This is a genomic window from Paenibacillus sp. EB106-05-06-XG162, assembly GCF_058791655.1.
Genome location: NZ_JBYTDT010000007.1, coordinates 173,015 through 230,685 on the forward strand (window position 1 = coordinate 173,015; position 57,671 = coordinate 230,685).

The following is a 57,671-nucleotide window of genomic DNA, read 5'->3' on the forward strand; positions in this document are numbered from 1 at the left end:
CCTCTCATGCCAGCAGCAAATATCAAATGAAGCCGCTAGAAGCAGCATCACCTTTTCTTGCACTTTATAGGAAGGAGCTGCGTCGATATATTAGTTCTTCCTCATATGTGCTGAATACGAGTATTGGCATGATTCTTTTGCTCGCGATGTCGATTTCCTTGCTGTTCATAAGTTCGGAGAAACTCGGGCAACTGGTTGAAATCCCGCAACTTTCTACTTATCTAAGCAAACTGGCACCACTGGTCGTTTCTATGTTTGTAACGTTAAGTTGCACAACGTCAAGTTCCATTTCACTTGAAGGCAAAAATATATGGATTTTAAAAAGCTCACCCGTCCCAAAACAAACGATACTGCTTAGCAAAATCGCGGTGAATCTTACGGTTACCATACCTATGCTGATTGTTAGTTATGTGCTGCTTATGATATCCTTGCGCACGGGATGGATTGAAAGCTTGCTATTGCTTGCTATCCCTATGATTTATGCCTGTTATTCAGCGATGATGGGCGTGCTGGTCAACTTGAAATTTCCCAATCTGGAATGGACAAGTGAAGTTACGGTAATCAAACAAAGCGCATCGGTCATTGTGGCCATGCTTATAGGCTTCATCAGTCTAGTCATCCCATTTGCATTAGTTCTTCTTCTGTCCAATGTAAATGGCAATCTGATCTTGTTAGGGATTGGACTGATCATGATAGCGGTGTGCAGCGTGATTTTTAGATATATCCGAACGAAAGGGGAGCAGTTGTTTCAGACGCTTTAACCATCAGCGTAAAAAGTGGGAGGGGATTCCCTCCATAAATGCAACGCAGCCAATGCTACTGCGTTGCATTTATATTCGCTGACGTGAGCAAAATGCGAATCACATTTTTCATATGGTTCATCCAGTCCGAATCCTCCAGTAGCGGCAAATTTTTTTTAAGTATTTTTTAAGCGATAATCAAATTCAGTACTAACAATTGGATATTTTTATGATATGATATATGAATAGTTCTCAAAATGAAGGAAATCGTGATTTTTTGCTGTTAACATTGCTTTTTTCAAGTTGTTGGTGAGCATGGCGAACCAAAGCCACAACCCTTACAAGTACATGGGTTAAGGCCTTGGTTTTTGTGTTATTCCTAGGGTTTTGTGTCATTACCTAAAATTTATCGGTTTTTTATAGCATGTAACTATCATATAATAGTAAATATCTTAATCTATTAATATTAGTGAGCCTAAACAGGCAGGAGCGCCTACATTATTTCTTTCAAATACTAGCGTGTAAGGACGGTAAACATGAGCGACAGACAAACCGAAACAGACGTTATTTTAATTGGTGCCGGAATCATGAGTGCGACTTTGGGGACAATACTGAAAGAATTAGTACCGGACTGGAAAATTACAGTGTTTGAGAAGCTAGCAAGTTCAGGAGAGGAAAGCTCTAACGAATGGAATAATGCGGGAACGGGCCATGCTGCACTGTGCGAGCTTAACTACACGGACGAAAAACCGGATGGATCGATAGATATCAGCAAAGCTGTAAAGGTTAATGAACAGTTTCAAGATTCCATGCAGTTTTGGTCTTATCTTGTACACAGCAATTTGATTCGTAATCCGCAAGACTTTATCATGCCGTTGTCCCATATGAGTTTAGTACAAGGGGAACAGAATGTAGCTTTTTTGAAAAAACGTTTTGAAGCGATGTCAGCCAATCCTCTGTTTCCAGGAATGGAATTTTCCGATGACCCGAAAAAACTGATGGAATGGATTCCGCTTATTATGAAAGACCGTGCACTGAACGAACCGATCGCGGCAACAAAAATTGACTCGGGCACGGATGTTAACTTTGGCGCTTTAACGCGCATGTTGTTCGATCATCTAAAGAGTAAAAACGTCGGTATCCATTACAAGCATAGCGTAGATGATATTAATCGTACTAGCGATGGCTTGTGGGAATTGAAAGTACGGAATGATAACGGTAAAGTCGAACGCCATACTGCAAAATTCGTCTTTATCGGCGGCGGGGGCGGGAGTCTTCCTTTGCTTCAAAAATCCGGTATTCCTGAAGGAAAACATGTTGGTGGATTCCCGATCAGTGGACTATTTATGGTGTGTAATAATCCGGAAGTGGTGGCACAGCATCATGCCAAAGTTTACGGCAAAGCTAAGGTTGGCGCACCTCCAATGTCTGTTCCGCATCTGGATACCCGATTCATCGATAATAAAAAATCGTTGCTCTTTGGACCGTTTGCCGGCTTCTCGCCAAAGTTCTTAAAAACCGGCTCCATGTTCGATTTGTTAGGTTCGGTAAAACCGAATAACGTTACAACGATGCTCGCGGCAGGTGCCAAGAACCTCTCATTGACAAAATATTTAATCCAGCAAGTGATGCTATCGAAAGAAAAGCGGATGGAAGAGCTACGAGAGTTTATCCCGAACGCCAAAAGTGAGGACTGGGATTTGCTAGTCGCAGGCCAGCGTGTGCAAATTATTAAAGATACGGCTGCCGGCAAAGGAACGCTTCAATTTGGTACGGAAGTGATTAGTGCCGAAGATGGCTCGATCGCTGCATTGCTCGGCGCCTCTCCGGGTGCTTCTACCGCCGTATCCGTCATGCTTGAAGTCATCAAAAAATGCTTCCCTCAGCATATCAAGGCGTGGGAGCCGAAAATAAAAGAAATGATTCCTTCTTATGGCGTGTCCCTGTTGAAAAACCCAGAGCTTATCCACGAAATTCATACTTCAACAGCACGGACGCTTGGTCTGAATAAAGAACTGCAATCCGTCAGGTAGACAGCACAAAGAATACAAATCAGTTAAGCGGCCTTCGTCCTAAGTTCCATGGGATGGAAGGCCTTTTGAGTAGATAACGGTATCTTCGCGATGAAAGGAACGAAATATGAAAGAAATATTGTTCGAGTACATGACGAGATTGACATCCTTGAACGAAGAAGAACAACAGGCTATCGTTGAAGATATCCTGATTGAGGAATACAAAAAGGGAACAGTGCTCCTTCGACAAGGAGATGTCCCCACGAAATGTTATTTTGTGTTAAAGGGATGCGTAAGGCAGTATTCAATTAATGAGGCGGGAAAAGAGGTCACCTCCAATTTCTACACGGAGGAGCAAGCCATCGCGATCTCCAATTCTTATAAACGAGATAAGTCATCCGAGTACACATTAACGTGTCTTGAAGACGCGGTATTGGTCGTTGGCGATCTAGCGATCGAAGATGACATGTATAACAAATACGATCAATTGGAATCCATGATACGCAAGATGATCGAGGAGAAGTTCGGTCAAGTCCAAGATGAATACGCTGCTTTTATCGCTTCTACACCTGAAGAACGCTTCAAGTCACTATTACTGAACCGGCCCCATTTAATCGATCGCGTGCCTCAACATCAATTGGCAAGTTATCTCGGCATTACCCCCGAGTCACTAAGCAGAATTAAGAAGCGAGTCTATACAGACAACCATGAAGCAGATATTTAGGCCGTTATCGTGACTTTCCCGCCTTTGAACAGCAGCCATAACCCAAAGCCCAATTCTCCTACAATCATTGGCACAGTAAATATAAGTTTAAGTACGGTAATGACCCCATCGAATTGTGGGAGAAACGCGTTGCATAGGTGAATGAGTATATAGCCTGCACCAGCAATCATCAATAAGATACTAATGATTCTAGGTATGCCGTTGGATTTGACAGCCACCCCACCCACAATGAGCAAGTGCCCACCAAAAACAATTAAACCAATCGACCACATAGATTCAAAAGCATTTAAATACAGCATGACTTGTGCTTGAAGCGGATCGGATATCGCTAAAGGGTCAGCACTGTTCGCGAGCAGCCGCACAAATAGTAAATTCAATATGGCTATTCCCAATATCGCCGTATAGGTTAGACGGAACCATGCACCGAGCAGTGAAAGGCTGTTGTTCATTGGCTTCAGGAACATATAGAATGCCCAAGTAACCACGATGTCACTAATCAGGATGATGACCCAACCGAAGATTTCAGCTTTGAAAAGCGTGCTTGATGACATGAGATTATGAAATGTGGCGCTGGCATCTCCTTGCACTACAAGGCTTGCATGGACATAGCCATACGAAAAAAATGAAGCAAGTGTCATGATGATAAGCGATATGCCCGCAATCAGAGCAGGTTGTCGCTGATCCGTTCGTTGTATTCCTGTGGTAACCATCCAAATAACCCCCTAAACGTTCTGTGTTAATCTCATTGTAATCGGAGGGTTATAACGGTTCATTGACTTAAATCAAGGGAATTCGTATTTGGAGGTAGTGATTGAATCATCGTCTTGAATAAGGGCTATCTCAACAGACCCGAGTGGAGGGATTATGAATAATGAATCTTATTCCATGTATCATTCTAGTAACCGGTATTATGGCTAGCGGTAAATCGACAGTTGCGCAACTTCTTTCTGAACATTTCGATAAATCAGTACATCTTAGGGGGGACGTATTTCGTAAAATGATTGTGAATGATCGTAAGGAGGTTCATCCGGATGCAGACAAAGATGAGCTTAACCAACTTCGACTCCGCTATCGACTGGCTGCTCAAGCTGCAGAAACATATGTGAAGGATGGGTTCACGGTCATTGTACAGGATGTAGTTGTTGGCCCTATGTTGAATGATTTCATTTCGTACATTTCATATCGTCCGTTCTATGTGGTTGTTCTTTGCCCTGATCCCGATGTCGTCGCACAAAGGGAAGCTGAACGGGCTAAGACAGGATATGGGATATGGAGCGTAGCCGCACTGGATGACGTTCTCCGGCAAGAAACACCACGTACTGGAATGTGGTTAGATTCATCAAAATTAACCGCAGAAGAAACCGTCGATGAAATATTAAAACGAATGGAGACAGAAGCTCGTGTATAGAATATCAAATTGATAGGATAATCTTGCCGTTACAGACAGCGCGGAGAACCGTACCGCAAGTATCGGCAAGTTTTGGCGACCCGCCGTAAGGACTTCGAACATATATGTCGAGGTTTTTTCTGTGTAAATTTTTCTTGAATGAAGATGGCTTCTACTGTCTAGAAGCCGCGACTTGAAAATAACGATCCAACAATCAAAGACAACGTTTGCTTGTAAACGGCATGAGCGGATTGCACATCACCCAAATGTCCACCCATGTAGAGATGGATAACGCCGTGAAGCGACGCCCAGAATATACGGACGACGGTCTCCGTGTCATGCGGACCGGTAATCAGTCCCTGCTCTTGCGCATTGCCGATTACCGTCAACAATTGCCGCATTGCTGTCACGGTACCGTTCATGCTCTCCTCGTCCGGTTTAAAATCCGCGAAGGCTCCCCCGAACATCACCTTGTAATAGCTGGAGTAACGCTGTCCGAATTGCCAGAAAGTCTCGCCTAAATGGAGCAGCTGCTGTGCAGTATCGTCAGTGTGCGGCGTTCCCTCGAGTTCGTTGGCGAGAAGCTTGCAGCCGTCGAGATACAGCTGCTGAGCCAGCCCCTCTTTATTGACAAACAGACTATATATGATTTTGGTCGAGCAATCCATCTTCTGCGCAACTTTACGTACTGTCACAGCTTCAGGACCCTCATCATGCAAAATCGTTGCCGCAGCATCGACGACGAGCTTACGGAGATTTTCAGTATTTTGGAGACGAGCCTCCTGATACGTTTTCAACTTCCGTGTATTTGCAGCGGAGGGACTATTTCGGTCGGTCATCGCTATCACCCTCTATTCATGCGTTTTCGATAAGAAACAAGGTTTTCGATTCATAACAGGAATTTTAAATTGTTATCTGACCGTTGTCAATGCGACGCGGAATGCTCCGAACCAGCGATTAAAAAAACGATGTTGACATTCTAAAAAAGCATGATTACAATGAATCTAATTGGAAACAGTGTTACCGAACATGCAGGAATTCTTGACTCTGATGGGAGTCAGGATTTATTTATTAACGCTTTGGTAACAGTGTTTCCTGATGAAAACAATGAATTCGATAGGAGAGTTGTAATATGAACATTCAAGGAAAATGGGCTCTTGTCACGGGAGCTTCTTCCGGCATCGGAGAGCAGTTCGCCCGGCAATTAGCCAAAGAGGGCGGCCACCTCGTACTCGTAGCCCGATCGAAGAACAAGCTGGAGAGCCTGGCATCGGAGCTTAGAAAGAAGCATGGCGTCAAGGTCGAGGTGATCCCTGCCGATCTTGGCCAAGAGGGTGCACCAGGCGGTTTGTATCGGCAATGTCAGCTTCTGAATTTGGAGATCGAACTGCTGGTCAACAACGCAGGCTTTGCCACGCACGGTTTATTTGAACAAGTGTCAGGCGTGCGCCAGCATGAGGAAGTCATGCTCAATGTTGCCGCTGTTGTAGATATGACGCACTTGTTCCTGCCCGAAATGCTGCGCAGAAACTCCGGCGCCGTTATCAATGTCGCTTCGACCGCCGGATTTCAACCCCTTCCCTATATGGCCGTATACGGAGCGACGAAAGCTTTCGTGTTGTCGTTTACCCAAGCTTTGTGGTGGGAAAACCGCAACAGCGGCGTCCAATTTTTCACACTTTGTCCGGGAGCAACGGACACCGCATTCTTCAGCGTCGTAGGTACGGAAGAAGCGGCTGTCGGTAAGAAAGACACGCCGGAGAGAGTCGTAGAAGTTGCGCTTCGAGCGCTGAAGGATGGGAAGCTGTATGTTGTTCCAGGTACGCAGAATTATATAGGTACGCAGATCGGACGATTCATGACGAGGAAGCAGGGACTTCGGCTCGTTGGCGGCATGCTTCGCCCGCGCGACGGCTCCGTCAAGCATAAGAAGCCGCCCGGTCCGTCCGATCTTGCAGGATGGATGATCCAGGAGGTGCACTCATGACTCATTCGCCAAAAGATTCAGCAAATGCTGCTGCACAAGCAAACCGTCCCAAACGTTCGCGATTGAAACGAATACGGAACGTGGGATTATCTCTGCTCGCTATAATCCTTCTTGGAATCATCATTTTCGTGGTCGTGCCCTCGCCTGTCGATCCGGTGAAATGGAACGCGCCGACAGGCCCCTCTTTTACGGAACCGGGGCCGTGGCAAGAGAACGACAAGCTCAGTCCGGCCGAACTGGTCTCGGATGCTCCTCAATTCCCAGAGTTCATTACGTTTGACAAGGTAGGCGTGCTCTATACCGGGGATTCCAACGGAGTAATTTACAAGGTTGGTTTCGATGCGGAGGGCAAACCGCAGAAGGCCCAGGTGTTTGCAGACACCCATGGGACACCTAACGGGCTCAAGTTCGATGCCAACGGCAATTTGATCGTTACAGATATCAAGAAAGGGCTATTGTCCATCAACCCGTCTGGGACCGTACAGGTGCTGGCTGATCATGTGGATGGCAAACCGATCTACTTGGCTAACGAGCTCGATATTGCGCAGGACGGCTCCATTTATTTCTCCGACACCTCGACCTATGGTCGCGTGCTGTTCAAAGAAATGGCTGAGGGCAAGCCGCATGGACGCTTGCTGAAGTACGATCCGGCAACCAAGCAGACGAGTGTCCTGTTGGAAGGACTCTATTTCGCCAACGGAATCGCCCTGTCCAGTGACGAAGATTATGTGCTCATTGCGGAATCCTATCGTTATCAACTGACTAGATATTGGCTGAAGGGTCCGAAGAAAGGCACATCCGACATTTTTACGGACAATCTCGCAGGTTTTCCTGACAACATTTCGCGTGACGAGCAAGGCCATTTCTGGGTGGGGATCTTCACAACGCGCTTATCTTTTGTAGATCAGATGCATGGCAACCCGTGGCTGGCTGGTCTTATGGCCAAAGTGCCGCAGGCGCTGCTTAACGGGGCAAGTGCGCCAGTGAAGCACGGGTTTGTTGCGGAGATCAGTCCGGATGGGAAAGTCATTGGAAGCTGGCACGATCCGGAAGGCAAGCTGTATGGGGTAACTACGGCAGTCAACCATAACGGATATTTATATATTGGAACCGCGCCGGGAGGCAGTAAGGGTGTTCATCGGGTACCTTTGACCCAATAACATGAAGATCGGAGGCGTGACGACAATCCAGCCTGGAAGTAACTTTCCATTATAGAGATGCTCAAGTTCTGCTTGAGTTTGGGGGCTTTCCTAGTAATAGGGAAAGTCCTTATCTTCGTCTATTTGTTCTCGATCTTATGAATGAGGACATATGTCCTTTCTCGATTCCTCGACTCATTGTTAAATAAGAGAAAGCGTTGGAGATGGGGAGGAAATCAAAAGATGAAGGGCTTAATATATGCATGTCTGGGAGGTGCTTTCCTGACATTGCAGGGTGTAGCGAATGCGGCCATCGGAGAGCATATCGGGACTTGGCAGGCTGCCACGATGACTCAGGGTACAGGATTTGTAGCAGCGATGCTGCTCGTCTGGTTGGTCGGCGATAAGTCTTGGCGAAATCTCAAGCAGGTGAAGCTGGTATATCGGTTCGGCGGGGCTTTTGCAGCCTTCATCCTCTTCAGCAACATAACGGCGTTTCACCAGAATGGCGCGGCATTGACTGTATCGGCTGTCCTAATCGCCCAAATTACTGTAACTTTAGTGATGGAGAAGATGGGTTGGTTCGGCTCAACCTCGCTGCATCTGCGGCCTTCTCAATGGATCGGCGTAGGGTTTATGGTTATTGGCATCCTATGTTTAACATTCTAAAGATTGTAATACCTAACATGGGAGGAATCATTACGTATGAAAGAGATCATGGACAAGGGAAAGATCGATCAATATCTCAACCAATTTGGGTTGGAAAAAGTTTTCCCAGAACCGTTACGACAACATCTGGCCTTATATCGTTTTGAACCGGACGAAGCGCTTTGTTTGCAAGGCGAAGAACCCCAGTTTTTATTTTTGCTGGTACAAGGAAAGGTAAAAGTGTATACAACATCAACGGAAGGAAGAACATTGCTGATTAATTTTACAAATCCGCTCGGGGTCATTGGGGAAATCGAATGTCTGAGGGGTAAGGAGAATCTAAACACGGTGACGGCGGTGTCCCCGGTTGAGACGATCGGAGTCTCTAAACGTTGGGTAGAACAGAATGCGTTGGAAGCATCGTTTTTACGATTTTTACTTGACATGGTGGCCGAAAAATTTTACATGAAATCGATCTCACTGAGCTCCAATCTGCTATATCCGGTCGAAGTCAGGCTCGCTAGTTACCTCTTGTCAGTCTCATATGACGACGAGGTGGAGGCAAATCCAAGAGTAAGCATGTCAAATATGAAGGATACGGCGAACCTGATCGGCACGAGTTACCGGCATTTGAATCGGGTTCTACAAAGCTTCTGTTCTGCAGGGCTGTTGGAGCGGAGAAGAGGCAAACTCGTGGTGATAGATAGGAAGGGGCTAACCGCTGTGGCTGGCCAGAATATTTACGAGAAAGGCGAAAGGAGGAATGGAATATGATCATGGGCATTGTGTTGGCGTTAGCAGCAGGCTCTCTGATAAGTGTTCAAACGATGTTTAATAACAAAGTTAGTGAAGCTGTCAGCTCCCAGACGACGACAGCTCTGGTGCTGGGTATGGGATTCTTAGCATCGTTGTGTATGGGCGTGTTGTTCGAAGGAACGGAATACTTTACGCTCGGGCCTATACAGCCATGGTTCTGGTTCAGCGGCTTGCTAGGAATAGGTGTCGTGACATGCGTAGTAAGGGGAGTGAAGCTGCTGGGACCCAGCAACGCGATCGCCATGGTCATGGCTTCTCAGCTTATCTGTGCTTTATGGTGGGATTCCTTAGGCTGGTTCGGGCTGGAGACCGTTCCTTTTACGTTTCAAAAAGCAATAGGGGCGATTGTGTTGATCAGTGGCCTGATTTTATTCAAGGCAAAGCCGAAAAAAGTACAAAAGGTGGAATCGTCTATCCTATAGGGATAGACTTTTTTAGTGAAGCGCGAGGGAGTAACGTGCACTTCGGGTACTACAAGAGTAGAAATAAGCCCAGCCTGCCTTAGGGTGGCCATTTTCTCATAGACAGAGGATTTATCTCCCGAGAAATTATGAGTAGATATTCCTGCGGCTTTCAAATGGGTTGCTGGGAAAAACAATTGACAGAAGAAAACCAGGGTACTAATATAAGTTACGTAAACGTTTACCTTATCAGATAGAACATGAATATATCAATGAAATTCGATTTTTAGAAAACGTTTGCGTGGAGGGTAGCTGGATGGCAGCAACGATTAAGGACATTGCGAGAGTAGCCGGCGTCTCGACCGCAACGGTATCTCGAGTAATCAACAACCTCGGCGGCTATAATGAGGAGACCGAGAAGAAAGTGAACGCTGTCGCCAAGGCATTAGGATACCGCAAGAACGAAAATGCCCGCAGCCTGGTGCAGAAATCAACCAACACGATCGGTGTCATTATGCCGGATGTCACGACGTCCTTTTATGGCGATATCATTCGAGGCATCGAGGATATGTCGTATGAGCATGGATACAGCGTAATCTTAACGCATGCCGGCAGTAGCGGGTCCCGGATTCATGAGAGCTTGAATCTTATGGGAGAACGTAGGGTTGATGGGCTGATCATTGTATCGATTGAGCTGCATGATGCCGCGATAGACGCGTTAACATCGCTTGATATTCCCTTTATTTTGCTCTCGACGATGACGAATCGGGAAGATATGCCATATCTGAAAGTGGACGATTACGCCGCAGCCTATGCCGCCGTCGAACATCTCATTACGAACAATCATCGCGTCATCGGCATGGCCGGGGCGAACCCGAATGATCCGATTTCCGGGGCGCCGCGAATTCATGGTTATACGCAAGCGTTGCGTGATCACGGCATCAAGGTCGACTTGAATCTGATCAAGGCAGGGGACTTTAGCTTCGAATCTGGGCAAGCGGCGATGCAGTCGTTCCTCGAAGATCAAACACCGATAACTGCGGTGTTCTGCGCAAGCGATGAAGCCGCATTAGGGATCATCTCGACGTGCTTCGAACATGGCATTGGCGTTCCCACGGACCTGTCCGTCGTCGGTTACGATAATTCCAAGGTATCGCATATGTCGATTCCGCCGCTCACGACAGTCGCTCAGCCGTTATACGACATGGGGCGGGAAGGCTGTTCGGAATTGATGGACGCGGTTCAACATAAAATTAAGATTGAGTCCAAAGTGATTCCGCATGAACTGGTGGTGCGCAAGTCGGTCAGATCATTATAAATTCCTCGTCAGAGGTTTTTATTACGCTTTACGTAAACGTTTACGTTGAAAGATAGAAACTACACTCGAATTTCAAATGGGGAGGAATGAATTCAATGCAAGAGACAATGACGAACGAAAAAGAAGTGAAATGGTGGCAGACCGCCGTTGTCTATCAAATTTATCCGAGAAGCTTCCAAGACAGCGATGGGGACGGGATCGGGGATTTGAGAGGGATCATTAATCGGATCGACTACCTGAAGAAGCTAGGGATTACGGCGGTCTGGTTGTCGCCAGTCTACAAATCGCCAAATGATGATAATGGTTATGATATTAGCGATTACGAAGACATCATGGATGAGTTCGGGACCATGGCGGATATGGAAGAGTTGCTGGACAAAGCGAACGAGGCCGGCATTAAGATCGTTATGGATTTGGTCGTGAACCATACGTCCGATGAGCACAAATGGTTCATTGAGGCGAAGAAGAGCCGAGATAACGAGTACCGTGATTACTATATTTGGCGCGATCCGGTGAACGGGGGTGTCCCGAACGCACTTGGTTCCGTATTTAGCGGTCCAGCATGGGAATGGGATGAAGCCAGCGGCCAATATTTCCTGCATTTATTCAGCAGACGCCAGCCGGACCTGAATTGGGAGAACCCGAAGGTTCGTCAAGAAGTCTACGATATGATGAATTTCTGGCTCGATAAAGGGGTCGGCGGTTTCCGGATGGATGTCATCGATTTGGTCGGCAAGATCCCGGATCAAGAAATTACAGGCAACGGACCGAAGCTGCATGAATATTTGCAAGAAATGAACCGCAAAACATTTGGATCTCACGATGTCCTTACGGTAGGTGAAACCTGGGGAGCTACACCGGAAATTGCGAAGCTGTATTCAGACCCGGCACGCAATGAGCTGTCCATGGTGTTCCAATTCGAGCATGTCATGCTCGATCAGCAAGAAGGCAAAGATAAATGGGATTTGAAACCTCTAAATATCGCGGAATTAAAAAGCGTGCTGGCGAAATGGCAGACGTCGCTCGGTAACCAAGGCTGGAACAGCTTGTTCTGGAACAATCATGACCTGCCGCGCATCGTATCTAGATGGGGTAATGATCAGGAATTCCATGATCAGAGCGCGAAAATGTTCGCTGTCCTCCTGCACATGATGAAGGGTACACCTTACATTTATCAGGGTGAAGAGATTGGCATGACGAACTGCCCGGTCTCGAGCATTGATGAGGTCGAAGACATCGAGGCTGTGAATATGTACCATGATCGATTGGCTAAAGGGTACGCCGTCGAAGATATTATGACTCCGATCAACGCTAAGGGACGCGATAATGCCCGCACACCGATGCAATGGGATGACAGCAGCAACGGTGGCTTCACGACCGGCAAGCCTTGGCTGCATGTCAATGCGAACTACACGAGCATTAACGTGAAGCAGAATCTCGATAACCCGGATTCGATTTTTTATACGTATCAACGGTTAATCAAGCTGCGCCAAGAGAATCCGATTGTCGTCTGGGGCGATTTTGAATTGATAGAGCATACGGCTGAGGAAGTATTCGCCTATTACCGCAACTATGAAGGAGAGAAATGGCTTGTCGCTGCGAACATGACGACGAAGGAGAATGTTTTCGCAGCAGATGATCGAGTGACGGAGATCATTATGAGCAATTACAATCGGACCGAGATTGATGTTGCGAACTTGACCATGAAACCATACGAAGCCTTTGCAGTCAGAGTGCAAGGATAAAGCAGAAGAAGCCCGCATGCTATTTGTGTGGGCTTTTTGCTTGTGGGATAATAGGGGGGAGTGAGCCCAAAAATATGGGAAGTGGAGGGCGAGGAAATGAAGGATATTGACGTGAATCTGGTAACACGTCTGATCGAGGAACAATTTCCCGAATGGTCTGCATTCGAGATTAGACCCGTTCAGGTGAGCGGAAATGACAATAGAACATTTCATCTAGGGGAGCGGATGAGCGTAAGATTGCCAAGCGCTGCTTGTTATGTACCTCAAGTGGAGAAAGAACAACGATGGCTTCCGATCTTAAGCAGGCAGTTATCTCTGCCGATTTCACAGCCGATTGCCATGGGACGTTCTAACGATGAATATCCTTGGCCATGGTCCGTGAATCAATGGTTGGATGGCGAGGCATTGTCTCAGAACATTCTGGAAGATGAAGATCGGGGTCAATTGGCTCGGGACTTGGGGGCATTCCTTCGCGAACTGCAGTCGATTGACGCTTCGGAAGGTCCTCTGGCTGGATCCCATAATTTCTATCGGGGCGGGTCGCTATCGGTCTATGACGAAGCGTCACGCACGGCGATCTCGAGCAATCAAGAGGTATTCGATGCTGAGCTATTGATGTTGATATGGCATCAGGCGTTGGCATCGGAGTGGACGCGGGAACCGGTCTGGGTTCATGGTGATATCGCTCCTGGTAATCTGTTAGTCCAGTCAGGGAAGCTCTGTGCGGTCATAGATTTTGGCGTCCTGGGCGTGGGCGATCCGGCTTGCGATGCCGCGATGGCATGGACCTTCTTCGATGAAGGGAGCCGGGAGACCTTCAAGCAGGTCTTGCAGATGGACGAAGAGACATGGGATCGTGCTAGAGGATGGGCGCTGTGGAAAGCGCTAATTACGTACGACGGGAATAAAGATACGGATAAAGTGCGAGCGGAAGAAGCCTATCACGTGATTCGTACCGTCATGGACGAATACGCGTCGGCGAAAGCGAACCGCGCCTGAAGGGGATCGTCGAAAGAGGACTTCTATCTATCCACGGTAAAAGAATAAAGAAAACGTGTTGAACACAAAAACAACCATGGCCTATATTGAACTCGGCCATGGTTGTTTTTGTGTTATTTCGGCTCGGGCTTCACGTATCCATTGTAAGCCATCCGTACGCCCCGTACGATTGCCTTCTCCAACACGATCGCTGCGGCGGTACCGACTGCGGAGACGGCGAAATCGCCAGTCAATCCGCTCGTGTCGGACCAAGTAGCCATACAGAAGACTGTGTCGCCATCGCTCTGAATATGCACGGGTGAGATGGCTCGTGCCATGCCGTCGTGGGCAAGGGTCGCGACCCGTTCGGCTTCCGCCTTCGTCAGACGCGCCGTTGTGGCGATGACGGCAATCGTGGTGCCTCTTACCTGTGCGGCCGGCGGAATGTCGCCTTCCAAGATGGCTCGCGTCTGATTGATGAACGTATTGTCCGGCCGCAGCGCACCGGCAATAATGTGTCCGCTGTCCCAGACGTCGCCGAGCGCATTCACCACCGCGATTGCCGCTACAGTCGGCCCGCCTGGGATCGTCCACGATGCCGTTCCTATGCCGCCTTTCATCGGCCGGCCATATATTTTTCCGACCGTGGCACCTGCCCCTGCGCCTACGCTTCCTTCAGCCACCGGGCCTGCGTTCGCTGCGACACAGGCGGCGTACCCCATATGCGCATCGGGTCTTCGAGCGCCTTTGGAGAACACGATGTCGAAGATCACAGCGGCAGGTACCGTTGGCAGCGGCCCAGCCTCCGTCATATAGCCGATACCTTGCTCGGCCAGCCAGTGCATGATCCCATCGGACGCAGCCAGTCCGAAATAGCTGCCGCCCGTCAAGAGGATGGCTTCCACCACATCCGTCGTCGTGCCTGGGCGGATGGCGTCGGTCAACTGCGTCCCCGGTGCACCGCCTCGAATATCTACCCCTGGAACGGCACCTTTCGGGCAGAGGATGACAGTGCATCCCGTACGGCCACTCTCATCCTCTGCATGACCGACCAAGATCCCCGGTACGTCTGTCAATCCGCCCGTGAATTTTAATTCTTCGTTCTTCTGCGCTTCCTTCCTCATGTCCTCACCTCTTGATATGAACGTATGAGATGGGAGCTGAATGCTTGCTAGTACGGAGAAAAAATATTGTTTTGATCGGTGACTACCCTGGCTTTCCGTTAATCCGTGAGGGGTATATTGACCCTTTTATTTTTATCGGTAACATTTTCTATGATGTGTTTGATATCACGCAAATCACGTACTTTAATGATGAACTCCCTCTATATAACCCAACGGAGTATAACACCGTAGCCATTGTTCTGAAAAGAAACGGGCAGGTGGTGGATGTGCTGGGAGATCCGAACTCCACAACGCAATTTATGCCGAACGGCGGGACGCTTGTGCGCAAGTCAGGAATCTATACCGGTTCCGCTGCATTATCTCGGAACGCATAAGAAGTGAACGATTTCAACAACTCTTGAATCGGTTGAGGGCTGCTTGTTCTCTCCGGTTTAAGAGTTTTTCTTTTCCCTCTTGGTTATTAACGGAAGCAATGATTAGGCGTCGATATCGTCTTTTCTGGGCATGCTACTGAAAACAGGACTAGGAGGGGTTCCAAATGTCTCGAAGAAGGAAATATGCCGTGCCCGGCGTTGAGCGCGGAATGCAGCAATTTAAGGCTGAAGTGATGCGACGCGAGGGGTATAACGTGAATCCGGATCGGCCAGATGATGTGAAATACGAGGTCGCCAAGGAACTCGGTGTGCCGCTTGAGCCGGGGGACAATGGGGATTTGAGCACCGGATCTGCAGGCAAGGTTGGCGGTAGAATCGGCGGATCCATGGTTCGAGAAATGATCCGACTCGCGCAGCAGGAGTTAGTGGATCGGAAAAAGGAGTAGCGATCTTGCGTATGAATGTAAAAGTCGGGCTTTCCCGATTTTCGGGAAAGCCTCTTCTATTTGACTGATATGACCTGTCCTTGAGTCAATACAGCAGTCCATTACTGCGGGTTCATTCGAATATAGCCTTGGGCTAGTATTCGTTCAATTCATCGTCTATTGATGTCTTCCCCATGCACAGCTCTGCGAAAGAATTAGCGACCTTCCTGCAATCCTCATAGCCCAAATTACCGGAGTGAGCTGCAAGAATCGGGTACTCCCCCTCACGCATGTCAGCTCGCATATCAAAAACATAATGATTGCCGCATCCGTCCATGCCAAAAGAAACCGCTCCCTGCATATACTCCGGTAACTCATAGGCTAGATTCATCTCTCTGAATTCAGCCGCGCCGAAAAATTGAAAGTATCTGTCCCCGTTGCCGAACTCTCCACCGTTGGAATACCTGAGGAATTGGAGATAGCTATCGGGTAGTTTCATTTGCGGGATCGTCCACCGAGAGGGATCGAAGGGCGTATATTGACGATGGAGTGGATCGGTCACGGGAAAAGGATTCCGCTGCCGCTCCACGATTTCCGCGATTTCTTCCTCGGTCATCGGCATATTCCAGGTGCTCAGGAAGTGCTGCAGGTCGTTTTCGGGCAAGCCTTCCTCTTTCATATATTCTTTTTCGAATACCGTATTCCAGTTCATCATTAGAGCCTCCCAACACAAGCGTCATATAGCCCCACTATACCGTTCGACTTGTTGGCTGTCCATGTGTGGGGGTCCCATTTACATTCGGGCAGCACTTTGTACAGGATTTACATCTGGACTCATCATTTTCCGGGCAGGTTCCGTCGCTCTCCGCCCCATCAGATTCGTTCCAATCACACCAACGATAATCATCACCGAACCGATAAGATGATACCAAGTGACTTCTTCACCGAGGACCCAGGCACCGGCGGCGATGGACACGATGGTCGAGAGATTCGTAAACACGCTCATTTTCGATGCTTGGATGCGGGACAGAATATAACTTCCCATCAACGCGGTGGCGAGCTGGACCACACCAAGATAGGCGATCAACAAGAGAAAAGAAACGTCTGCGAGTGGTGCGAATAGGCTGCTCAGCGTTCCATTTGCCGCATGGGTGGTGAATGAATGAACGAGAGTCGCGACCAAGCCTGTTCCTATCATGAAATAACTAATTTCTGTCACGCTAAAATGTCGGGAAATGGAACGAGCGAGCACACTGTATCCAGCAAGAACGACGCATGCAAGCAGCAGTAGGAGAATCCCTGTCATTTTGGAGAAATCGATACCGCTTCCCTTCATGATGAAGATAAATAGAACGCCTGATACGGATAGCAGTGTGGACAGTTTTTGCAAGAAAGACGTTGCTTCTTTCAAAAAAACCGAAGCGAGGATCATGGTGACGACGGGGGTAAACGAGCTTATGATGCCTCCCTCTGCGGAGGTGGCGTGCTGCAGTCCAAATGTTTGTAACATGAAGAATCCGAGTGGATACATCGTCGCCAGCAGCAGCAGTTTATAGAGCGGCTTGCCACGGTAGTTCAGCTTGACGAAGCCGAACGCTACTGGGATGGACAGCATCACAAACGCTGCGGCAAAACGGAACGTCAGGGTATCGAGCGGGTTCGCATAGTCTAACGTCATTTTGACAAACAAATAGGATGCGCCAATTACAACAGCGTTAATCACAGCCAACAGATAAGCCAGCCGTAACCCTTTCGAGCGGATAGACGCAGCTGGATGATATTTCATATTTTTTTCTATCGTCATCTCAATGAACCTCCAATTTGGTTGTTTGTCCGTCAGTACTTACTGACATACTGTTTGTAAAAAAAGCTAGGGGGTTAAAGCCCTAGCGAATATCTTCACACTCTCATACATGAAAGGTTCAAGCGCGATATCAGGGTAGTTCTTCCCTGCTTCCAGATCGTTAACGAACGCTCCGAACTGCGACATCATGAAGGTAAAAGCCTGCATCTTCGGATCCGTGCGAATCATCTTGCCCTTATCACCCATCGCGATGAAGTAATTCGTCAGAATCTCGAGTAATTGCAGCGGATGCTGCTGTGTCCGTTCCTTGAATCCGGGTAATTGAACCTCATCTCTGGTACTGATCTGGATCAACTTCCGGTTGCGGTTCATGATCTCATGGTACGTCCTGGAGACCGTAAGCAGGTCCTCTTCGAGCTCCCACACCAGCTTCTCCTTGAAAAGCTTGCGCATTTCTTCGGCATAGTGATATCGGTCGAAGGCGGATTCGAGGAGCTTCTGCTTGCTTCCGAAGTGTCGGAACAGCGTCTTCTCGCTTAGCCCGGCAGCTGTGGCAATCTCCTGCGTGGTTACGCCATTGTAGCCTCTCTCCGAGATCAGGTTAATCGCAGCTAACAACAGTCTGTCGCTGCTTCCCAAATTGTTGTTCTCCATATGCCAGAATCCTCTCTCTACACACAATGTCTGTCAGTGGTTACTGACATCATAATATTCCCATTCCATCCACCTGTCAAGAGCTACTTAACCAATTTCTTGATAAAGATGGTCTACATCATTTAACAGGTCAGGTATCCAAGCGTCTGATCCCGGGATGATATCGATGCCGTCATATACACTTGATATTTTTCAAGACTCATTTTTTATGCAAAAAAACGCCAATCCTCCATGTGGGAATTGGCGTTTCGTGTATTAAAAATCAAAATTATCCGGATCCGGGCCAACGCGCAGATCCTGATTCAATCCATCAATTTGCGCCATATCGTTCGTGCTCAATTCAAAGTCGAACAGCGCAGCATTTTCAATAATGCGCTGCTCTTTAACGGATTTCGGAATGGTGATGACGCCATGCTGCAAGTCCCAACGTAGAATGATTTGCGCAACAGATTTGCCGTACTTCGCCGCAATGTCAACCAATGTCGGGTTATCCAGTAATTCGCCTTGCATTAATGGGGACCAAGCTTCAAGCTGGATGCCCTGCTCCTTCGTGTAATCAAGTAATTCCTTCTGTGTCAATCGAGGGTGGAACTCCACTTGGTTCACCATCGGTTTGGTTTGAGCCTTCGAGATCAAATCCACCAAGTGATGAATTTGGAAGTTGCTCACACCAATGGCTTTGACGCGGCCTTCACGGTACAAGGTCTCCAGCGCTCTCCATGCCTCGTTATATTTCCCCTGCACAGGCCAATGGATGAGATAGAGATCAAGATAGTCGAGGCCTAATTTCTCTAAGCTGACTTCATAGGCAGCCAATGTGGACTCATATCCTAAGTCGGCGTTCCACACCTTGGATGTAATAAATAGATCTTCCCGTGCCAGCTCGTTCTCCTGCAGAGCTTCTCGAATGGCTTGTCCGACACTGCGTTCATTCCCGTAAATGGCAGCGGTGTCGATGCTGCGGTAGCCATGAGCAATAGCCGATTTGACGGCTTGCACCAATGTGTCACCTTCTTCGACCTTAAATACCCCTAGTCCGAGACCGGGCATGTTCACGCCATTGTGTAAAGTCATTGTATCTTGCATGTGTTTCATCATCTGATGTCATCCTCCTAAAATGTTGTTATGACGGTTCTTTGATCTCTTTTCTCCAAGGCACGGGCCCAGGCTGTCAAGAATACGGCCCCTAATACCATCAAGGCTCCGATCCAGGTGGTATGAATGATTCCGATTGAATCGGTAACGACACCACCCAGATAGGCCCCAATCGCAATGCCTGCGTTGAATGCGGCGATATTGACGGCGGAAGCGACATCTTTGGCCTCTGGGGCTAAGCGTTCAGCCAACATGACGACATACACCTGCAAGCCAGGTACATTCATAAAAGCGAACATCCCCATGAAAAAGATGGTGATCAGCCCAGCGATTTTGAAGGGGGCCGTGAACGTTAATAGGAACAGAATAACGGCTTGAATGGCGAACATATAGAATAATGCCCTCAAAGGCTTGCGGTTAGCCGCTTTACCTCCGATCATATTGCCAATCGCAATGGCAACGCCATAGACCAGAAGAATGATGGCGATCGTCTTCTCATGAAATCCGGTTATATCGTGGAGCAGCGGGGATAAATAAGTAAAGACGACAAACGTACCCCCGTAGCCTAAAGCCGTAATTGCAAAGACAAGCAGTAATCGAAAGTTTGTAACGAGCTTGATTTGATCGCCAAGACGTACTTTGGCGCTTTTACGCAAATTCGAGGACACCAGCATCAAATTTGCGATAAAAGCCACAACCCCGACAGCGACAATGGCAACAAAAGCCGCCCGCCATCCCATTTGCTGCCCGATAAATGTACCTAGAGGAACCCCGGTTACCGTGGCGATGGTAAGTCCGGAGAACATGATCGAGATTGCGCTTGCCCGGCGATGCTCTGGTACGAGATCTGCTGCAATCGTAGAGCCGATTGACATGAAAATACCATGAGATAGCGCGGAAATGACACGTGCAATGAGTAGAACAGTGATCCCACTAGCCATCGCGGCGAGCATATTGCCGGCTATAAATACGACCATGATCCACAGCAGCAGCGTTTTTCGTGACACATTCGAGGTCAGGGAAGTCAGGACAGGCGCTCCGAAGGTGACGCCTAACGCATATAATGTGACGGTTAATCCAGCAGTGGTAACCGATATATGAAAATCTTCAGCGATTAAGGGCAGCAGTCCCACGCTGATAAATTCGGTTGTTCCGATTGAAAAGGCGCTGATGGCCAATGCGAGCAACGCCAACATGCTTCTTTTATTCTCTATCATCATGGTTCACACCCTTGCATTATTTATTGTGATATCCGGCCGGTAACTGCTATTATGAATGGTATAGTTCGAAATGAACAGTAGGTACTTTTTTGTGCTATAGGTACTTAAAAGTACCTGTAAATAGATAGCAAGGGGATGAAGCAATGGCGGAAGAAGCTGTAGGGAAGAAGAAATATAATATTTCTGTCGAGGCGACGTTGGAAGTGATCGGCGGCAAGTGGAAATGCGTCATCCTATGCCATCTCACGCATGGGAAGAAACGGACAAGCGACCTCAAACGTCTGATGCCTGCCATTACGCAGAAGATGCTAACTCAGCAATTGCGGGAGTTAGAGGACGACGGCATTGTGAATCGGATCATCTACAATCAAGTGCCACCAAAAGTGGAGTATGAACTGAGTGAATACGGATGGAGCTTGAAGCATATTCTGGATTCCTTATGCGCTTGGGGAGAGAATCATATTATCAAGGAGTATGGCGATAAATTCGCCGTATTGGAGGATAACATCCTCAATAATAAACAACAGATTGATAGCTAAAGGTGACAAATTGCGATAAGGAAGGCCTATTCCAAGAAAATGGATTAGGTCTTTTTGTTATGCAGAAAAGGTTAGAAGCCGGTATGGGATGGTTTGCGAGAATTCAGACTTGTACAACAATGGGATATTTGCTATTCAGCAAAAAGGATTTTACCGTTATCTCGCGAATATGTTCTGTAAAATATTGTATAGTTAGAATTTGGATGAACGAGACTGTGGTTTTACGAAATTGAAAATGACACATGGAGGTAGATCAATGAACCAGCAGAAACAAACCCAAGAAGAAAACGATACGCAAACCAGTCCGATCAAGAACAAGGTTGGTAGTATTTTTGTCCCCGTTCGAGATATTGAGAAATCGCGCAGTTGGTATTGTCAGGTTCTGGGGTTGAAGGAAGCGGACTGCAGCATTATGAATGGCCACTTATGCCCTCTGCCCATGGTTGGAACCGGAATTATTCTAGATACGATGCCGATGTGGGGAGGCGATCAGCCAGGCGGCGCCCCTTCCATTGATACACCTGCCTTTATGCTATTGACGGAAGATCTGAAGGGTTCATTCGAATTTATGAAGAAGATAGGTGTGGAGCTCGTAACCGAAATTGAGCATGATCATTGGTTCGTCGTGAAAGATCCAGATGGTAACAAATTAATGATTTGTGCTGAATAGGGGGATATGAATGAACGAGACCGTAGTTCCTGTTTTGCCTGAGATGGTGGCTCAAATTGTGGAGCACAGTGAAATGAAGTTGATCGGCATTCCGTGTATTGGTCTTAATGATATGGGTAGCAAATATCAGCATGCCAAAGATAGCTTGCTTGGGCTCTCCGCTCATATGCCTCAGATCATCGATTCTTCTGTCCAGTATGGTATGTGGCCGCAGGTTACCGGGCAAAATACACCTGATACGCATGCATACATTCTCTGCGTGGAAGTGACTAGTTTCGATGGCATACCGGAGTGGTTTGCACGCATGACGATTCCAGCGCAGCGCTGTGTCGTAGCGGCTAGCAAAGAAGGGGACTTCGATGGAGCCGGACGTGTGATCGATACTTATATCGCCGAGAAGGGATTGAAAGTGGATCATCAAGGGTACCCTTACACCATCTGCGAGCGGTACCGCTACAACGCTGAAGGTTTCGCGAGATATTCTCTGCCGATAGTGTCTGAGTGATAATGTAAGGTGAGGCCATCCTGTAGAGGGTGGCCTTTTCATGTTGGGTAAAACAAACCTTCATCTTGACCATACGAGAATCGTGAATTACGCACTTTTGAACGCAACAGCTTGGTTGGCTGGCGCAGGCCACAACATTTTTCCGAATAGTATGCCTACTAACCCGAGCAGGGCGATTACCATCCCGAAATTCAGGAAGGTGGCCGCAGCACCCGTTACTTGAACCAGCAGGCCCCCAAGCAGTGGCGCTCCAATCATCACAATCCCTAAGATCGTGTTCTGAATGCCGAATATGCGGCCGATCATATGCGGGGGCGTTTCTTTTTGCAGACAATAGTTGAACGTCACCATGAATATCCCATTGCCGACGCCCATGATGAATCCTAATATCAGCACAGGCAGTACGGAAACCCCGACAGGGAGCAGCCCAAGTCCTCCAATCGATAGGCCGATCAAGGCATAACCACTCCCAAACCTCCACCCATAACCGATTGAACGCTTGATACGATTCATCGCGACAATGATAAGAATGGCTCCAGCACCCGATGCCGCTACCATCCAGCCGAGCAGTGATTCCTGATCCGGGGCAACCGTTCGGAACAGGCTGGTGAACTGAAAGTCGACCATCTGAATGGCAAGTGCCCCGGTTAATCCGAACAGCATGGTGACGAGCAACAGTCGGCTGTGCAGGATGAAGCTCCACCCTTCTGCCCACAGCGTACGCAGCGGAATGGGCTGCTCTGCATCAGGCAATTCCCTGCCATTTCTCGTCTCGGTATGTTTGACGGTGAGCAGCAGCAGATAAGAACCTAATCTTAAACAGGCACAAATCAAAATACACCATTGCGGCGATAACATGGACAGCGCGAAGCCGCCTAACAAGGGGCCGGCGATTTTGGAGCCTTGGTTCACGATGCCGTTGAGTGAGGTGGCCTGAAGCAGCTGATCCTCCCTGACGATGCTGCGCGTGAACGCTTGCTGTGCAGGCACGTTTAACGTCGAGATGGCTGCACGCAGCATTAGAAGCGGGAGAAGCCATGCCATGTTGGGCGCGAACAGCACGAGTAATGTCAGGATTGTCGTCAACAAATCGCAAATTCGCATGAGCTTCAGCTTGTTCATCCGGTCGGCGGCGGCACCTGCAACTGAACCGAGCAGAATGCTGGGCAGCGCATTGGCGACCGGAATGAGGGCCAGCATCAGCGGATCGGCCTGCCAGCGATACCCGACAAGCACCTGGATGGCGAGCATATCGAACCAGTCCCCGAAGGATGCAGCGGCAAAGGCACTATAGACGCGCATGTATATTTTGTTACGAAGCAGGCTGGTCCCTGCTTGTTGTGAAGCGATCATGCGTCATTCCTCCAAATCACGATTAAGATCGAATAGGGCATGATTTTACTGTAACGGAGAAATGTCAGAGGATAATCAGAGCATGATCAATAACGGTTAAGCTCGTTCAATATCGTTGCTTCGAGCGTCCCTATCAGCTTTTGAAGGCCAATACGTTCCTGTTCCTCTTCAAAGATATGGGTATATTTCTGCTGTAATTCTTTTTTCGGAGGAAACATGCTGCAATAATGATGAATTCGGGTTAGAGCAGCCAGTCGCAATGGCACAAAACCGGATCTGTCCAGGATCTGGAGTCCCTCGTCCATGAGATTCTCCGCCTCACGCCATGCCTGTCGTCGAAGCATCCAGAGCCCCTTAACCACTTTGTAACTGCCGATCTCGCGCAGAAAAGGTTTCCCGGGTAATATCTCATTTTCAATGGCATATGCCATTTTCTCTAATTCGTGCTCCTCTTCCCCTGCAACCAGGTGTACAAACATCTCTGATATTGCTGTTTGTGGGATGAAGTTCTCATAATTCAGTTCGGCAATCACGGCATGACTCACCCTCAAACGTTTCAGCGCTTGATCAGGTTCACCCGCCAGCGTATACAAATCAAGAATGTTGAGAATCTCCATTTCTCGGTGCTGCGCGGGAGACAAGAGTTTCTTCTCAAGTACTTGCTCACAGAGTCCCTGCTTCTGCTTAGGGTTCCCCGTGAACATATAAAACAATAGCAGCCAATAGAAGCGTTCGTTCAGCGGAACTTCGTCCGAATTCAGCAGCCATTCCAGATCTCCTTGTACAAAATGGACATAGACCGAATAAAACGGGTCCAGTTCAAATCCAAGCACATCCTGTTGACGTGCAAGGGTTAGCATCGAACGGCCCTGGCCGTATAGTTGGTATTTCCCGAATACATCCCGCATCGTCTTATGCAGCTCCGGATCTCGGGTGGTGGGGTTCGCTTCTCTTGCGGTTGAATTCAGCACCGACAGGCTGTAACCCAATCCCCTGACCGATTTAATCTCTACATCTGCAAAAGGACGCAGCTTCTTACGCAGCCTATAGATATGGTCATCCACCGTCCGTTCAACCGGATATTCCATCGGCCACACGTGATCCAGCAGCTGCTCCCGGCTGAATGTACGGCCTCTGTTGCGATAGAGAAATTGCAATAGAGCGAACTCCTTCGGGAGCAGCACGACCGTTATGCCTTCGGCAGACACCCGATATTCACTTGCGTGTAATTCCAGTTGCATGCAGGCAACCCTTCTTTCCCATGGAAAAGCTTCTTAACTTGAGTATACCAACCAACCCTTGCGTTACTCTAGAGAAAATGTGTATGGCCGTCCCTCCGATCGACTCTATGAAGGTTTTCCAACGTCGTATGTCGAACTTATCTCTCAAAATGATTGCAGATTGTAGGTGAACAAGAGCTATGGACAGAACGGTACACATCTTGGTGGTAGAAGACGATAACGACATAAACCAGCTGCTGTGTAAAATTTTGAAGAAAAGCGGGTATTCGCCTCAACCTGCATTTTCCGGGACGGAAGCCATGATCTATTTGGAAAGACAGGTATGGGATATGGTACTGCTGGACTTGATGCTGCCAGGTCTGACTGGCGAGGAGCTCCTTGTCAAAATAAGCGAAAAGACCCCAACTCCTGTGATTGTCATCTCTGCGAAAGAAGAGCAAGAGACAAAAGTTGCTACGCTGCGCATCGGCGCCGACGATTATATTACGAAGCCATTCGATATCGAAGAAGTGTCAGCTCGAATCGATTCCCATCTCAGAAGATACAGCCGATTGACCAGCATGGTGCCGAGTGATCGACTCAGGTATAAAGACATTATTCTGAACAAGGATACCAAGGCCGTGACGGTCAATCAAGCGGAAGTGCTGCTGACCGCAAGGGAATTTGCCATTCTTGAGCTGTTCCTATCTTACCCGAGAAAAGTATTCTCCAAGGCCAATTTATTCGAGAGCGTATGGGGAGATACGTTTGTAGGCGATGACAATACAATTAACGTGCATATGAGCAATTTACGGAATAAATTAGCCAAAGCAAATCCGGAGGAGGATTACATCGAAACGTTATGGGGAATGGGGTATCGACTTAAATAGCCCGCTTAATGATTTCTTAAGGATCCCTTTATGATCGCTTATGTCTTGCCTCTGATAATGAAGTCATTCCACAGAGAGGTCGTGAGACAATGAGTGACTATATACTGAAGTCCAATCATTTAACAAAGGTCTATAAGATGGACTTTGCGCTTCATAACGTGAATATTTCGATCAAAAAAGGCGCGATTTACGGCTTTATCGGACAGAACGGCGCGGGCAAATCCACGTTCATCCGTATCATTACAGGTCTGGCTAGCCCGACAGATGGCTCGATCGAATTGTTCGGTAAGCGAGACGCACAGGATTTGAGCGATGCAAGAAAACGAATCGGCTCGATTATTGAAAGTCCGGCGCTATATCCTAATATGACGGCCCGAGAAAATTTGGAGACTCATCGGCTGCTGCGAGGGATCCCTGGACAGGCTTGCATTGATAAGGTGTTGACGCTGGTCGGGCTTCAAGATACGGGTAAGAAAAAATCTAAAAACTTCTCCTTGGGCATGAAACAGCGTCTAGGACTCGCAATCGCGCTTCTTGGAGATCCAGAATTTCTGATTCTCGATGAACCGACGAATGGCCTCGACCCGATGGGGGTGATCGAAATGAGAGAGCTCCTCAAAAAACTCAATCGGGAACACGGAATCACGATTTTAATATCGAGCCATATCTTAAGTGAACTTCATCTGCTGGCTACCCATTTTGGTATCATTCATAAAGGGGAGCTGTTAGAACAGTTGTCGGCGAGTGAACTTCATGAGAAATGTCAGCACTATCTGCATATCAAAGTGGATGATGTCGGGAAAGCGGCTGCCGTTATTGAGGGGGAGTTAGCTGCTACTGAATTCGAAGTCATGCCGGATGGGACGATCAAACTGTACCAATTCGTAGATACGCCTGGCAAAGTGTCCGTGGCATTAACGTCAGCAGGACTCGTGATTGAACAATTCATGCCGATGGGTGAAGACTTGGAAGCATACTTCACCAACCGGATCGGGGGTGAGCGGAATGAATAATCTCATCCAATCCGAATGGTATAAGTTATGGAAGGACCGCTCGTTCCGAGCGCTTCTATGGATGATCTCCGCCGCAGGTTTATTTTGGTCGATTTTCAAATATATCGATCAGAGGATGGACGGGGAGTCTCCCGCGACTGGAATTGAAATGTGGATTAGCGCGCTAATGGGCAGCTATATCATGATCATTGGGATCTGCGTGCTCGCCGGGTTCTTTATTTCTAGTGAGTACACTACCGGTGTAATGAAGAGCATCGCTTCTAGCGGTAATAGCAGAGGTGGTATTATTGCAGCGAAACAACTTGTGTTCTCGATTGGCTGTGCTATTCTAGGCCTGTTGTTTCCCATGATTAACTTTGTTGTTGCGACGATATTGTCTGGGTTAGGAGAATTGCCCGGCGAAGATATATTTCCATATCTTTTAAGAACATTCGGCCTTCTTATTCTCTTCGCTGCGGCCTTTGCTTCGATCGCAACTTTGATTGCGACGCTCATGGCGGAGGGCGGTAAGACGATTGCGTTTACGATGGTGTTCTTTTTATTCATCGACATGTTCTTTGCTGCTGTAGGCAAATATATTTCATTTGTGGAGACGATTTATCATTATACGGTGTTTAAGCTGATGTATGAACTCGGAACCGTTGCTCCTGATGGGGGTCTGTACCTACGTATGATTATCATCCCATTGATCACTATTGTCTGTTTCGGAATGATAAGCGCATGGTTCTATCGACGTAAAGAAATCAAGTAATTTCATTGGAGAAGCGGGTGAGGGCAGAATGATATATATCGTTGTGGCTGTAAGTATTACAGCTGTTATTGCGCTTATCCGCTTGTTTTTGTTGAAGAGTGAGATGAAACGAATGTATCATCAATTACACGCCTACAATCAGGGGTTAACGGAAAAGAAAATCGATCTTCGTCTCTATGAAAGTGACCTGGAACAACTAGCGATAGAAATCAATCTTCTGATGGATTCGGTTGCGGATGCCAAGGCCCTTCGAACACGGACGGAGTATGAACTGAAACAGAGTATTTCCCATATTTCGCATGACTTAAGGACGCCTTTAACTTCTATTCTTGGCTATATTCAGCTCTTGGAATCGGACCAAATAACCGAAGATGAGAGGCAAGAATATGTATCGATTGCCAAAAGCCGTACGAAAAGGCTGCAGGTGCTGCTGAATGAATTTTTTGAGTTATCACTTATCGGATCGATGAATCATGAGTTGAAAATGGAACAGGTGAATATGACCACGCTTATTCCTGAAATTTTATTGGGATTCTATGATCGGTTGAACGAACGCAAAGGGGAGGCTACGATTCAGCTTACCGAAGACAAGATCCTCGTGACCGCAGATGAATCTGCCATCAAGCGTGTGATCGAAAATTTGGTATCCAATGCGATCGACCATTCGGACGGGCCCATCTGGATTACGATGGAGAAGCATCCATCGAAGGTTGTATTGTCCATCTGCAACGAAGCGAATTATTTGAATGCAAGTGATCTGAATCATCTATTCGATCGATTCTATACGGTGGACCGCTCCCGGTCGGGCAAAGGAACAGGACTAGGGTTATTCATAGCCAAAAGTCTCATGGTCAAAATGAACGGTGAATTGACTGCCGAATTAATCGATCATCAACTGGTGATGAAGTGTGTGTGGTGGACAAAGGAATAGTGAAAGGCACCCGTCGGGGTGCCATTTTTATTTCTGCTCCGGTGAAGGGCGTGCATTCGGCGATGATGTTGCGGTGGCGTATGACCGAACAGGGTCTTAAATGATTTGTAGAAGCGTCCCAAATTGAAAAAACCTGCCTCGAGTGCGATATCCAGCACATCTCGATCGGAATGTAAGAGCCGATTTTCTGCGTACTGCAGTTTAATGCTTATATATCCCTCGTCTGTCCGGAATGACAAACGACACGTACCTTCGTTTCGTTGGGCCTACTGCGAATAGACAGGCTCCGACCGTACAATTGGGGGAACTGTACCATGAATGAAGGTCCTTTTTGTTTACAAACTCTTAATATCATTTGATCAAACTTGCTGTGAAAATTAATATGGTTTTTACATAACCACACTATAGTGAGAGTACAAGTACACATACGTGGGAAGGTAGGAAATTACTTTGAAGAAAAAATCGATTCGAATGAAACGGCTTATTGCTCCGGTTATGGGGTTGGCCATCCTTGCGCCTTCCATGTTTCCGGGAACTGCTTCCGCTGAAGCTGTGAAAGTCAAATCCATGGAGTTTGTGGGGATGCCTGCACCGTCTACACCGGAAGATATGGCCAAACTTTACACAACGGCTTCGTTTGAAGTGACGTACACGGACGGTACGAAGAAATCATTCCCTTTGGCTTACAAAACCCTGTATAAAACGACTGATTCCATCAAAGGAACGCCCGCAGGCCTTGCGATAGACGCAAAGGGTCAGCCGATCATGGATACGAGCGATGCTAATAAAACGGTTCCATTCGTTTCCGACAGTCCGGATTCCAACAGCCTAATGAAGATTAATGGAGCGAAGCCTACCGGTAAAGGAGGCAATCCGCTATCGCTCGTTACACACTACGAATACATTACCAGCAACAACGCGGGCAAATCCGCATACGGACTTGTCCCTGCTTCGATGAGCTTGACGACAATCGATCAGAACAAAGTAACTGGTGAACTGTCAGCGGTAGACTTGAAGAAGATCGACTTCTCCGGCATTGACGGTCTTTGGATTCCTTGCAACGGTTCTTTAACGCCTTGGAATACACATCTGGGCAGTGAGGAATATGATCCCGATGCGCGCGCATATGAAGCGGATCCAACGCAAACCTATGTAGGGGCGTTTACGAAAGCCTACTTCCAGGATGACAAGAAAGTCGGTAATCCTTACGCTTATGGTTACTTGGTAGAAGTCACAGTCAATCACGACAACACGACAAATGTCGTAAAGCACTATAGTATGGGACGATTCTCTCACGAGCTCGGCCGAGTGGCTCCTGACCAGAAGACCGTGTTCTTCGGTGATGATGGCGGGAACACCATGCTGTTCATGTACGTTGCCGATAAGGCAAAGGATCTGTCTGCGGGAACTCTATATGCAGCCAAATGGATTCAAACGAGTGACGAGAATGGCGGATCGGCTAACCTGCAATGGATTCCTCTCGGACATGCTTCGAATAATGAAGTAAAGTCCTATGTGGACAAAGGCATTACATTCAGCGATATTTTCGAAACGGCTGATAAGGATACCGAAGGTTTCACGAAAATCAAAACCTACCCTAGCGGCAAAGTGGAATGGCTGAAGGTTAAGCCGGGTATGGAAAAAGCGGCTGCATTCCTTGAATCCCGCCGGTATGGTGCGGTCCTGGGCGCGACATCTGAATTCAACAAGATGGAAGGGGTGTCCATCAACGCCAAGGACAAGAAAGTGTATGTAGCTATGTCCTATGTGGAAAAAACGATGGAGAAGGACAGCAAAGGCACGGATCCGGTTGACGATATCCATGTGAAAAAAAATAAATCCGGCGTTGTTTACGAGATGGCGATGGCAGGCGGGCAAAAGGACAAAGCCGGTAACGCCATCAACAGTGAGTATGTGGCAACGGGCATGACAGGTCTTATCGCTGGCAAGGATTTGAGCGCACCAGATTGGAAAGGAAACACGGCTGATGACAACCTGATAGCTAACCCGGACAACTTATCCTATTCCGAGGAGCTGCGTACGCTGTTCATCGGTGAAGACAGCGGTATGCATGCCAACAACTACCTGTGGGCTTATAATCTCGACACGAAGAAGCTTTCCAGAATTTTGTCGATACCGGCGGGAGCTGAAGCGACGGGTCTTCAGGCCGTGTCTGATCTGAACGGATTTAGCTACATCATGAGCAACCTTCAGCATCCGGGAGACGAAATGATCCTTCCTGATGAGCTCAAAGCTCAAGTTGAGCCTATAATCAACCAAAATTGGGATAATCGGCGTTCCGGTGCTATTGGTTATCTGAGCGGCTTGCCAACAGTCAGCCAAATGGCAAAGGGGAAGAATTCGGACAAAACGTTGATCATCCTTCGCGATGTTGCAGAGTCCAAGGGAGCAAAAGTGACTTGGAACAAAGCGGATCACAGCGTAACCATTACGAAAGACGGCAGCTCCCTGACAGCTAACATAGGGAAGACTGAGGCAACTATCGACGGCGAACCGGTTCAGCTTCCTAACACTGTACAAATCGTACAAGGGAAAATCATGTTCCCGACCACAACGCTGCTTCAATTCTTAAATAAGTAAGTACACCAAAAGGCCAGAAGATCCTAACCGGATGTTCTGGCCTTCTTTTGGATCAAATCTGTTCTGGACTGTTTCCGTGATCGTGATTCCATGTGATTTCTGGCTTGCTCGGTTCGTATTGCTCGCTGTGACCATTGTAAGGCATAATGGTGACAGAACATGCCATTGACGGCCTTCGCCTACTAGCAAGAACCGGAATGCGGATTGCTGGAGCCCTGGAAGGCGTATAAGTTGGCAGGAGAGGATACTCGTATGATAAAAGTAATGGTTGTTGGAGCCTCAGGGGTTCTTGGTAGATTGATTTGCATGGAATTACTTCGCATTTTTAATAACCAAGTGACCTTGATTGTAACTGATTATCAAGAAGAAAGAGGAACGAGGTTAGCAGAGTCGATCCATCGGGAAGCAATATTCCGATATTTAGATACAACAAATAATGAAAACATAACGAAGACCATTCAGAATGTCGATATTGTAATCGTTGCTGTAAATCAACAAAATCCGTACATTCAAAGAGCTTGTATAGATCATCATATTCTTTGTATTGATGTAACCCCATTCCCTAACTTTGTAGAAAAAGTAAAACGACTACATAAAGATGCTGATAAAAATGATGTAGGCTCTGTCGTAATGTCTGGATTTTTTCCGGGATTATCGGGGTTGATGGTTAACAAAGCAGTTTCTAGTTTTCAAGAAGTAACGGAAGTGAATATTGGATTACTACAAAACACAAATGCAAAAGCTGGGATATCTGGCATATTGGATATGTTGAAAATCATTTCTCAACCTGTTCATTATGATACGGGTAGCGATACAGCTAACTTAGCGGGATTTACAAAAAAGAGAAAAATGTATTTTATGGAACCATCCAATGAAAGTGAAGTACGACTTATTGACCACGCGGAAAAAGATTGTCTAAAACAGAAACTAAACGTTGAACAAATTAACTACTGGACTTCTTGGAATAATCGTTTCTTTAACAAACAAATCTCTCTTCTAAGAAGACTTAGAGTTATTGATTATATCCTTAAACGCAATAACAAAAAGTTTCTATCAAAAGTTGTTAAGCATAATCCGAATAAAAATGAACAAGCTTTTCTTACTGTTGAAGTAAAAGGAATCATCGATCATCATGAGTGCATAAAAACGTTATCCTTATCTACCTTTTCAGATTATCATACAACGGCGATGGTTACGGCCAGTTTAGCCAAAGTTACAGTACATAAAAAGATTAAAGGTGTCGTTTTTCCTTTCGAAATAACGGATATGGATGAAATACTGTCTGAAATCAATTGTAAAGATATCCTTTTGAAAGAATTTATAACAAGATGAGTAGAGAAATAGATGAAAGAATGCCACCCCTTGGATTGGGGTGGCATTTTCACTTGGCATCTCGGCGTTTATTTTTTTCCTTTGCGTACCTTTAACAGCTTGCCTTTTACTGTCGTATCTTTCATCATTTCAAGCACAAGCGGTCCTTTGCCATTCAGAATCTCAACATCTGTCACGAAATCGAGGATGGTAATGATGCCGATATCCTCTGCCGTTACGCCGTCAAGCTTAGCGATTGTCCCGACAAAATCTACGGCGCGAAGCTTCTTCTTCTTGCCGCCATTGAAGTTAAGCTTCATAATCTGCTTGTTCAATTGCTCGCGTTTATCTTTTTTGAGTTCAGGTCCAATATGAAGCTTCTTCTCGAAATCGGCTCTACGGCGATCAACCTCCTCTTCGGAGGGAGCTTCCACTTTCGGAATCGCAAATCCAATATACGCCTCAATATCGGCCAATCGTCTGCCATCCCTCGGCGTGATGAAGGTGATGGCTTTACCCGTCTTGCCTGCACGTCCCGTACGCCCCGTGCGATGAACATAGCTTTCCTTCTCTAGCGGAATATCGTAGTTAATCACATGGGTAATATCTGTGATATCAATCCCCCTGGCGGCTACATCTGTTGCAATCAAGTAGCGGAATTGTCCCCTTCGGAACGCATGCATCACCTCGAACCGCTCTTCCTGCTCCATCCCGCCATGGATCCGATCACATGGATAACCGAGATCAGCCATTTCCCGGAATAGTTGGTCCACGTGCTCCTGCGTACGGCAGAACACGATACAGCTGTCAGGGCTCTCAACAATTAGAAGATCCTGAAGCAGTGCTAGCTTGCCCGCCTCCGATACCTGAATAACAGCGTGCTCAATCGTAGCCGTCGTAATCCCGCTGGCTTGGATCTCAATTTCAGCAGGATTGTCCATATATTGATGTGACAGCTGGGCCACATCCTCAGGAAACGTAGCGGAGAATAACATGGTAACTCGGTCACGAGGCAGCGCTTGAATGATCGACTGTACCTGTTCAATAAAGCCCATATTCAGCATCTCGTCCGCTTCATCAATGACGAGGTAGGCCATCCGCTCTAGCGATAGTGTACCGCGTTCAATATGGTCCAGCACACGTCCCGGTGTACCTACAACGATATGCGTTCTTTGCTTTAACTCGGCCTTTTGTATATGAAAAGGGTGTTTCCCAAAAAGAGGCGTTGCCTTAATTCGCTTAAAGCGCCCAATGTTCGTTATATCTTCGTTGACCTGTAGCGCAAGTTCGCGGGTTGGCGTTAGGATCAATGCTTGCGGCTTATTCTCGTTCCAATCCACAAGCTCGCAGAGCGGAATGCCATAAGCAGCTGTCTTGCCGCTTCCTGTCTGCGATTTAACGACAAGATCCTTCTTCTGAAGCGCAACAGGAATGACTTCCGACTGCACCTCGGTTGGCGTGTCAAAGCCCAAGCTGTTCAGTGCTCTCACAATCTCTTCACTTAATGGATACGCTGTAAATCGTTTCTCACTCATCAATTAACCTCTTCTACACTATATTCAAAACCTTATACATACAGAGTTCCACCATGTAACTGTCGTATACACTCTATTATACTCTGAATCTACATCGATCGGTGGAAAGACTGTTTTGTTAGGAGGGGGATGGATAAAAAAGGAAAAAGAAATAGATTGTCGTTTTTCAGAAAATATTGTAAAATACGATGTGGAAAATATTAACTCTGTAGGGGGAAGATTGCTTTGGAAAGTAACAAAATCGCATTACCGATAATAGGCGCTTTGATCGCAGCGATTGTTGGTGGTGCAGCGTGGGCAGTTATCGTGGCATTGACGGACTACGAATTGGGTATTGTGGCGTGGGCGGTCGGCGGTCTTGCTGGATATGTGGTTGCCACTCTTGCGAATAAACAAATTACTGCAGCACATCAAGTGATTGCAGTGATCGCGAGTTTGCTCGGTATTCTGCTCGGCAAGTATTTTACCGTTGGTTATATTTATACGGAGAGTATCTCTGGGATCTTCGGAAGTGAAGTGATGACGGTGTTCCAAGAGAATCTCTCGAGCTTGTTCAGCACGATGGATATCGTATTTACGGCACTTGCCGTTGTTACAGCATGGCAGCTGCCGAAGAAACTGGCGAATCAAGCCGCTCCGCAAGAATCGACACATGCTGCTGAATAAATGAGTATTTAGCCAGTATAAAAGCATCTGATTCATCCATTCGTTGTGTGGATGGTCAGATGCTTTTATTGTCTTACGATTTAATATATTCGCTGCTCACGAGATCCGATGCGATTTTGTCCGTAGGAATCACGAATTCTACAATCCCCATGTATCCAGGAGCCACTTCATATTTATCGAAGGAGATAACCAGTTTGCCGTCTTTGTTAATATAGAAGCTCTGGTCTTTTTGAATCGATTGGAAGAGATCATCCATCGGGTCCGTATCCTTGTCATCCTTCTTCACCCAATAGGTTTTGTCCGGATCGGATTTCATCTGCTCCAGCATCTGCTGCTTGATGTTCTCGCTGATTGATGCGATATAGGCATCGTCCTTGAACAAGCTTGGAAGACTAATCAACACTTGGTTCTTCTTATCGATCGTATCATATTTCATTGTCGTTGAGGAGGAACCTACGGTGTTGACCTCATAACGGCCGATCGAGAGAATTTGGTCGTTATCTGTTTTTACTTCATATCCTGTATCAATCCCGAGGTGCCCCCCGCCTTGTTTTTTCAGGTCATCCATATCCTTCTGAAACTCAGCATACAATTTCTTATTCTCATCTAGGTATTTGTTGTTCAGCATCTGTTCGAGTGTTTTATTCTCCAGATTTGTCACCGCTGGCACCTTCAAATTGGCATTGTACGTATCTTCATCTACTTTATACTCTCGGAAGGTAATCACCTCCACGATTTTGCCGAGCACAGGAATGTTGGAGAAGGCATTTGCGAACGCCGGACTGCTGTTTACGCCGGACACGAACACGATAACGGCAGCCGCTGTACCGATAATCCATCGCATATTTGTTCGTTTCATGCGGCTCTGGCGAATGGCTTTCTTCACAATGAAGTCCAGTTCCTCAGGAATCGGAATTTCCGTGTAACTTTGCTTTAACTGTTCTATATTATTATCCATGATCATTATACCTCCATAGTGGATTTATCATTTAACTTCACACGCAGGACACGGAGTGCTTGATACAACCTTGTTTTGACAGTATTGATGTTCTCATTCAACACTTCAGAGACTTCTTCAATCTTGAGGTCTTCGAAATATCGCAGAACCACGACGCTTCGGTACTTAACAGGCAACTCCTCTAATGCTCGTTCAAGATCAAAATCGTGATAGGAGTCCGACGTTCCTTGGCTATAGGCTTCTAGTGTTTCTTCATCAACGACTTGAACGCGCTTTTGCTTCCGAAGGAAATCCAATGATGTATTCACGACGATTCGATAGAACCAACTTTTGATGGCGTCAGGGTTCTTAAGGGATTCTGCATTTGCGAATGCCTTATGTATGGAATCCTGTACAATATCCAATGCGTCTTCTTTATTTCGTACATAGCTATATGCAAGCCGATAAATACTCTCTTTGTGCTCCGTAATGCACTGAATAAGTGAGTTCTCGAATTTTTTTTTGTTGCTGGCCATGATTTCTTGCCTCCACCTCTACGTAATTACTTGATGTAGCTATGACGCTGGAATGACGTTAAAAAGTTTTAATTTGGTTTAGACATTTTATGACCTCCTCATTGCGTGTCCATGTGGATTGTATTGTATTGGCAAGACGGGGGTTCTTCCGAAAAAGTTTGGTATAATAAATGGGAGGAAGTGGACATTAACAGAGCGAAGCCATAAGAAATAAAGGAGAACCTATGACAAAACAACATAAATTAGGTTGGAATTTCGATAATAGTTATGCCCAGCTGCCGAAATCATTTTATTCCAGTATGAGCCTGAATCCGGTACGCTCACCGAAGCTGGTCGTACTCAACCATCCATTGGCAGCATCTTTAGGACTGGATGTTCAGGCGCTGCAGAGCGAAGAAGGTGTAGCAGAACTTGCGGGTAATCAGGTGCCCGAAGGAGCTTCGCCGTTAGCGCAAGCGTACGCAGGCCACCAATTCGGATATTTTAACATGTTAGGGGACGGCCGCGCGTTGCTGCTGGGCGAGCAGATTACACCGCAAGGAGAGCGTATGGATATCCAGCTAAAGGGTTCAGGCAGAACCCCTTATTCCCGTGGAGGGGATGGCCGGGCAGCCCTTGGACCGATGCTGCGCGAATATATTATCAGCGAAGCCATGCATGCCCTTGGCATCCCGACTACGCGCAGTCTTGCCGTCGTAACAACGGGGCAGTTCATTACCCGCGAGAAGGATCTGCCGGGTGCCATTCTGACACGTGTAGCGGCCAGCCATCTGCGCGTTGGTACGTATCAATACGTTGCACAATTTGGCACCGTGGAGGAACTCCGTCGCCTTGCCGACTATACGTTAGAGCGCCATTATCCAGACGTTGATGCGGGTGAGAACCGGTATCTTGTGCTTTTGGAGGAAGTGATCCGACGTCAGGCAGCGCTAATTGCCAAATGGCAGCTGGTCGGCTTTATTCATGGGGTGATGAACACCGATAACATGACCATTAGCGGGGAAACGATCGATTATGGTCCTTGCGCCTTCATGGATGCCTATGATCCTGCAACGGTATTCAGCTCCATTGATTCGCAAGGCCGTTATGCCTATGGCAATCAGCCGTATATTGCGGGATGGAATCTTGCGCGATTCGCTGAGACGTTATTGCCGCTGTTCCATGAGGATCAGGAGCAGGCTGTTCAATTGGCACAAGACAAGATTGCCGGATTTATGGATTTATATCACGTGAACTGGAACGAGGGCATGCGGGCTAAATTGGGGATCTTGGGCGAAGAGAAGCAGGATGAAGAGCTTATCAATGACCTGCTCGGGTTGATGGAAAAGCATCGTGCGGACTATACCAATACATTCCGTGCCTTAACCTTGAATCAGTTGGAGGAATCAGACCTGTTCGGGTCTCCCGAGTTCACTTCGTGGCATGAACGCTGGGAGGCAAGATTAGGCCGACAACAGGAATCAAGAGCGGATTCGAATCAATTGATGCGAAGCAGTAATCCGGCGGTCATCCCGCGGAACCATCGGGTCGAAGCGGCATTAGAAGCTGCCGAAGAACAAGGCGACTATAGCGTGATGGAACGGCTGCTCGCTGCTCTATCTGAGCCTTATGCGTACGCCGATGATCAGAAGGAATACTGCACATTGTCGGACTCGACCATGCCGTATCGTACCTATTGCGGTACGTGATTTCCAACGGTCCAATCAGATACAAATTCACATGGTTATGTCAGATGCCCTAAGAGCCTTGCCACTGTATGGTGGCAAGGCTCTTATAATACTCTATACGGGGGATTTCCGTTTATCCAGCAGCCTCTATATAATAAAACATGATATGTAGACAAAACTTTGGAGGGACCCATGTTCAATAGATACAGGACATTAGGGCTGATCGGCATACTTCTTGTTTTCTGTTATTTTTTATACCAGTTTGTGTCTCCTACGCTGAAGATTGATCATCTGGTTCGGGAAATGAACCAGAGCAGCGTCGTGAGCAAATCGATGAAACATGTTGTGCTAATTGCCCAAGAACTAGACAATCCATTCTGGCGGGCTGTAGAAAAGGGAGCCAATGAAGCTGCAATGCAGCGGGGAATCGCAATCGATTACATGGGCCCGATTCGTATCAATCCTACCGAACAGACGAAGCTTCTAGAAAAGTCGATTGCTGCGAAACCAGATGCGATTCTCGTACAGGGCATGAAGGGTCAGCCATATACGCAATTAATTAACAAGGCCATCGATCAAGGGATCCCCGTAATTACAATCGATGCGGATGAGCCGGATAGCAAGCGGATTGCTTACGTGGGAACAGATAATAGGGAAGCGGGCAAACGCATGGGAGAGCTTGTGATACAAAATGCTGCTGAGCGGGGACGTATTGGCGTCATCATCGGAAGTGAATGGGCTGACAATCAACAGCTGCGGCTCGAGGGGCTCCGTTCCATGATTTCCAATACACCGGGTTATGAGATCGTGGCTGTCCGCTCATCGAATATTTCACGGATTCAAGCTGCGAAGCAGACAGAAGCCTTATTGAAGCAATACCCGCGTATTCAGACGATGGTGGGACTTAGCTCTTTGGATGCCGCAGGAATTGTTGAAGGATTGAAAGCGGCGGATAGAGCGGATGTACGCGTATTTGGATTTGATGATTTGGAGGTAACGCGGCAAGGGATCGCGGATGGACTCATTACAGCCTCTGTGGTTCAACAGCCCCGAGAAATTGGAGCCAAAGCCGTTGAATTGGTAGATGCGGTCTTCAAGGGGGACGCTATTCCGGTTCAGCACTTCGTTGCAACGAGCATTCTGGATCGTGACAACGTGAAATCAGAGGGGAACAGCCCATGAATATACGTAGAATGCTGTTTATTGTGATTCCATCCCTATTTATCGTGAGCAGCGCGTTGTCATTCTTCATCTTCCAGAGCGGCATAAAGGTACAGAACAGTTATAATGTGATGCTGGACCGGGTATTATTATACAAGCAAATTGCGGAACAGACACAGAACAATCTTCGGGCTCTGAATGTTTATTTGACAGATCGAAGCAAGGACAACAACAGCGAATTGATTCATCAGCAACATGAGCTGAATGTTCTGCGGGAAAGCCTGTCGGCGCAAGATACCATTCCATCTACAGATCTTACCGTCCGCAGCTATCGTCATATGGTCGACACCTTTATGGAGCAAGAAGCGAGAGTAATCGATGCTCTGAGCCGGACAGATGCTTTGGCGTATGCGGCTTTCTATGAAGAGGCTGAGCGGACTGCCGCGTTCATCCAGGAAGAGGGGCACGAGCTCAACGATTTGGAGCTTAGCTATTACCAGCCTTTTTATCGGCAGATTTTCACCCAAACCAAAGCAATGAATAATTGGGGCGTCGCGGTCTTTATCTTGAATACGCTGATCAGTGTCGTGTTTGCCTATTGGATTTCCTTAGGCATCACGAGACCCATTAAGCAGTTGACGCGAACCGCACAGCAAATATCCGATGGTAATCTACAAGTCTCCTCCCCACAGTTAAGTGAGAATCATGAGTTTGGGATATTATCCAGAGCATTTGAACATATGCAAGACAACCTGAAAGAGCTGATTGAGAAAGAGAAAGCAAGCTTGGAGAAGGACAAGCTGGTCAAAACATTGGAGCTGGAAGTGCTGCAGAATCAGATGAATCCCCACTTCCTCTTTAACTCGCTGAATGTTCTATCCAAGCTTGCTCTGCTCGAGGGTGCGGAGAAAACAAGCGATCTCACCGTCACCATGTCCAATCTTCTCCGATATAACCTTCGGAAGCTGGATCATCCGGTAACCCTCCGGGATGAAGTGGAGCATGCCAAAGAATACTTTACGATTCAACAGGCCCGGTTCCGTGATCGCATTCGGTTCATTACTGATATCGATGAGCGGGGATTGAACATATGGGTTCCAACGTTGACGCTGCAGCCCCTGCTGGAGAATGTGTTCGTGCATGGTATCGAGGGCATGGAGCAGGGAGCTGAGATTAAGCTTGCTGTGTCCTGCGGTCCCGGGGAAGTCAGAGTCTCCATCTCTGACAACGGGATCGGCATGAGCGAAGAGGTACGTCAGTCCTTGCTTCAAATCGATGCCAGGCCGCCGGTTGCAGAGGCTAAGGGACAGTCTACGGGCCTTGGCACACGCAATGTGTTCAGACGATTAGAATTGTTCTATGGCAGGGAAGATCTCGTAGACATTGATAGTAAGCCGGGCCTCGGAACGACGGTTCTGATTCGGTTTCCTGCTGCAGGAAAGGAGGAGGAAGATGTATCGTTTATTGATCGCAGATGACGAGGCGCTTGAACGGGAAGGCATCGAATGGATCGTGAACCGAATGCTGCCGAATACCTTCGAGATCATGCATGCGGAGAATGGACGCATCGCGATTCAGAAGGCATATGAATTTCGTCCGCATATTATTATGATGGACATTAAGATGCCGGGCATTCAAGGGCTTGAGGCGTTAAAAGAAATCAAAGCTCACCACCCGCAGGTCAAAATGATTCTGGTTACCGCCTATGAATATTTTGAATATGCCAAAGAGGCGCTAGCACTCGGAGTCAAGGAGTATTTGGTTAAACCGGCCAAACGCGACCATATCGCCGCACTCCTGCAGCGGTTAATCGACGAGATTGACCAAGACAAGCGGAAGCGCGATGAGGCGATCGCAATGAGGGATAAGTTCTTCCAGCTGCTCCCACTGGCAGAGACGGAAATGGCGCTCGTCTTTATGTCTGACCAAGTGAATGAGACGGAAGTGGGGCAGCTGGCAGACATCCTTGGTGTCTCCATCGATAAAGGATGCGCGATCGTGCTAGCCCTGCCGGAAATGGGGAAGCTGCCTCACAAGGAGATTGGCAATGACAAGAAATATCTGTTCGAAACCGTAAAAAACGTAGCGAAAGGGTTCATCAAGCAGCGCACCGGCTGTGTGGTCAGCTCCATGGTATATGGGCATATGGCCATTTTCCTACTGGAGAAGGATTCGTCGAAGGACGTGGTACTCCGGGAGGAGGCGCATGGTCTTGGCATGAAGCTGATTGAGATTCTTCGCGAGCAGCACGGGATTGACGCGACGGTAGGGATTGGCACGGTGGGAGCAGAAACCCCGGGCATCCGAAGATCCTATTTTGAAGGCGTATTTGCATCAACGTATCATAAGCAATGGGGCAGTCTATGTCTTTTTGAAGATCTAGCTATGCCGTCGCCGGGAGGGCTCTCGGACCAAACTGCTGATCCTGTGATGACAGAGCATGTCGCTGAACGTACTTACGTGGAATTAGCCATCAAGCGCATTCGGGAGGAGCGGGAACAGCGCACATGGAGCGTCATTGATAATGCCGTGACGTTCATTCAAGAGCGATTCCGTGAAGAACTCTCGCTTGAGGATGTGGCGGAGCACGTCCACTTGAACCCGCATTATTTCAGCAAAGTATTCAAGCAGCAGACCGGAGAGACCTTCATCGATTATGTGACGAGGCTGCGTATCGACAAGGCCAAGGCATTGATCGGAGAAGGCCAGCTCAGCTTGAAGGAAGTCTGTTATCTCGTAGGCTATAAAGATCCGAATTACTTCAGCCGTGTATTCAAGAAGGTCGCTAAGGTATCGCCAACCGAATATCGCAATCAACTCTAATTCATGAGGTTCATGCTGTGATGCATGGACTTTTTTGTTTTTGGGGGACAATAATGTGCTAGTCGATGGCTCTGATGCTAGGCAGCGGAAGCTTGGCCTAATATTATGCTGGTATACGACAAATAAGTGAAGGCAATCGAACCCTGACCTGGGCTCATCCCATGCTATAATGGGCTCTCAGTAACGAATATACCTTGTATTATCAGATAAAAGGACTCGTATGTAAGTACGAATAAGTCAGAAAGGATCATCTTCCGTGAGCATAAAAGAACACAATGAAGGTCAACAAGTCAGCATGCGATTTGTTACCCTCGTCTCCATGGTTGCCGCTCTGGGCGGGTTATTATTCGGATTTGACACTGCTGTCGTGTCAGGTGCGATTGGTTTTATGAAAGATCATTTCAGCTTAAATGAAGTGGAAGTAGGGTGGGCTGTCTCCAGCTTGATTATCGGCTGTATTGCCGGAGCTGCAAGCTCTGGTGTGCTTGGTGACAGATTCGGCCGGAAGAAGGTGCTTATTACCGCTGCGATCCTGTTTATTATCGGGTCTATCGGATCTGCCATTCCGACGACCTTCAGCGCTTATATCATCGCTAGAATTATCGGCGGTATTGGTATCGGAATTACCTCTACCCTTTGTCCGCTCTATAATGCGGAGATCGCGCCTGCGAAATATCGAGGCCGGCTGGTAGCCTTGAACCAGTTCGCAACGGTGACGGGGATCTTCCTTACCTATTTCATTAATCTCGGTATTGCCGGGTATGGGAATGACGCATGGGATATTGCGATGGGTTGGCGCTATATGTTCGGTTTCGGCGTCCTACCAGGCCTACTATTCTTGGTACTGCTATTCTTCGTGCCGGAGAGCCCAAGATGGTTGATTAAGCAGGGCAAGGCAGCTGAATCTCTGCCGATCCTGCTCAAAATTCACGGTGAGGAACTGGCGAAGCAGGAAGTATTGGACATTAAGAAATCGTTCGCACAGGAGAGCGGTTCGATCCGTCAGTTGTTCGGTCCTACGTTGCGGATTGCGCTAATCGTAGGCGTTGGACTCGCGATTCTTCAGCAAGTTACGGGTATTAACGCCGTGATGTATTATGCACCGGAGATCTTTAAGGAAACGGGTGCGGGCACGAACGCTGCGCTGATTCAGACCATCCTGGTTGGATTCATTAATTTCGTGTTCACTATTCTTGCGATTTGGCTGATTGATAAGGTCGGGCGTAAGGTTCTGCTAATGGTTGGATCGGCTTCCATGGCAGTGAGCCTGGCGGTGATTGGAGCTGCATTTTATACGGGGCATACCTCCGGGGTTCTCGTGCTCATCTTTATTTTGGTGTATGTCGCCTCCTTCGCGATATCGCTCGGTCCCGTTGTCTGGGTGATTATGTCCGAAATCTTCCCGAATCGTATTCGCGGGAAAGCGACGGCTATTGCGTCGATGGCATTGTGGGCAGCGGATTATATCGTGTCCCAGACCTTTCCTCCGATGCTTGCTTCCGCAGGACCGGCAGTTACCTTCTGGATCTTCGGTGTCATGTCCGTGATTACGTTCTTCTTCACTTGGCGGATCGTACCTGAGACGAAGGGGAAATCGCTGGAGGAAATCGAATCCTTGTTGGCCTCCTCAAAAGGTTAAAAATATAAAGATGCCGGGACAATTGTCCCGGCATCTTTGCTATTCATCATTGGCGATTGAACCTTCCTCGCTTTCAAAGCGAGTTTTGTAAGCAAAACTTGTAGGTCAGTCGCTTGCTCCGAAAATGTCTCGGTAGAGGTGTAGTCTATATCGTCAAATGCCGATAATAGTAAAGCGGTGAGAAGGCGTCAAGAATTACATAACTTCAAAAGGTGGGAACATGATGAAATGGAGATTCACAATACGGGCGAGACTTATTATATCTTTTATTGTAATTTTGATCGCGCCCAGTCTAGCTATTGGCCTATTTTCCTATAATAGCGCCAGCTCCATTGTAGAGAAGCAAATCAGGCAAGGTACGGAGCAAAGTGTCAAGTTATTGAATGAAAAATTGAGTTCGGTCATTCTGGAAAATAAACAGAATGTTGCCTTCCTAGCCAACACAATCCGATATCAAGGGGATAAGGAACAGAGTTATACTTCTGCTCGGCAACTCATTGAACAATTCCAGCTTCAGCATAAGGGGATCGAGCTCTCCTATGTAGGCACGTTCGACGGAATCATGATTCAATTTCCTGATGTGAAAATGCCTGATGACTATGACCCACGCAACCGGGATTGGTACAAGGCGAGCATGGAACAAAAAGGAAATGCCATCGTTTCTCCTCCTTATAAATCATCTACAACAGGCAATATGGTCATTACGATCTCGCGAGCGCTTGAAGACGGCTCGGGGGTCGTCGCTGTAGATGTAAATCTTGAACAGATCCTAACGATAGCTCAGAACATGAAGGTGGGGGAAAAAGGTTACTCTGTTATTCTAGATCAGAATCGAAGAGTCATCGTTCATCCGACACACAAAGCCGGGCATGTATTGAAGGAAAGCTGGCTGGATGATGTATATGCCAAATCTTCCGGACATGTGGATTATGTACACGAGGGCAGTCCCAAAATCATGGACTTCGTGACCAATGAGCAGACGGGCTGGAAAATTGCAGGAACCATCAATGTTCAGGAATTTACGGACGCTGCTGGGCCGATCTTCCGAACGACTGTTATTGTGATCGTTATTGGTTTATTGGTCGGATTTGTCATCGTATATGTTACGGTCAGATCGATCCTGAAACCGCTGAGACGATTGATTCAGGCAGCCAATATGGTTAGCGATGGCGATTTAACGAAGCGGGTACATAATGAATCGCAAGATGAAATCGGTATTCTAAGTGAAGCTTTCGATAAGATGACAGACTCTTTGTGCAATGTATTGCAGGAAGTGTCGGATACGTCGATGCAGCTGTCCGCTTCTTCCCAAGAGCTGGCGGCTGCTTCCGAGCAATCAGCCCAAGCCTCCCAGTATACGGCTGAGAGTATAATGCGGCTGGCAGAAGGATCGGATGAGCAGATGAATAGCATGAACCGTGTCGATCTCACGGTTCAAGAGATGATCATGGGAGTAAGACAGATTGCGGGGAGCTCACAGACCGTGTCCCAGGCAGCCGTTCATTCGTCTGACATGGTTGAAGCGGGTAATCATTCCATTCAAAAAACAGTTCATCAGATGCATTCGATTAGCAGCAGCGTCAGTCAGCTCGGCCAATCCATGAAAGGTCTAAGTGATCAGGCGCGCAGTATTGATGACATCGTACAAGCGATTGCCGGCATTGCTTCGCAGACGAATTTGCTCGCGCTTAATGCTTCGATTGAGGCTGCCCGCGCAGGAGAGCATGGGCGAGGCTTCGCTGTCGTCGCTACAGAAGTACGTAAGCTTGCCGAGCAGTCCAACTCGATGGCGCAGCAAATTGCCGAGACGATCCAACATATCCAGTCAGAGATGCTCAGATCCGCACAGGATACAGAGAAGAGTGCAGCGGAGGTAACGCTTGGTATCGAAGTGATGCATGAGGCAGGCGAAGCTTTCCAGCGTATCGAACAGTCGGTGAATATCGTTGCAACGCAGATCCAAGAAGTATCGGCTTCGGTTCAACAGATGGCAGCGGGAACCGAGCAAATGGCCAGTGATATCCATGATACCAAGTCGATCACAACGGCGATGGCTGGGAACACACAGAGTGTCTCAGCTACGACGGAAGAACAGCTTGCTTCCATGCAGGAAATCAGCATCTCAGCAGAAGCGCTGTCGAAGATGGCGGATCGCTTGAAAGTAGTTATCTCCCAATTCAAGCTCTAAGCAAATGTCGTGTATCCGATCACGGAATGATCTTTGAATATCAAGAAGAGGGCGCCCAACGGGGCGCCCTTAAATTTTACCGCAGCATAGTCGTTGTTATTTATCTTGCGACGCTTACAATTCGGTTGCGTCCTTCTCTTTTGGCCTGATACAAGGCTTCGTCTACAGATTGGAACAATTCATTAAGGGTTGATTTCGAGTCCTTGGAGTGCTGCATCGACATTTTGTCCAAGGCTAGCAATCCTATGCTGATGGTGATCGATAAAGCAGGCTTAATCTGAGAGACAATCATTTTTTTCGATTCGACGGTAGACTTGATACGCTCAGCTAGGATGCTTGCTTGGGTTTGATTCGTATTGGGCAGATAGATAATGAACTCCTCCCCGCCATAACGAGCCAAAATGTCACGCGGACGCAGATGCTGCTTAATGGCTTCCACCGTGTTGCATATGACTTGATCACCGACCAGATGTCCGTAGTTGTCATTGACTGATTTAAAAAAATCGATGTCGATTAGAAGCAATGTAAACGGTATTTGATGGTTCATATTTTTCATCACTTCAAGCTCTAATTGTTGTGTTAAGTAATGCCGATTGTAACAATTCGTCAAGCTGTCGGTGATCGCCATCTTCTCGAGTTTCTGGTTGGACTCAAAAAGTTCCTGCTGAATCGCAATTAAGGACTGGTTTCGGTCTTGTAAGATTTGGTTCTGCAAATTGGTCTCGTCGATGAGGCGGCGAAGGACGCTCATATCCTGAAACGTGATGATTCGCCCAACCATAGTATCTCCAACCATAATCGGGGCGGCATGAATATGGACATAGCTGCGATCGATTATATGATGATATATCACTTCAATTTCGGTTCTCTCTAGAGGATATTCTTGATAAGCCTGAATAAATAAGTTTGTTTTGTTAGCGGATTCATGATGTGGGAGGATGGATGTTATATCGAAGTGGTCACCTACATGCAAGTCGACATAGGGACGAAGCGACTGGTTTATTTCTACAATGGTCTCATTGTCGTCTAGCACGAGAATCCCGTGCGCTATGGTGTTAATGATGTCTTGGTGGGCAATGGTAACAATATCGAATACTTTATCGCGATGAATGGCAATAACAAAGATGACAGCAGATAGCAAAATGCCGATAGACGTCAACCCTGGAATAACTTCCTGGGAGTGCAAGAAAACAACGTTGATGAAGATGTCTGATAGAATGAACGCAGTCATGACCACAATACCTAACAGCACTTGCTTCACCTGCTTCTTGATGCGAGGCGGGCTGTTGGCTGCCAAAGCGAGATACATGAGATAAAGCGAAACGACCACATATCCTATAAAAATCGTGATACAGAGCCAAAAAAGCGGTCCATAAGCTCTTTGGATATATCCGTCGTCTAGAGGGCTGACGAACATCGCATTGGGATTGCTAATCACGATGAGGGCTGCGAATAGCGCAGGAACGGAAATGGCGAAGGTTACGTTTCTTCGCGGAAATAGAGATCGACCCGTGAGGAAAAGTGTGAATAATAGCCATCCTATGGTCAACATAGACATATCTACAAAAGCGAGCTTCACATAAAGTAATTGAAAATTGGTATTCTCCGTTGCTTTTATAGCAAACTGGCAGAACGGCCATACCATCATGGAAAAGTGGAATACTAAATAAGCCTTGTGCAAGTTCGTAATGGTTACGGTAACAAATACGTAAGCAAATAGGGCAAATAAAAGGAAAAACAAAATCAAGTCAATCCACACCCAATATACACCTCTATGTCATAATAATCCAATTCATTATAAGCCCTTCGCTTCATATAAGGAAGTCGAAAGGGCTTATAATATGCAAAATTGTGAAATATTAGTTAACCCGTAATCACTCGCTCGACAGGATAATGGTATCTTGCTTCCTTTTTGTTGCCGCCAATGATATATAAGAATGAGGTAAGTCCGATTCTTCCGATGAACATCAGAACGATAAGAATCGATTTCGCAAAAGTGCTAAGTTCCGGGGTAATTCCCGTAGACAAGCCTACCGTACCAAAGGCAGAGCAGACCTCCAGGAAAATTTCTATCAGCTGATGCTGCTTGTCCGAAATACTGATCGCTACGACGGATATACCGCACATAATCACGGCCAATAAGGTAATGGCGAGTGACTTCATCACATCATCTTGGTGCAGCTCGCGTTTGAACACCTTAATCTCCCGGTTCCCTCTAGCGAAATGATAGATGAATAACATGTTCAGTGCAAAGGTTGTCGTCCGAATTCCGCCGCCTACCGAATTCGGGGATCCGCCAATAAACATGAGCACACCCATAACCAAAAGCGTCGGATGCGAAAATTCACTAATATCCATGGTCGTAAGCCCGGCGCTTCTCGTCGTTGCCGCTTGGAAGAACGAATAGAAAAAGCTCTCATGCCACGCCATACCCTTGAAAAAATGTTGATATTCGAGTGCGAAAATAAGGACGGTCCCGATCAGAAGAAGAATCCCATACGTCAACGTCGATATCTTGGTGAACAAGGAGAAGCGGAAGGGCTGTTCAAGCTTCGACTTTCTCCTAGACAAGTACGCCTTCACTTCAATTAAGACAGGGAAGCCGATGGAGCCGAAAATGATCAGCAGAATTGTCAGCAGCTGCACATAATAATCGCCTGCAAAAGGGATCAGGGATTTTCCTGTGATATCTAACCCCGCATTGGTTGTCGCACTGACGGACGCAAACAGACCTTGAAGAAATGCTTCATGCCAGGTCGGGAAATATCGCAAGAAATGAAACCCGAATAGGAGTGCCCCGATCAGTTCTGTCAGGACAAAAATTTGTAGGATTTCCTTGACCAATTGAACCAGTCCTGATAAGGCAAACTGATTATTGTCAACCATGATCAGTCGTCGTTCACGCAGTCCAATTTTGCGGCCCAATAGGATCCAGAAGAATGTGCTCATCGCCATAATGCCAATACCCCCGAATTGCAGGACGAGCATAATGACGAAATACCCGAACACGCTAAAGGTTTCCGAGACATTGATAACACCTAAGCCGGTGTCGCTTACGACACTGACAGCGGTGAAGACCGTATCGAAAAAAGTCAGGTTGACCCCAGGTTTATGCACCGCAGGGATATTGAATAGTAAGATAGAAATGGTGACTGCGAGTAAATAATAGCCGGATATCACCTGGGCCGGGGAACGCCTTTCCAGCCAGTTTTTCATTTTCTTGAACATGGATTACTTAACCTCTCAATTGTATTCATCATATAAATATGAGATATTGGCAGCAGAAAAGAAACCTATAGAAGAGCTAACTCTTCTATAGGCTTATACGCATAGGATCATTTTTCGTTGCTTAGAATAGAGTCTACCATACTCCATGCTTTTTCTCTAGTAACGGATGGTTTACAAAATTTGTGGTCATTAGAATCTACGCTATGCTTGATTTGGAGATCTTTATCTTGATCATGATGAATAAGAAAGCTAGGAGAGCAAACATCACACCACTCCAGATGAGTTGATGGATGCCCAATCGAGCAATAAACCAACCGCCGACAGAAGTACCTAGTGTAATTCCAAGATTGGAAAATGAGACAAATAAGCTGTTGCCAAATTCAGGGGCTTCTCTCGACTCCGTCGTTAGCCATGCTTGACTGACGATCAGCCCGCCCGAATGCACCGCCCCCCACATGAAGACGACCACAATCATCGGAACGAAATAAGGCCCCAGATAATAAACGAATAAGTATATTACCGCATAGAGGAGAGGAAACAGGATGACGGTTTTGGTCATGTTTCTATGCAACAATTCCCCAAACATAAAATTCCCCAAAATCATGATGACACCAAAGGCCATCAACATGATGCTTACCCATGACCCGTTCATTGCGGTGACTTGTCCAAGATATTCAGCAAAGTAGCTATACACCGAGAACATTGCCGCAAAGATAAAAATAACGGTCACGATATTTAACCACAATTGAGGTTTGCGTAGAATGCCAAGCTGTTTGCCATAGGACATCTTTTCTGTGACAGGCACGGAGGGGAGCCAGGCAAGTATGCCTACGAAGGCAATCGCGCTCACCAATGCGCCGAACAAGAAAGCAGCTTCTAATGAAAACTGCTCGGCGAGATACGAAGTCAAAGGCACGCCAAAAGCGAATCCGACCGTTATTCCAGCAAAAACTTGCGTAATCGCCTTGCTGCCCTTCTCCGTGGGAACAAGTTTAGCTGCCGTCACAAGGGCGACGGAGAAGAATACGGGATGGAAAATGGCGGGGATAATACGGAAAGCTAGCATAACTTCAAATTTCGTCGTATAGGCATACACGATATTGGATATCGCGAATAATAGGACGGCCGTTAATAGAACGATTTTCCGATTGATACCGGATGTGAGTAATGTCAGGAATGGACCTGAGACGGCAACGACTAGAGCAAATATACTGATAAGCCAACCAGCTTGTGAAGCCGAGATATTAAATTTTTGAATGACTTGGGGCAGAACCCCGATAATGCCCATTTCGGTCGTGATAATGCCGAATACGCCTAGAGCCAGAATGATGATAAGTAACGAGTTAATCTTTTTCATGTTCGATGTAAGTCTCCATTCATATTTATATATATAGAAAAATAGATATGTTAAAACAAAAAAAGAGATCCTCCTCTCCGTTTACAGTTTATTTTGGATATAGTTGGAAAATGCTTGTATGGTCTGTTCATTCCGACGATAATACGTCCACTTGCCGATTCGCTCAGACTCTAACAAGCCCGCTTTTTGCATCGTCAACAAATAACTCGAGATCACCGACTGTGCAAGTCCAGATTTTGCCTGAATATCTCCTACGCACACGCCAATCCGGAAACTGAGGTCTTGTTGTAAATAGGGCTTTTCATCAAAGAATTCCTCGGGTTTTTTTAACCATTGCATGATCTGACAACGCGTCTCGTTCGATAAAGCTTTATATATCAATAAAGGTTCCATATAGAATATTATATCTACTTTTATAGATTTGTAAATGTAAAATGACCGAAGGCAACGGAGTGCCTCGGTCAATTCATTCCGTACTTATAATATGTACTTCCAGATCGCCCAGGAGATCAATGCGGAGAACCAGGAAATAAATCCGAATATCATGACGATTTTGTTCTCGCTCCAGCCGTATTTCAGACTAAAGTGAAAATGAATCGGCGCCATGCGGAATATTCTTAATTTGGTTTTTTTATAATACCAGACCTGCAGGATCACGGAGAATTGCTCGACGAGATAAACGGAGAATAGGATGGGGATTAAGATTTCCACCTTTTCTATGACCGCTAAGAACGCGAGAGATCCGCCAATGGCAAGGGAACCCGTGTCGCCCATGAAGGCTTTTGCCGGATAAATATTGTAAATAAATAACCCTAGCAGGCAGCCGACCATGACCAAGGAAAATGTCTTTACTTCAATTCGCTCCGAAATGACAAAGAAGAAAAAGAAGGTGGGTATGGCAACGTTGATCAGCAGGCCGTCGAGCCCATCCGTAAAATTGATTGCATTCGCAGATCCGACAATAAACAATGTCATGATGACGAGATACGCAAGGATAGGTAAATGAATGGTGAAATCTTTGAATATCGTAATCTCTGAACTCAAATCGAATTGGAATAGCAAGATAAGCAGCAGGGCAATGGTGAATGTAAATTGAAAGATCAGTTTTGTTTTCCCCGATATCCCCGACGGGTCTTGAAATGCCGCCTTCTTAAAATCATCCATAAAGCCAACGAGACTAAATAACACAAATGTTGCCCCGATAAAAAGAACAAGCGGTTTGGGGTGGAAGTAGATTGAAGTCAGTACCCCGATAAGCAGGATGATGCCGGCCATGAGCGGCGTGCCGCGTTTGGCATGATGTTCTGGCGGCAGCTCTACTCGGATTGGTTGCGTGAGCTTCAGACTACGTAATCCCCAAATTAAAATAGGTGTTAGCATCGCTACCAGCAAAAAAGAAATACTTAAAGCAGCAAATAATGAAGACTCCATAGGAAGTTTCTCCTTTGATCGATATCACTCTATCTTATTATATTTTCATTATATGGACAAATATTCCTCTTAGTCTGGAATAACGAATGATACGGTCGTGCCTTCATGAGGTTTGCTATGGATAGACAAGCCTTGGCCATACAATTGTGTCAACCGGCGATTCGTATTGTAAAGCCCGATTCCGCCCTTGCTTTTGGACGGCTGATTCAGCAGCAGTGCCACTTTATCTTGCGCCATGCCTTTGCCGTCATCGATGACATCGATGCGAGTATAACCGTCAAGCTTGGCAATCCGAATATGAACCGTGCCCCCTTGTTGCCGGCTGAGGAGCCCGTGCCTAACCGCATTCTCAACCAGCGGCTGGATCGTAAGCGGGGGGAGAAGAACGCGGATGTCCGGATCAATCTCCCACAAGATCGATAACCGGTCCTCGAATCGCTCTTTCTCGATATAGAGATAGGCTTCGACGAGCTCAAGCTCGTGAGAGAGGTCTACCAATTTGCCCGCGTTCAGAAAATCAAAGCTAATCCGCAGATAAGAGGCAAAGGCTTCACCCAGGTTGCGCATCTTCTCCGTGTCTATGTCGCTCAATGCCATAATGGAATTCAGCGTGTTGAATAGAAAATGAGGGTGAATTTGCGCCTGCAGGTAGGCGGCTTCCATTCGTAACCGTTCATTGATCGATTGTTTGAGCGCAGTTAATGCTCGGATGCGATATTTTAATTCGAGCGCATCTACAGGCTTCGTGACGTAATCGTTCGCTCCTGACAAGAATCCGGTGTAGATGTCCGCAGGCTGACTGCGTGCGGTTAACAGCAGTACGGGAAGCTCGGATACGGAATAATTCTCTCGTACCCGTTGCGTCAGCTCGTATCCGGACATATGCGGCATCATGACATCGGCAATCAGCAGATCCCATGGCTTGGTGCCCAGCAGCTCCAACGCTTCACGCGCTGAACCCACGATCGTGATATGGTATGGCTCCGTTGCAAGAATGCCGACGAGCACGCTTAAGTTGACGGGATCGTCGTCCACCGCAAGAATATTTGCTCTATCAACACCATGTAACAATGGTTCTGGAAGCATAGATGCTGCCAGTTCACTGACATCGGCGACGGGAATGAACAATCTGGTATGTTCATCACTCCCCATGTTGATCATGCCTTGAAGATGCATCGGATTTGGTCCGATGAAGCTAACCGATGGGTCAGCAAGTGGCAGACCAAAGCTAAATACGGAACCTTTCCCCTCTTCCGATTGGACCGTCAAAGTACCGCCATGCAATTCTACTAACTGCTTACAAATGCTTAAACCCAGTCCGATCCCTCGCCCATCATGTATGCCATAGGATCCTTGTTCATAAGGGAGGAACACGCGCGTTAGGGTCTCCTCATTCATGCCGACTCCTGTATCGGCGACAAGGATAACGACATGACCGTCTCGCGTCTCGGCAGATACCGTAATCGTTCCTTCTTCCGTGTATTTGATGGCGTTATGCAGTAAGTTATATAAAATTTGAACGAGCCTTTTCTCATCGGCCATGACAGGCGGTATCGACTCAGCGATATTCATGCGCAATTGGACTGGCTTGCTTTCGAGCATGAATTTAAGCATTTCCAATACGCCGGGAACGATCGATTGAACCTTTAAGGACTCTTGCATCAGCACAATTCGATGTTCTTTAAGCCGTGCCACATCGAGCAGATCACCAAGCAGATGTGACATACGGCGGCTGATCGTGACTAGCAGCTCCATGTCCTTCAGCGTGCTCTTGCTCATCTGTGCTTTCTCTCTCGTAACGACGGTTTGCGCAATATTCATGATCCCATGCAGTGGCGTTCTTAACTCGTGCGACGTATTGGCGAGAAATTGATCTTTAAGCCTATCAGCTTGCGTGAGCTGTTCATTCAGCAGTGTGTTCGCTCGCACGTGACGGTAAAATTTCTTGAACCAATACGTTGAGAAACCGATTATGGCAGCGATTAGATCGATCGGGTAGTACACAATCGTGAGCTCACTGTTGGCATTCCATAAGATCCAGATGATGTTCGAGAGTATGCTTGTAGCGGATAACAGCAAGAAGACGGCGTCAACGTCGGCTTGCTTGCCGAATATCATGATACCGATGAAGTAGACGAACCAAGCCAAAGGAATGAGGTAGAACATAGCGAATATTCCGAATTCTACGGTAGCCTGCACGAGTGGAGCCGATCCAGCGACGAGCAAACCTGAATAAGCCACGAGCGCTGCGGTATATACGCGCAACCATCGGTTCTTTGGCGATGCCAACGAGAATCTTCGGAATACGATAAGAATAAAGAAGGCCTGCCATACCATGGAGAGAAGCTTGATCTTCAGAGCCCATGTAAAATTGATCGGCAGCCACAGCTGAAGCAGATTATCATGACTGACCACAATTTGGATGCTTACCGCCAGTATGAGCAGAACGACGATGAACAACGTTTTCTCGCGTCGATTCAACCAATAGAGGATACCTGCGTATAAACCGTGAATCATCAGAATAATAAATATGACCAGTTGGAATCCGATCGAGTACCAGCGTACATAGTCAATGGCAGCCTGCGTGCCGAAGCGTAAGGACTCCACAATGCCACCGTGATAAGGGTCATCGAAGTTGGCCACTCGAATTAGCAACTCGAGTTCCGTTGTACCTTCCACATCGTAGGAAGTGGTGTAAGAGACATTTTTGGGTCTGTATTCACTAGCGAGTGAGGCAACATCGCCGTTACCTCCCGTGGCTAGCCCGTTAATTTCTACGGCCGATGAGGCCTGTAATCCTTTCATCCAGATTGCGATAGGCTGCTCCAGAGGATCAACAAGAATGCGCAGCCGATACGTTCCATAGCCGTACGAGGAATCCGAACCGCCCGTCAACGCATGGCTCCAATCACCCGGAACCTGAATGGTGCGAGGCTGCCGCTCCGTCACCTGGATGTCTTGATGAGACAGGAGGCTGCCTGGGTAGAACTGCCACTCTCCATCTAATGGGAACGATGACACGTTATCGAGGTCGATGCCTCGCATGTCGAGTACGCCATGGGCGGCACGAGGCGCCTCCGATGGAGTGAAAAATTCGGACCAAGTCCAGCGGAGGCTAAAAAGAACGCCAATAAATAGTAGGATAATCGTTATATGTTTGAGGGGAGGTTTTGTTATTCGCATCATACCGGAGAAGTTCGACATGAGATGAGATGGTTCCTCTATTATGCCAGGTGAAGAGAAAAGCAGCCCCAGGTTTTAACTGGAGGCTGCTTTCATGCGTTCTTCTTTTACCGTTGTTGCGTAGGCACCGTCTTTGGAACATCGATGCGGATATTCCGCTGTGCCTTTCTCTGATGCAGATTATTCCGTAAGAGCGCGAAAATAATGAGCAGCGTCCCATAGAATTCGTACATACTAACCTGATACCCTTGAAACGCCATAATGACGAAGGTCGTAATCGGAACGAAATTGATAAATAAAATGCCGTTCAGCGGAGATAGCCATTTAATCCCTTGATTCCAACAGAGCAGTGCAGCCAGCCCAGGCAACAGGATCATGAATGCCATCTCGTATTTAATGGAGAATATCGTGTGTAAGGTTGGCACAGGCAGAACGCCCGAGATCGATGCAATCGCCACGACGATGAAGGATACCGCGCTTCCCAGCAAGCAAGTGAGGGTGGAATAACGCAGGATCGACCAGTCTTTAAATTGGGTTCCGCCCATCGAATAGATGACCCATCCCATAACACCTGTAAAGATCAGGAGTAGCGGAAATAGATGCTGTCCAGCCATCATGAAGAAGGCTAATTTACCGTTCGTGATGACAAGCAATGCCCCCACAAGCGCGATCACGACACTGACGAGCGTGAATTTATTCGGCGCTTTGCGCGTCGTGAGCCAGAGGACCATGATCGAGATCATCGGCATCATGACTTCCATAATGGAGGCGGCGATGGTACCGGCTTCCCCCATCAGCTGTTGTCCGAGGAAGACGCCCATATTATAGACCGTAAAGGCCATCGTTCCAAAGAACAATAAGGCCTTGCCTCTGCCCTCTAGACGAAATGCTGTGCGACCTTCTTTCATCCACAGCATGACGCTGAGTATGATGGCAACGACGAAATAGCGGATGAACGAGAAATAGAATGGATCAATTTGCTGCAATGCCACGTGTGCGACGGGAAACATCGCCCCCCATGACATACTTGCGATCAGGCATAGGATGGACCCGATGATGGTTTGTTTTTTAAGCATGATGTCTGTCTCTCTCCCTTTGTCTCTCTCTAACATAAATCTGCCGACTTTACTCACATCACTCATCATAGGAGAGGGAAGATGGATAGTAAAATGATTGAAAATAAAGTTTGGCATCATTTATAATGATACCTAGCAAAAGTCATAGACATCTGGGAGAGTAGAGGCGAGGCTGCGTTGGAATTCAATGATTTGAGGATTTTTCAGACGGTTGCTGTCCATGGGAGTATCAGTAAAGCTGCACTCGAGCTCAATTATGTGCAGTCCAATGTGACGGCACGCATCAAGCTGCTGGAGAAGGAACTGCGGACGCCACTGTTTTATCGACATAAACGAGGGATGATACTCAATCCGGAGGGCAAGCGACTGCTCGAGCATTCGCGGGAGATTCTGTCGGGCGTTGATGCAATGATCCGTTCCTTCGATGATACATCGAGCCCTTCGGGCATCCTAGAGATTGGCATCGTGGAGACGGTGAATGCCCTTCCTGGCATTCTTTCCTCATACTATAACAAGTACCCCCAAGTGGAATTATCGTTAAAAGCCGGGGTAACGGACCAATTATTGCAAAATGTGATCGCTATGAAGCTTGATGGTGCTTTCGTGTCTGGTCCGATCCGACATCCCTTCATTGAGCAGGTAGAGGTTATGCAAGAACAACTCGTTCTTGTCTCCAAAAGCCCTGCCTTCTCCATCGAAGAACTGACGAAGAGGCCGTTATTGCTGTACAATAAGGGCTGCGGTTATCGCGAGAAGCTGGAGAGCTGGATGAGAGCAGAGGGAATTATTCCGAAGCACATTATGGAATTCGGTACGTTCGGAACGATTATCGGCAGCGTTGCTGCAGGGATCGGCATCACGATCTTCCCGGAATCCTCGGTGACCGATCTGGCGGCAAGTGGCACGGTGTATTGTCATCGCATACCTGAACCTTTTCGCGAGATTACAACGATTTTCATTCGACGCAAAGATTCCTATGTCACGAGTACCTTGCAATGCTTCATGGATGAAATTGTAGCTCGAACGACATAAGTCAGATCAATACGTATGTGAGGGGAAGGTTGCTTTCTCTGATTCGGCTAAATAGCTCGTAAAATCCTATTATGGATTTTACGGGCTATTTATTTTGGTGGAGGGGCGAAAGTATATCTGAGTAATTATTCCATTCCAGGAAATAATAACGTCAATATTACAACAAGCGGCACAGGCTGCTAATTGTTAAAGCGAGGTTAATGGGATGTTCAAAAATATTTTCGGAGTACTTCAAAAAGTTGGTAAAGCACTGATGCTTCCGGTAGCCATATTGCCAGCCGCGGGGATCCTGCTTGCACTGGGAAATGTATTGCATAATCCGTCATTGCTGGAATGGATTCCTGCCCTTGATAATGACACTGTTCGAGGGGTTTCAGCTGTTATGGAGCAGGCGGGAGGCATCATATTCGATAATTTATCATTGCTGTTCGCGGTGGGGGTCGCGATTGGTCTTGCCGGCGGCGATGGTGTTGCCGGTTTGGCGGCGATTATTGGATATCTCGTGATGAATGTGACGATGAAACTCATCATTGGTATCACACCGGAAATGGTAAAAACAAATTTGTCGTATGCCAACGTGTTGGGGATTAGTACGCTGCAGACTGGGGTATTCGGGGGAATCATCGTCGGTATACTGGCAGCAGCGCTGTATAAGAGGTTCTTTACGATCGAGCTTCCATCTTATTTGGGATTTTTTGCAGGTAAACGATTTGTTCCGATTATTACAGCGGCATCCTCTTTGCTACTCGGGATCATCATGGTTTTTGTATGGCCACCGATTCAAGGCGGCTTGAATGCATTCTCCCACAGTATGATTGATAAAAATCAGACTTTGGC

At 47.2% G+C, this 57,671-nt stretch carries 53 protein-coding genes (2 of these 53 running past the window's edge); 32 read left to right on the forward strand and 21 right to left on the reverse strand.

The genetic code is table 11. The features are described 5' to 3' along the window. The 3 genes from AC3WU2_RS16940 to AC3WU2_RS16950 form a co-directional block, all read left to right on the forward strand. Positions 1–761, forward strand: the end of a protein-coding gene (locus tag AC3WU2_RS16940) for a permease-like membrane multi-spanning protein (RefSeq protein ID WP_492456141.1). The gene continues 838 nt to the left of window position 1, outside the view; 761 of the gene's 1,599 nt are visible here — the last part of the coding sequence; its start codon lies off the left edge, out of view; its stop codon occupies positions 759–761. 515 nt (positions 762–1,276) lie between these two features. Beyond that, a complete protein-coding gene (mqo, locus tag AC3WU2_RS16945; protein ID WP_492456143.1) occupies positions 1,277–2,773 on the forward strand; it encodes a malate dehydrogenase (quinone) in 1,497 nt (498 codons plus the stop codon). Between the two features lie 106 nt (positions 2,774–2,879). Further along, on the forward strand, positions 2,880–3,476 hold the full coding sequence (locus AC3WU2_RS16950; protein WP_492456145.1) for a Crp/Fnr family transcriptional regulator: 597 nt from the start codon (positions 2,880–2,882) through the stop codon (positions 3,474–3,476). Here AC3WU2_RS16950 and AC3WU2_RS16955 read toward each other — a convergent pair. Next, complete coding sequence (locus AC3WU2_RS16955; RefSeq protein ID WP_492456147.1) at positions 3,473–4,186, reverse strand: DUF4386 domain-containing protein; 714 nt, start codon at positions 4,184–4,186, stop codon at positions 3,473–3,475. The genes AC3WU2_RS16950 and AC3WU2_RS16955 overlap by 4 nt on opposite strands. A gap of 161 nt (positions 4,187–4,347) precedes the next feature. On the opposite strand from AC3WU2_RS16955, the gene AC3WU2_RS16960 reads away from it, so the two are divergent. Then, positions 4,348–4,884: a P-loop nucleotide/nucleoside kinase family protein gene (locus tag AC3WU2_RS16960; RefSeq protein ID WP_492456150.1), complete on the forward strand. Its 537-nt coding sequence runs from the start codon at positions 4,348–4,350 to the stop codon at positions 4,882–4,884. A 158-nt stretch (positions 4,885–5,042) separates the two neighbouring features. Here the strand turns inward: AC3WU2_RS16960 and AC3WU2_RS16965 are convergent, their stop codons facing one another. Beyond that, positions 5,043–5,702, reverse strand: a complete 660-nt coding sequence (locus AC3WU2_RS16965) for a TetR/AcrR family transcriptional regulator (RefSeq protein ID WP_492456152.1) — start codon at positions 5,700–5,702, stop codon at positions 5,043–5,045. A gap of 293 nt (positions 5,703–5,995) precedes the next feature. Between AC3WU2_RS16965 and AC3WU2_RS16970 the strand changes: the two genes are divergently transcribed. The 8 genes from AC3WU2_RS16970 to AC3WU2_RS17005 all read left to right on the forward strand — a co-directional run bounded on the left by AC3WU2_RS16970 (position 5,996) and on the right by AC3WU2_RS17005 (position 13,916). After that, positions 5,996–6,850 carry an SDR family NAD(P)-dependent oxidoreductase gene (locus AC3WU2_RS16970; protein ID WP_492456154.1) on the forward strand — a complete coding sequence of 285 codons (855 nt, stop codon included), beginning with the start codon at positions 5,996–5,998 and terminating at the stop codon, positions 6,848–6,850. Continuing rightward, positions 6,847–8,010: an SMP-30/gluconolactonase/LRE family protein gene (locus tag AC3WU2_RS16975; protein WP_492456156.1), complete on the forward strand. Its 1,164-nt coding sequence runs from the start codon at positions 6,847–6,849 to the stop codon at positions 8,008–8,010. The genes AC3WU2_RS16970 and AC3WU2_RS16975 overlap by 4 nt, the downstream gene beginning before the upstream one ends. A gap of 222 nt (positions 8,011–8,232) precedes the next feature. Next, a complete protein-coding gene (locus AC3WU2_RS16980; protein ID WP_492456158.1) occupies positions 8,233–8,658 on the forward strand; it encodes a DMT family transporter in 426 nt (141 codons plus the stop codon). A gap of 36 nt (positions 8,659–8,694) precedes the next feature. Then, positions 8,695–9,411 carry a Crp/Fnr family transcriptional regulator gene (locus tag AC3WU2_RS16985; RefSeq protein ID WP_492456160.1) on the forward strand — a complete coding sequence of 239 codons (717 nt, stop codon included), beginning with the start codon at positions 8,695–8,697 and terminating at the stop codon, positions 9,409–9,411. Next, positions 9,408–9,875: a DMT family transporter gene (locus AC3WU2_RS16990; protein WP_492456163.1), complete on the forward strand. Its 468-nt coding sequence runs from the start codon at positions 9,408–9,410 to the stop codon at positions 9,873–9,875. Before AC3WU2_RS16985 ends, AC3WU2_RS16990 begins: the two co-directional genes overlap by 4 nt. Before the next feature lie 295 nt (positions 9,876–10,170). Continuing rightward, positions 10,171–11,172 (forward strand): LacI family DNA-binding transcriptional regulator, encoded by a 1,002-nt coding sequence (locus tag AC3WU2_RS16995; RefSeq protein WP_492456165.1) that lies wholly within the window; start codon positions 10,171–10,173, stop codon positions 11,170–11,172. Between the two features lie 95 nt (positions 11,173–11,267). Next, positions 11,268–12,917, forward strand: a complete 1,650-nt coding sequence (locus tag AC3WU2_RS17000; RefSeq protein WP_492456167.1) for a glycoside hydrolase family 13 protein — start codon at positions 11,268–11,270, stop codon at positions 12,915–12,917. A 96-nt stretch (positions 12,918–13,013) separates the two neighbouring features. Further along, complete coding sequence (locus tag AC3WU2_RS17005) at positions 13,014–13,916, forward strand: aminoglycoside phosphotransferase family protein (RefSeq protein WP_492456169.1); 903 nt, start codon at positions 13,014–13,016, stop codon at positions 13,914–13,916. Between the two features lie 113 nt (positions 13,917–14,029). On the opposite strand, the gene AC3WU2_RS17010 is transcribed toward AC3WU2_RS17005, so the two are convergent. Next, positions 14,030–15,019, reverse strand: coding sequence for a P1 family peptidase (locus AC3WU2_RS17010; RefSeq protein WP_492456171.1), 990 nt, complete (start codon positions 15,017–15,019; stop codon positions 14,030–14,032). Between the two features lie 44 nt (positions 15,020–15,063). On the opposite strand from AC3WU2_RS17010, the gene AC3WU2_RS17015 reads away from it, so the two are divergent. Both AC3WU2_RS17015 and AC3WU2_RS17020 read left to right on the forward strand, forming a co-directional pair. Continuing rightward, entirely contained in the window at positions 15,064–15,393 is a 330-nt protein-coding gene (locus tag AC3WU2_RS17015) for a hypothetical protein (protein WP_492456173.1), read from the forward strand. Positions 15,394–15,557: 164 nt separating this feature from the next. Then, positions 15,558–15,839 (forward strand): alpha/beta-type small acid-soluble spore protein, encoded by a 282-nt coding sequence (locus tag AC3WU2_RS17020; RefSeq protein ID WP_018754323.1) that lies wholly within the window; start codon positions 15,558–15,560, stop codon positions 15,837–15,839. A 133-nt stretch (positions 15,840–15,972) separates the two neighbouring features. Here AC3WU2_RS17020 and AC3WU2_RS17025 read toward each other — a convergent pair whose 3' ends face one another. The 5 genes from AC3WU2_RS17025 to AC3WU2_RS17045 all read right to left on the reverse strand — a co-directional run bounded on the left by AC3WU2_RS17025 (position 15,973) and on the right by AC3WU2_RS17045 (position 20,591). Continuing rightward, positions 15,973–16,530 (reverse strand): SMI1/KNR4 family protein, encoded by a 558-nt coding sequence (locus tag AC3WU2_RS17025; protein ID WP_492456347.1) that lies wholly within the window; start codon positions 16,528–16,530, stop codon positions 15,973–15,975. Between the two features lie 81 nt (positions 16,531–16,611). Continuing rightward, positions 16,612–17,622 carry a DMT family transporter gene (locus AC3WU2_RS17030; protein WP_492456175.1) on the reverse strand — a complete coding sequence of 337 codons (1,011 nt, stop codon included), beginning with the start codon at positions 17,620–17,622 and terminating at the stop codon, positions 16,612–16,614. A gap of 66 nt (positions 17,623–17,688) precedes the next feature. Then, the gene (locus AC3WU2_RS17035) at positions 17,689–18,276 is read right to left on the reverse strand and encodes a TetR/AcrR family transcriptional regulator (protein ID WP_492456177.1); all 588 of its coding nucleotides are present in this window, start codon (positions 18,274–18,276) and stop codon (positions 17,689–17,691) included. A 255-nt stretch (positions 18,277–18,531) separates the two neighbouring features. Then, positions 18,532–19,374 (reverse strand): aldo/keto reductase, encoded by an 843-nt coding sequence (locus AC3WU2_RS17040; RefSeq protein ID WP_492456179.1) that lies wholly within the window; start codon positions 19,372–19,374, stop codon positions 18,532–18,534. 14 nt (positions 19,375–19,388) lie between these two features. Then, complete coding sequence (locus tag AC3WU2_RS17045; RefSeq protein ID WP_492456181.1) at positions 19,389–20,591, reverse strand: MFS transporter; 1,203 nt, start codon at positions 20,589–20,591, stop codon at positions 19,389–19,391. Between the two features lie 143 nt (positions 20,592–20,734). On the opposite strand from AC3WU2_RS17045, the gene AC3WU2_RS17050 reads away from it, so the two are divergent. The 3 genes from AC3WU2_RS17050 to AC3WU2_RS17060 all read left to right on the forward strand — a co-directional run bounded on the left by AC3WU2_RS17050 (position 20,735) and on the right by AC3WU2_RS17060 (position 22,305). Further along, positions 20,735–21,130 (forward strand): winged helix-turn-helix transcriptional regulator, encoded by a 396-nt coding sequence (locus AC3WU2_RS17050; RefSeq protein ID WP_492456183.1) that lies wholly within the window; start codon positions 20,735–20,737, stop codon positions 21,128–21,130. Between the two features lie 256 nt (positions 21,131–21,386). Next, complete coding sequence (locus AC3WU2_RS17055) at positions 21,387–21,800, forward strand: VOC family protein (protein WP_492456185.1); 414 nt, start codon at positions 21,387–21,389, stop codon at positions 21,798–21,800. A gap of 10 nt (positions 21,801–21,810) precedes the next feature. Continuing rightward, positions 21,811–22,305, forward strand: a complete 495-nt coding sequence (locus AC3WU2_RS17060) for an effector binding domain-containing protein (RefSeq protein WP_492456187.1) — start codon at positions 21,811–21,813, stop codon at positions 22,303–22,305. An 87-nt stretch (positions 22,306–22,392) separates the two neighbouring features. Here the strand turns inward: AC3WU2_RS17060 and AC3WU2_RS17065 are convergent, their stop codons facing one another. Together AC3WU2_RS17065 and AC3WU2_RS17070 are read right to left on the reverse strand one after the other, a co-directional pair. Further along, positions 22,393–23,658, reverse strand: coding sequence for an MFS transporter (locus tag AC3WU2_RS17065; RefSeq protein ID WP_492456189.1), 1,266 nt, complete (start codon positions 23,656–23,658; stop codon positions 22,393–22,395). A gap of 86 nt (positions 23,659–23,744) precedes the next feature. Then, the gene (locus AC3WU2_RS17070) at positions 23,745–24,899 is read right to left on the reverse strand and encodes a winged helix-turn-helix domain-containing protein (RefSeq protein WP_492456191.1); all 1,155 of its coding nucleotides are present in this window, start codon (positions 24,897–24,899) and stop codon (positions 23,745–23,747) included. A gap of 179 nt (positions 24,900–25,078) precedes the next feature. Here AC3WU2_RS17070 and AC3WU2_RS17075 point away from each other — a divergent pair, with 179 nt between their 5' ends. The 4 genes from AC3WU2_RS17075 (at position 25,079) to AC3WU2_RS17090 (ending at position 28,463) form a co-directional block, all read left to right on the forward strand. After that, positions 25,079–25,768 carry a response regulator transcription factor gene (locus AC3WU2_RS17075; RefSeq protein ID WP_492456193.1) on the forward strand — a complete coding sequence of 230 codons (690 nt, stop codon included), beginning with the start codon at positions 25,079–25,081 and terminating at the stop codon, positions 25,766–25,768. Between the two features lie 89 nt (positions 25,769–25,857). Further along, positions 25,858–26,781, forward strand: coding sequence for an ABC transporter ATP-binding protein (locus AC3WU2_RS17080; RefSeq protein WP_492456195.1), 924 nt, complete (start codon positions 25,858–25,860; stop codon positions 26,779–26,781). After that, entirely contained in the window at positions 26,774–27,532 is a 759-nt protein-coding gene (locus AC3WU2_RS17085; RefSeq protein WP_492456197.1) for an ABC transporter permease, read from the forward strand. The genes AC3WU2_RS17080 and AC3WU2_RS17085 overlap by 8 nt, the downstream gene beginning before the upstream one ends. A gap of 28 nt (positions 27,533–27,560) precedes the next feature. Continuing rightward, positions 27,561–28,463, forward strand: coding sequence for a sensor histidine kinase (locus AC3WU2_RS17090; RefSeq protein WP_492456199.1), 903 nt, complete (start codon positions 27,561–27,563; stop codon positions 28,461–28,463). Here the strand turns inward: AC3WU2_RS17090 and AC3WU2_RS17095 are convergent. Continuing rightward, positions 28,424–28,702, reverse strand: coding sequence for a helix-turn-helix domain-containing protein (locus AC3WU2_RS17095; protein WP_492456201.1), 279 nt, complete (start codon positions 28,700–28,702; stop codon positions 28,424–28,426). The genes AC3WU2_RS17090 and AC3WU2_RS17095 overlap by 40 nt on opposite strands. Positions 28,703–28,934: 232 nt before the next feature. On the opposite strand from AC3WU2_RS17095, the gene AC3WU2_RS17100 reads away from it, so the two are divergent. Both AC3WU2_RS17100 and AC3WU2_RS17105 read left to right on the forward strand, forming a co-directional pair. Continuing rightward, positions 28,935–31,064, forward strand: a complete 2,130-nt coding sequence (locus AC3WU2_RS17100; RefSeq protein WP_492456349.1) for an alkaline phosphatase PhoX — start codon at positions 28,935–28,937, stop codon at positions 31,062–31,064. A gap of 252 nt (positions 31,065–31,316) precedes the next feature. After that, on the forward strand, positions 31,317–32,396 hold the full coding sequence (locus AC3WU2_RS17105; RefSeq protein ID WP_492456203.1) for a saccharopine dehydrogenase NADP-binding domain-containing protein: 1,080 nt from the start codon (positions 31,317–31,319) through the stop codon (positions 32,394–32,396). Positions 32,397–32,464: 68 nt separating this feature from the next. Here the strand turns inward: AC3WU2_RS17105 and AC3WU2_RS17110 are convergent, their stop codons facing one another. Next, complete coding sequence (locus tag AC3WU2_RS17110; protein ID WP_492456205.1) at positions 32,465–33,910, reverse strand: DEAD/DEAH box helicase; 1,446 nt, start codon at positions 33,908–33,910, stop codon at positions 32,465–32,467. A gap of 225 nt (positions 33,911–34,135) precedes the next feature. On the opposite strand from AC3WU2_RS17110, the gene AC3WU2_RS17115 reads away from it, so the two are divergent. Continuing rightward, positions 34,136–34,576 (forward strand): hypothetical protein, encoded by a 441-nt coding sequence (locus tag AC3WU2_RS17115; protein ID WP_492456207.1) that lies wholly within the window; start codon positions 34,136–34,138, stop codon positions 34,574–34,576. Positions 34,577–34,649: 73 nt separating this feature from the next. Here AC3WU2_RS17115 and rsiV read toward each other — a convergent pair whose 3' ends face one another. Together rsiV and sigV are read right to left on the reverse strand one after the other, a co-directional pair. After that, positions 34,650–35,534, reverse strand: a complete 885-nt coding sequence (gene rsiV / locus AC3WU2_RS17120; protein WP_492456209.1) for an anti-sigma-V factor RsiV — start codon at positions 35,532–35,534, stop codon at positions 34,650–34,652. Between the two features lie 5 nt (positions 35,535–35,539). Beyond that, positions 35,540–36,049 carry an RNA polymerase sigma factor SigV gene (gene sigV, locus AC3WU2_RS17125; protein WP_492456211.1) on the reverse strand — a complete coding sequence of 170 codons (510 nt, stop codon included), beginning with the start codon at positions 36,047–36,049 and terminating at the stop codon, positions 35,540–35,542. A gap of 224 nt (positions 36,050–36,273) precedes the next feature. Here sigV and AC3WU2_RS17130 point away from each other — a divergent pair, with 224 nt between their 5' ends. From AC3WU2_RS17130 to AC3WU2_RS17155, 6 genes are all read left to right on the forward strand, one after another. Continuing rightward, positions 36,274–37,737 carry a protein adenylyltransferase SelO gene (locus AC3WU2_RS17130; RefSeq protein WP_492456213.1) on the forward strand — a complete coding sequence of 488 codons (1,464 nt, stop codon included), beginning with the start codon at positions 36,274–36,276 and terminating at the stop codon, positions 37,735–37,737. A 171-nt stretch (positions 37,738–37,908) separates the two neighbouring features. After that, entirely contained in the window at positions 37,909–38,898 is a 990-nt protein-coding gene (locus AC3WU2_RS17135; RefSeq protein ID WP_492456215.1) for a substrate-binding domain-containing protein, read from the forward strand. Continuing rightward, positions 38,895–40,355 carry a sensor histidine kinase gene (locus AC3WU2_RS17140; RefSeq protein ID WP_492456217.1) on the forward strand — a complete coding sequence of 487 codons (1,461 nt, stop codon included), beginning with the start codon at positions 38,895–38,897 and terminating at the stop codon, positions 40,353–40,355. The genes AC3WU2_RS17135 and AC3WU2_RS17140 overlap by 4 nt, the downstream gene beginning before the upstream one ends. Then, complete coding sequence (locus AC3WU2_RS17145) at positions 40,330–41,700, forward strand: response regulator transcription factor (RefSeq protein ID WP_492456220.1); 1,371 nt, start codon at positions 40,330–40,332, stop codon at positions 41,698–41,700. The genes AC3WU2_RS17140 and AC3WU2_RS17145 overlap by 26 nt, the downstream gene beginning before the upstream one ends. 256 nt (positions 41,701–41,956) lie before the next feature. Then, positions 41,957–43,339, forward strand: coding sequence for a sugar porter family MFS transporter (locus tag AC3WU2_RS17150; RefSeq protein WP_492456222.1), 1,383 nt, complete (start codon positions 41,957–41,959; stop codon positions 43,337–43,339). A gap of 220 nt (positions 43,340–43,559) precedes the next feature. Continuing rightward, positions 43,560–45,527 carry a methyl-accepting chemotaxis protein gene (locus AC3WU2_RS17155; protein ID WP_492456224.1) on the forward strand — a complete coding sequence of 656 codons (1,968 nt, stop codon included), beginning with the start codon at positions 43,560–43,562 and terminating at the stop codon, positions 45,525–45,527. A 100-nt stretch (positions 45,528–45,627) separates the two neighbouring features. Here AC3WU2_RS17155 and AC3WU2_RS17160 read toward each other — a convergent pair whose 3' ends face one another. The 7 genes from AC3WU2_RS17160 to AC3WU2_RS17190 form a co-directional block, all read right to left on the reverse strand. Then, positions 45,628–47,286, reverse strand: a complete 1,659-nt coding sequence (locus AC3WU2_RS17160; protein WP_492456226.1) for a histidine kinase N-terminal 7TM domain-containing diguanylate cyclase — start codon at positions 47,284–47,286, stop codon at positions 45,628–45,630. A gap of 104 nt (positions 47,287–47,390) precedes the next feature. Continuing rightward, positions 47,391–48,755, reverse strand: a complete 1,365-nt coding sequence (locus AC3WU2_RS17165; protein WP_492456229.1) for a TrkH family potassium uptake protein — start codon at positions 48,753–48,755, stop codon at positions 47,391–47,393. A 196-nt stretch (positions 48,756–48,951) separates the two neighbouring features. Continuing rightward, entirely contained in the window at positions 48,952–50,112 is a 1,161-nt protein-coding gene (locus tag AC3WU2_RS17170) for an MFS transporter (protein WP_492456231.1), read from the reverse strand. Between the two features lie 81 nt (positions 50,113–50,193). Then, positions 50,194–50,505, reverse strand: a complete 312-nt coding sequence (locus AC3WU2_RS17175) for an ArsR/SmtB family transcription factor (RefSeq protein ID WP_492456234.1) — start codon at positions 50,503–50,505, stop codon at positions 50,194–50,196. 84 nt (positions 50,506–50,589) lie between these two features. Beyond that, complete coding sequence (gene mraY / locus AC3WU2_RS17180; protein ID WP_492456236.1) at positions 50,590–51,543, reverse strand: phospho-N-acetylmuramoyl-pentapeptide-transferase; 954 nt, start codon at positions 51,541–51,543, stop codon at positions 50,590–50,592. Between the two features lie 69 nt (positions 51,544–51,612). Then, the gene (locus tag AC3WU2_RS17185; RefSeq protein ID WP_492456238.1) at positions 51,613–54,747 is read right to left on the reverse strand and encodes a hybrid sensor histidine kinase/response regulator; all 3,135 of its coding nucleotides are present in this window, start codon (positions 54,745–54,747) and stop codon (positions 51,613–51,615) included. An 86-nt stretch (positions 54,748–54,833) separates the two neighbouring features. Next, positions 54,834–55,802, reverse strand: coding sequence for a DMT family transporter (locus AC3WU2_RS17190; RefSeq protein ID WP_492456240.1), 969 nt, complete (start codon positions 55,800–55,802; stop codon positions 54,834–54,836). 177 nt (positions 55,803–55,979) lie between these two features. Here AC3WU2_RS17190 and AC3WU2_RS17195 point away from each other — a divergent pair, with 177 nt between their 5' ends. After that, the gene (locus tag AC3WU2_RS17195; RefSeq protein WP_492456242.1) at positions 55,980–56,834 is read left to right on the forward strand and encodes a LysR family transcriptional regulator; all 855 of its coding nucleotides are present in this window, start codon (positions 55,980–55,982) and stop codon (positions 56,832–56,834) included. A 205-nt stretch (positions 56,835–57,039) separates the two neighbouring features. Then, positions 57,040–57,671: the start of a glucose-specific PTS transporter subunit IIBC gene (gene ptsG, locus AC3WU2_RS17200; protein ID WP_492456244.1), read on the forward strand. It continues 946 nt past the right edge of the window; only the first 632 of its 1,578 coding nucleotides appear in the window; its start codon is at positions 57,040–57,042; its stop codon lies beyond the right edge, outside the window.

What these genes read in the sequence shown, in the direction of transcription:
- AC3WU2_RS17010 (WP_492456171.1), bottom strand. Translation starts at nt 15,019, where the DNA reads ATGAGGAAGGAAGCGCAGAAGAACGAAGAATTAAAATTCACGGGCGGA.
- mqo (WP_492456143.1), top strand. Translation starts at nt 1,277, where the DNA reads ATGAGCGACAGACAAACCGAAACAGACGTTATTTTAATTGGTGCCGGA.
- rsiV (WP_492456209.1), bottom strand. Translation starts at nt 35,534, where the DNA reads ATGGATAATAATATAGAACAGTTAAAGCAAAGTTACACGGAAATTCCG.
- AC3WU2_RS17155 (WP_492456224.1), top strand. Translation starts at nt 43,560, where the DNA reads ATGATGAAATGGAGATTCACAATACGGGCGAGACTTATTATATCTTTT.
- AC3WU2_RS17030 (WP_492456175.1), bottom strand. Translation starts at nt 17,622, where the DNA reads ATGACGATAGAAAAAAATATGAAATATCATCCAGCTGCGTCTATCCGC.
- AC3WU2_RS17170 (WP_492456231.1), bottom strand. Translation starts at nt 50,112, where the DNA reads ATGAAAAAGATTAACTCGTTACTTATCATCATTCTGGCTCTAGGCGTA.
- AC3WU2_RS17025 (WP_492456347.1), bottom strand. Translation starts at nt 16,530, where the DNA reads ATGAACTGGAATACGGTATTCGAAAAAGAATATATGAAAGAGGAAGGC.
- AC3WU2_RS16970 (WP_492456154.1), top strand. Translation starts at nt 5,996, where the DNA reads ATGAACATTCAAGGAAAATGGGCTCTTGTCACGGGAGCTTCTTCCGGC.
- AC3WU2_RS17140 (WP_492456217.1), top strand. Translation starts at nt 38,895, where the DNA reads ATGAATATACGTAGAATGCTGTTTATTGTGATTCCATCCCTATTTATC.
- AC3WU2_RS17035 (WP_492456177.1), bottom strand. Translation starts at nt 18,276, where the DNA reads ATGGAGAACAACAATTTGGGAAGCAGCGACAGACTGTTGTTAGCTGCG.
- AC3WU2_RS17080 (WP_492456195.1), top strand. Translation starts at nt 25,858, where the DNA reads ATGAGTGACTATATACTGAAGTCCAATCATTTAACAAAGGTCTATAAG.
- AC3WU2_RS16955 (WP_492456147.1), bottom strand. Translation starts at nt 4,186, where the DNA reads ATGGTTACCACAGGAATACAACGAACGGATCAGCGACAACCTGCTCTG.
- AC3WU2_RS17175 (WP_492456234.1), bottom strand. Translation starts at nt 50,505, where the DNA reads ATGGAACCTTTATTGATATATAAAGCTTTATCGAACGAGACGCGTTGT.
- AC3WU2_RS17085 (WP_492456197.1), top strand. Translation starts at nt 26,774, where the DNA reads ATGAATAATCTCATCCAATCCGAATGGTATAAGTTATGGAAGGACCGC.
- AC3WU2_RS17055 (WP_492456185.1), top strand. Translation starts at nt 21,387, where the DNA reads ATGAACCAGCAGAAACAAACCCAAGAAGAAAACGATACGCAAACCAGT.
- AC3WU2_RS17020 (WP_018754323.1), top strand. Translation starts at nt 15,558, where the DNA reads ATGTCTCGAAGAAGGAAATATGCCGTGCCCGGCGTTGAGCGCGGAATG.
- AC3WU2_RS17100 (WP_492456349.1), top strand. Translation starts at nt 28,935, where the DNA reads ATGAAACGGCTTATTGCTCCGGTTATGGGGTTGGCCATCCTTGCGCCT.
- AC3WU2_RS17135 (WP_492456215.1), top strand. Translation starts at nt 37,909, where the DNA reads ATGTTCAATAGATACAGGACATTAGGGCTGATCGGCATACTTCTTGTT.
- AC3WU2_RS17105 (WP_492456203.1), top strand. Translation starts at nt 31,317, where the DNA reads ATGATAAAAGTAATGGTTGTTGGAGCCTCAGGGGTTCTTGGTAGATTG.
- mraY (WP_492456236.1), bottom strand. Translation starts at nt 51,543, where the DNA reads ATGGAGTCTTCATTATTTGCTGCTTTAAGTATTTCTTTTTTGCTGGTA.
- AC3WU2_RS17050 (WP_492456183.1), top strand. Translation starts at nt 20,735, where the DNA reads ATGGCGGAAGAAGCTGTAGGGAAGAAGAAATATAATATTTCTGTCGAG.
- AC3WU2_RS17075 (WP_492456193.1), top strand. Translation starts at nt 25,079, where the DNA reads ATGGACAGAACGGTACACATCTTGGTGGTAGAAGACGATAACGACATA.
- AC3WU2_RS17005 (WP_492456169.1), top strand. Translation starts at nt 13,014, where the DNA reads ATGAAGGATATTGACGTGAATCTGGTAACACGTCTGATCGAGGAACAA.
- AC3WU2_RS17065 (WP_492456189.1), bottom strand. Translation starts at nt 23,658, where the DNA reads ATGATCGCTTCACAACAAGCAGGGACCAGCCTGCTTCGTAACAAAATA.
- sigV (WP_492456211.1), bottom strand. Translation starts at nt 36,049, where the DNA reads ATGGCCAGCAACAAAAAAAAATTCGAGAACTCACTTATTCAGTGCATT.
- AC3WU2_RS17000 (WP_492456167.1), top strand. Translation starts at nt 11,268, where the DNA reads ATGCAAGAGACAATGACGAACGAAAAAGAAGTGAAATGGTGGCAGACC.
- AC3WU2_RS17130 (WP_492456213.1), top strand. Translation starts at nt 36,274, where the DNA reads ATGACAAAACAACATAAATTAGGTTGGAATTTCGATAATAGTTATGCC.
- AC3WU2_RS17070 (WP_492456191.1), bottom strand. Translation starts at nt 24,899, where the DNA reads ATGCAACTGGAATTACACGCAAGTGAATATCGGGTGTCTGCCGAAGGC.
- AC3WU2_RS17165 (WP_492456229.1), bottom strand. Translation starts at nt 48,755, where the DNA reads ATGTTCAAGAAAATGAAAAACTGGCTGGAAAGGCGTTCCCCGGCCCAG.
- AC3WU2_RS16950 (WP_492456145.1), top strand. Translation starts at nt 2,880, where the DNA reads ATGAAAGAAATATTGTTCGAGTACATGACGAGATTGACATCCTTGAAC.
- AC3WU2_RS17190 (WP_492456240.1), bottom strand. Translation starts at nt 55,802, where the DNA reads ATGCTTAAAAAACAAACCATCATCGGGTCCATCCTATGCCTGATCGCA.
- AC3WU2_RS16990 (WP_492456163.1), top strand. Translation starts at nt 9,408, where the DNA reads ATGATCATGGGCATTGTGTTGGCGTTAGCAGCAGGCTCTCTGATAAGT.
- AC3WU2_RS17040 (WP_492456179.1), bottom strand. Translation starts at nt 19,374, where the DNA reads ATGATGAAACACATGCAAGATACAATGACTTTACACAATGGCGTGAAC.
- AC3WU2_RS16985 (WP_492456160.1), top strand. Translation starts at nt 8,695, where the DNA reads ATGAAAGAGATCATGGACAAGGGAAAGATCGATCAATATCTCAACCAA.
- AC3WU2_RS17060 (WP_492456187.1), top strand. Translation starts at nt 21,811, where the DNA reads ATGAACGAGACCGTAGTTCCTGTTTTGCCTGAGATGGTGGCTCAAATT.
- AC3WU2_RS17110 (WP_492456205.1), bottom strand. Translation starts at nt 33,910, where the DNA reads ATGAGTGAGAAACGATTTACAGCGTATCCATTAAGTGAAGAGATTGTG.
- AC3WU2_RS17045 (WP_492456181.1), bottom strand. Translation starts at nt 20,591, where the DNA reads ATGATGATAGAGAATAAAAGAAGCATGTTGGCGTTGCTCGCATTGGCC.
- AC3WU2_RS17185 (WP_492456238.1), bottom strand. Translation starts at nt 54,747, where the DNA reads ATGTCGAACTTCTCCGGTATGATGCGAATAACAAAACCTCCCCTCAAA.
- AC3WU2_RS16975 (WP_492456156.1), top strand. Translation starts at nt 6,847, where the DNA reads ATGACTCATTCGCCAAAAGATTCAGCAAATGCTGCTGCACAAGCAAAC.
- AC3WU2_RS16980 (WP_492456158.1), top strand. Translation starts at nt 8,233, where the DNA reads ATGAAGGGCTTAATATATGCATGTCTGGGAGGTGCTTTCCTGACATTG.
- AC3WU2_RS16960 (WP_492456150.1), top strand. Translation starts at nt 4,348, where the DNA reads ATGAATCTTATTCCATGTATCATTCTAGTAACCGGTATTATGGCTAGC.
- AC3WU2_RS16995 (WP_492456165.1), top strand. Translation starts at nt 10,171, where the DNA reads ATGGCAGCAACGATTAAGGACATTGCGAGAGTAGCCGGCGTCTCGACC.
- AC3WU2_RS17145 (WP_492456220.1), top strand. Translation starts at nt 40,330, where the DNA reads ATGTATCGTTTATTGATCGCAGATGACGAGGCGCTTGAACGGGAAGGC.
- AC3WU2_RS16965 (WP_492456152.1), bottom strand. Translation starts at nt 5,702, where the DNA reads ATGACCGACCGAAATAGTCCCTCCGCTGCAAATACACGGAAGTTGAAA.
- AC3WU2_RS17090 (WP_492456199.1), top strand. Translation starts at nt 27,561, where the DNA reads ATGATATATATCGTTGTGGCTGTAAGTATTACAGCTGTTATTGCGCTT.